The sequence below is a fragment of the Mycobacterium sp. Root265 genome (genome assembly GCF_001428895.1).
Lineage (GTDB): Bacteria > Actinomycetota > Actinomycetes > Mycobacteriales > Mycobacteriaceae > Mycobacterium.
The window spans coordinates 1-57,671 of sequence record NZ_LMJA01000006.1 but is presented as its reverse complement, the minus strand read 5'-3'; the positions used below and the strand labels follow the sequence as shown (position 1 = coordinate 57,671).

Sequence of the window (57,671 nt, the reverse complement as noted above, 5' to 3'; positions counted from 1 at the left end):
GCAGAACCAGGGTCGCAGCAGCCGGTATCAGTTCAAGGCCCATTCGGCCACCGGGATGATGATGACGATGCTGGCGAACCGCATCTCGCATGCGTTCGACTTCCGCGGTCCGAGCATGACGATCGACACGGCATGCTCGAGCTCGCTGGTCGCTGTGCACCTTGCCGCGCAGAGCATCTGGAACGGCGAATGCGCTGTGGCACTCGCCGGTGGTGTCAACCTGATGCTCGGTCCCAATACCGCCATCGCGGAATCGCGCAGCGGATTCCTCAGCCCCGAGGGGCGGAGCAAGGCCTTCGACGAGTCCGCGGACGGTTACGCGCGGGGCGAGGGCGGTGCCGTCGTCGTCATCAAACCGTTGGCGCAGGCGCTGGCCGACGGGGACGATGTCTACGCACAGATCCTCGGTACCGCCGTCTCGCAGGACGGGCACACCGACGGCATCACCGTGCCCCGCGAAGAAGCGCAGGAAGCGGCGATCAGAACGGCACTGGATCGCGCCGGCGTCGGGCCGGCCGAGATCGGGTACGTGGAAGCGCACGGTACCGGCACGCCGGTCGGTGATCCCATCGAGATGCGGGCCCTGGCCCAAGCGCTCACCTCCGACCGACCGGCGACGCAACCGCTGTTGATCGGGTCCGTCAAAACCAACATCGGTCATCTGGAAGCCGGGGCGGGAGTGGCCGGGCTGATCAAGGCGGCGCTCGTTGTCAAGCACGGGTACGTGCCGGCCAACCTGCATCTGAAGAACCCCACCAGGCACGTCTCGGTCACCGAACTCAAACTCGACATCCCGTCCGCGGGAAGGCCGTTCCCCGACACCGAGCGCCGGGTGGCAGGGGTCAACTCGTTCGGCTTCGGGGGTACCAACGCCCACGTGGTGCTTGCCGAACCTCCCTCTGCGCGGCAGGACCCCGTTGGGGGCAGCGCAACACTGCCGCTGACCGTGCTGCCGATATCGGGGCGCAGCGAACAGGCTCTGGTGGCGGCGGCCGCTCGGTTGGCCGACCACCTGGACCGCCATCCCGACATCGCGTTGTCCGACCTCGGCTATACCCTCGCCCAGCGGCGCGCGCACCTCAGCCACCGGCACACATTGATCGCCGAAGACACCGTCGATGCGCGCGAACAATTGCGGGCCGTCGGCAACGGCGGTGAGATCACAACCGGCCGAACCCCTTCCGCTCCGCCCAAGGTCGCCTTCGTCTGCACCGGCATGGGTCCGCAGTGGTGGAAGATGTGCCGGGGATTGCTCGATGTGTTCCCTGTCTTCACCGAGAGCATCATGCGCAGCTCCCGGGAATTGTCCAGGTACGCGGACTGGTCGCTGATCGAGGAGCTGCGACGCGACGAATCATGTTCCCGGATGGACGAAACAGAGTTCGCTCAGCCCGCCAACTTCGCGATTCAGGTGGCCCTCGCTGAGCAGCTCGCCCACTTCGGTATCACTCCGGACGCCGTGATCGGCCACAGCGCAGGCGAAGTCGCAGCACACCACCTGGCCGGTCTGCTGTCGTTCGAGCAGGCCGTCGAGGTGATCCATCATCGCAGCCGCCTGCAACAGCGCACCAGCGGGCAGGGTCGCATGCTGGCTGTCGGCCTGGACGCCGACACCCTCATACGCACGCTCGACGAGAAGATGATCGACGAATTCGGTCGCCGGGTGTCGATCGCCGCCATCAACAGTCCCTCCGCGGTCACCGTCGCGGGCGACGGCGACGTCCTGGAAGACATTGCCCGCCAACTGGACGAGGCGCAGGTCTTCAACCGTTACCTGGCCGTCAAGGTGCCCTACCACACCCACTACATGGACGCCATCAAGGATGAGCTCTACGGTGCGCTGTCGGGTCTGTCGTCGAAGTCCGCACAGTTGCCGCTCTATTCGACGGTCACCGGTGAACTGTTGACCGGTTATGACGCGGGGGCGGCCTACTGGTGGCAGAACACCCGTGCCACCGTTCTCTTCGAACCGGCACTGCGCCGGATGCTCGACGACGATTTCACCCACTTCATCGAGCTCGGGCCCCACCCCGTGCTGGCGGCTTCCATCCTGGAAATAGCCGGCACCCAGCGTGTTTCGGTGACCGCGGCGCAGCGTCGTGAGGACGACGACGTGCGCACGCTGCTGAACTGCCTGGGGGTCTTGCACAACACCGGCCACGACATCGCCTGGGATCGCCTGTACCCCCGCGGCGATGCGCGCCTGCTGAAGATTCCCGGCTATCCGTGGCAGACCAAACGTTACTGGCACGACAATCACGAAATCGACGAAGCCCTGTTCTACCGACCGGTGCATCCGTTGCTCGGTCAGCCGGTTCGCGGCGTGCATCCCACCTGGGAGGCCGAGATCAGCACCGCCACCCACCAATTCCTCGCCGATCACCGTATACAGGGCAGCGTGGTGGTGCCGGGCGCGGTGTACGTCGAGATGGCGATGGCCGCCGGACGGGAAACCTACGGATCCGACCACAGCGTCGACAATCTCGTGCTGCACCGTGCCGTCATCCTGGACGACACCTGTGATCCGATCATCAGGACCACTCTCAACAAGGACGACGGCACGCTGGAATTCTCCTCCTTCACGGCCACCTCGGACGGTGACCTGAAATGGGCGATCACGGCGACCGCCGAACTCGGCACCCTGGCGGCGGTGCCGCCCGATGCCGGCAACCCCGCGGAGGGGCCCCAGACCGAGATGGATGGCGACGAGTTCTACCGCCGGACGAGTGACCTCGGGTTCGACTACGGCCGGGCCTTCCGGTCGGTGTCCGGGGTGACGGCCGGTCACGACTGGGCGATCGCCGAGTTGACGATGCCCGCCGACATCGCGGACCAGGCCGGCGAATATCGGTTCCACCCGGCGCTCATCGACGGAGCCTTCCAGACGCTCTTCGGAGCACCGTTCTCCGGCCAGGAAGAGAACGAAGACCCGTATCTGCCCACCCGTATCCGGCACTGCGCGGTCTTTGGATCTCCCACCCCAAACATGCGGGTGCAGGTGCGCGTGGTGTCGGCGACCCGGGACGCCGTCGAGTGCGATATCTCGATCACCGACCAGGAGGGTGGTGTGCTCGCCGTCTTCGACGGGTTCACCGTGCAATCGTTGACGTCGTCCTCCCGGATGTCCGTCGAGCACATCGACAAGGGGCTGTACGAACTGCAGTGGTTCGAAATCGAGGACACCGCAGCGGATCCCGTCGCCGTGCCGGACTCCGCAGCGGCAGGCTGGCTGGTGTTGGCCGACGAGTCCGGCGTCGGGGAGGCACTCGCCGACGAGTTGCGGTCCCGCGGTCACCTCGTCGACACCGTGCGGCACGCGGCCGGGGGCGTCGACTGGCGTGCGCTGATCGACAGGCACACCACCGGTGACGGCGGCCTCGCCGGCATCATCGATTGCTGGCCGCTGGACATGTCGGCGGACGGCGCCGACTCCGACGAGATCGGTCCTTTCACCGTTCTTCGGCTGGTGAAGACGCTGGCCGAGCTGCACACCGTCACACCCAGACTCTTTCTGGTGACCGCCAATTCGCAGCCGACGCCCGGCACCCCCCTCACCGGTGTGGATCAGGCCTCGATGTGGGGCCTGGGCCGCGTCATCGGACACCAGGAGTTCTCCGGGTACTGGGGCGGGCTCGTCGATATCGACGACGCCGATGGCCACCCGGAGATCGCCACGCGGATCAGCGACCATGTGCTCGGTGGCGGGAGCGAGGATCAGATCGCGATCCGCGGTGCGAAGACGTTCGTTCCTCGCCTGCGGCTGTGCAAGGAACTGACATATCCTTTCCCGACGAAGCTCTCCGCCGATGCGACGTACGTGGTCACCGGCGGGGCGGGTGCGCTGGGCCGGGTCGTGGCCACCTATCTGGCGGAGCGCGGCGCCCGCCACATCACCCTGCTCGGGCGGACTCCCATCCCGGCAAGAGCCCAGTGGGCCGGGCTGACCAAGGGAGATCCGCACTTCGAGACCGTCACTGCACTACAGATGATCGAACGGCTCGGCGCCCATATCGACACGGCCAGTGTCGATGTCACGAGCGCCGACGACGTGACCGGCTGGCTGGCCGACCATCTGTCCCGCGGCGGCCGGCCCGTGCGCGGCATCGTCCATGCCGCAGGCTCGGTGCGTGATCAACTGTTGGTCAACATGAGCGAGGACGACTACGCAAAGGTGACCGCGCCGAAGATCATCGGCACCAGGGTGCTGCACCACGCCTTCGAGGGTCAGAACCTGGACTTCTTCGTCATGTTCGGTTCCGCCGGTTCGACGATCGCCGCGCCGGGGCAGGGAAATTACGCCGCGGCCAATGCGTTCCTGGACGCCTTTGCCCACCACCGTCGCGGGCAGGGACTGCCGGCCCTCACCATCGGCTGGGGGCCGTGGTCGGTGGGAATGGTCGAGGAGCTCAAGTTGGAGAAGGTCTACGCGCAGCGGGGAATCGAGCTCATCACCCCCGCCGTGGGGGCCCGGATCCTCGACAGGCTCATCAAGCAGACGGTGCCCACTGTCGTGGCGATCACCGTCGACTGGAACCGGGCCCGCCAGGCAGGAATGGGTGGACCGCTACCGGCGATGTTCGGCGAGCTCGAATCCGTCGATGCGGCCACGGCACCGGACGCCTCGGGATCCTCGATTCTCGACCTACTGGCCGCGACCCCGGAGGGCGGGCGGGCCGCCCTCATCTCCGAGCGTGTCCAACAGGTCGTGGCCGATGTGTTCGATTGCAGCGCCACCGATATCGAGCCCGCAGCGATGCTCGACGATATCGGTCTGGACTCGATGATGGCCATGGAGTTCCGGGTGCGCATCAACGCGACCTTCTCGATCGACGTGCCCGTGCTGGAGATCTTGCGCGGCGTCAGCGTGAACTCGCTGTCCGACCGGATACTCACCGAGTTGCACGCCATACACGGCGATGCGCCCGTCGTGGTCGAGGACGCGACCGACGACGAGACCGGTGTGGAGCATGACGATGTCGACGCCCTGCTGGACGATCTGTCCGAGGCCGAATTGCGGGCGCTGTTGGCGGAGATCGAGGCCGAGGACACCCAACCGGAGGCCGGCAGGGTGCAGCCGTGAGCGGTGCGGCCCAGTCCCGGGCGGTACAGGTGCGCGGCTTGTCCAAGTCCTACGGAACCCTCCGGGCGGTAGCGAACCTCGACCTCGATGTCGAATACGGGGAGATCTTCGCGATCCTCGGCCCCAATGGCGCGGGCAAGTCGACGACGGTCGAGATCCTGGAGGGAAACCGCAGGCGTGATGCCGGCCAGGTGAGCGTGCTCGGCGCGGACCCGGGAACCGCGGACAGACATTGGCGCGCACGGGTCGGCATCGTTCTTCAGGAGGTCAGCGACGCCGGGATGCTCACCGTCGGCGAAACCGTGCAGATGTTCGGCAGTTGCTACGGCGGCGCCAGAGACCCGGCAGAGGTGCTGGATCTCGTCGGCCTCGCATCTGTCGCCGCGGCGAGGGTCAGGACGCTGTCGGGCGGTCAGCGCCGCCGCCTCGATGTCGCCCTCGGCATCGTCGGCCGGCCCGAGCTGCTGTTCCTCGACGAGCCGACCACCGGATTCGATCCCGAAGCCCGGCAACAGTTCTGGGAACTCATCAGATTGCTGGCAGCGGACGGCACCACCATCGTGATGACGACGCACTACCTGGAGGAGGCGGCCGCGCTGGCGGACCGTGTCGCCGTCGTGGCAGCCGGGACGGTCGTCGCCGTGGACTCGCCCGCCAGGCTGATCGAGCACGTCGACACCGCGGCGACTGTCCGGTGGATGGAGGACGGCCGGGAACGGGTGGAACGGACGGCGACGCCCACCGAACTGATCCGGCAGCTCAGCAGTGGTCACGCCGAACTCGACCGCCTGACGGTGACCCGCCCGACCCTCGAAGATGCCTATCTCCAGCTGATCGGCCATTCGTGAGTACCGTAGGCCAGCACACCCGGGCACCGATCCCGTCGGTGGCGCGGATCGGATTCTCGCGGGTCATCCCGGAACTGAAGATGTTCTACCGCAGGCCCGAGCAGGTGGTACTGACCTTCTCGATGCCGGCGGTGATCTGTCTGCTTCTGGGCTCGATCTTCTCCGCGAAACTGCCCTACGGCAACGTCAGCACCGGAGCGGTGATCGCGGCCAGCATGCTCGCCTACGGAATCCTGTCGACGTCCTTCGTGAATCTGGGCATCAGTATCGCGGCCGATCGGGAGACCGGGGCCCTGCGCCGCCTGCACGGAACTCCCACGACGGCGACGTCCTACTTCATCGGCAAGATCATGCTGGTGCTCGTGGTCAGTCTGGCCGAGGCCGTGCTGCTGCTGGTGGTCGGTGTGCTCGCGTTCGGTCTCCGCCTGCCCACCGACGTTTTCGGCTGGTTCACCCTGACCTGGGTGTTCCTGCTGGGCGTCATCAGCTGTTCGTTGCTCGGGGTACTCATCAGCAACGTCGCCAGCAGTGCGGTGTCGGCCGCCGCCCTGACGAATGGTCCCGCGGTGGGACTGCAGTTCGTGTCCGGCACGTACGTCCCGATCATGGTGCTCCCCACGTGGATGCTGGTGATCGGCTCGCTGTTCCCGGTCAAGTGGATGGCCCAGGGATTCAGGTCGGTGCTGCTGCCGCCCGAAATGGCCGCCATCGAACCCGCAGGCAGTTGGGAACACTGGCGGATTTTCTTCGTGCTTGCGGCGTGGAGTATCGGGGGGTTGATCGGCTGCCTCACCGTCTTCCGTTGGTCGGAGACGCGCTGATCCTCAGAACTGTTCGCGGAGGAAGGCGAGCAGTCGCCGGCTCGCCGGTGTGACGGCGGTGGGTGACCAGGCCAGCGCGATCTCGCGATGGTAGGTGTTGGGGGTCAGCGCGACCTCGACGGTATTCGGTGCGCTGCGTTCGTCATGGGGGAGCAGCGCGATGCCCAGGCCGCGGCCGATCAACTCGTGCATGGTGGCGAACTCGGTGATCTCGACGGCGATCTGCGGGGTGAAACCCGCCGCTGCGCACCACGTCTCGGTCAACTGGCGCAGGTTGTAGCTCACCGGGTTCGCGATGAAGGGTTCGTCGCGCAGCTCATTGAGGCGCAACCTCTTGCGCCCCGCGAGACGGTGCTTCGCCGGCAGCACGGCGAGGATCGTCTGCACCCCGATGACGTGGTGGCGCACCTCGTCCGACGCCGGAATCATCACCGCGACATCCAACTCGCCGGATTTCAGGTCGGCCCTCAGCTGCGACCCGTGCGCCTGCTTGATCTGTAACCGGATATTCGGCGCACGACGATGGAACTCCGCGATCAGGGTCGGCAACCGCCCCGAGCCCATGGTCAGCGGGAATCCGAGTCGCACGATGCCGTGATGGGCGTCGGCCTCTCCGGCGACGGCCTCGACCGCGGCTTCCAGGGCGTGCAGCGGATCTCGGGCCCGGTCGGCGAGCCGGACGGCGGCCGGCGTCAGCCGCACGGTGCGGCCGTCCTGGACGAGCAGGGCAAGCCCCAGCGTTTTTTCCAGCGCGTGGATACGCCTGCTCATCGAGGACTGCGGGATACCGAGGCTGTCGGCGGCCCGCGTCATGTGCCCGCCGCGCGCCGCCAACTCCTCCAGAGCGCGCAGCTGCGGTGCGAGCTCACCCATCCATCGATCCATATCCGGATGATAATCGACCGAACATTCATTGGACGGATCAAAGCCGCAGGGTCATGGTGGATTCATGACCGACCGAGACACAGCCGATATCGTCCTCATCGGCGGCGGCATCATGTCCGCCACCCTGGGCGCCATGCTTGCGGTGCAGGAGCCCCAGCGGCGGATCGTCATCGTCGAACGCGCGGCCGCCGTGGCCACCGAGAGCAGCCAGGCCTGGAACAACGCGGGCACCGGCCACTCCGGCTTCTGCGAGCTCAACTACATGCCCGACCCCGCCGACGGGACGGCGGCGATCGGGATCGCCGAACAGTTCCAGCTGTCCCGGTGGTGGTGGGACCAGCTGGTCGAGAAGGGGCTACTGGACCCGGGGACCTTCCTGCACGCTGCGCCGCACATGGACGTGGTGTTCGGCGAGCGCGACATCGACTATCTTCGCCGGCGATTCGAGACGCTGCGCGCCCATCCGCTGTTCGCTCGCCTGGAGTACAGCGAGGACCGGGCCACCATCGCGCGGTGGGCGCCGCTGGTGATGGAGGGCCGCGCAGTGCAGGAACGGGTCGCCGCGACCCGGCATCCCGGCGGCACCGATATCGACTTCGGCGCGCTGACAACCGCTCTGGTGCGGATCGTCACCGACCGGGGCGGCCGGCTGCTGCTCGGCCACGACGTGCGCGCCGTGGTGCGCGAGGCCGACGGGTCCTGGCGGGTCGCCGGCCGCAACGCCGAGGGCAGTTTCGACCTGCGGGCACCGAGGGTCTTCGTCGGCGCCGGTGGCAATGCGCTGCGCCTGTTACAGCGCGCGAAAATCCCTGAGGTCCGCGGCTACGGGGTGCTGCCGGTGGGGGCGGCCTTCTTGCGGTGTTCGGACCCGCAGGTCGTCGCCCGGCATGACGCCAAGGTGTACGGGCAGGCGCCGATCGGGGCGCCACCGATGTCGGTGCCGCACCTGGACAAGCGGGTTGTCGGCGGCGCCGGGCACCTGATGTTCGGTCCGTACGCCACCTTCAGCACCAAGCTGCTCAAGCACGGACGCCTCACCGACTTCTTCACCACGCTGCGCTGGCACAACGTGGCCGTGCTCGCGACGGCGATGTGGGCGAATCTGGCGCTGGTGCGCTATCTGATCGGCCAGCTGGTCGCCGGCCGCCGGCAGAAACACGCCTACCTGGCCCGGTACTACCCGACTGCGGATCCGGCCCAGTGGGAGCTGATCACCGCGGGGCAGCGCGCCCAACTGGTCTCGCCGGACGCCCGGGGCCGGGGAGTGCTGCGCTCGGGCACCGAACTGGTGGTGTCGGCAGACGGCTCGATCGCCGGTCTGCTCGGCGCCTCGCCGGGAGCATCGACGGCGGTGCCGATCATGATCGATCTGCTGCAGCGCTGGGGTCACCGCGTGGACATCGACCTTCTGGCATCCTGAGGTCATGACCGATCCGCAGTCGTACGGGGGCGACCCGGGCAGCTACCCACCGCCGGGCTACCAGCCACCGCCCGGCGGTGCCGGTTTCCCGCCGTCCGGTCAACCGGGCTACCCGCCGCCGGCGCCTCCCGGCGCGTATTACGACCCGCTGGCCCCCTACGGCCGCCACCCCATGACCGGGGAGCCCTATTCGGAGAAATCCAAGGTCATCGCCGGTCTGCTCCAGCTGCTGGGTCTGTTCGGCATCCTGGGTATCGGCCGTTTCTACCTGGGCTATACCGGACTGGGTGTGGCACAGCTGCTGGTGGGTCTGCTGACCTGCGGCATCGGCGCGGTCATCTGGGGCATCATCGACGCCATCCTGCTGCTGACCGACAAGGTGCGCGACCCGCAGGGCCGTCCGCTGCGCGATGGCACCTGAGGGCGCGACCGCCCGAGCCGGCCTGATCGGTACCGGGGTGGCACTCGCCGGCGCCCTGGCCTATATCGGTCTGGCCGACCCGCACCGGCCCGGCTTCCTCTTCCCGGCCTGCCCCTTCAAGGCCCTCACCGGTCTGGACTGCCCGGCGTGCGGTGGGCTGCGGATGACCCACGATCTGCTGAACGGGGACCTGGCGGCCGCCGTGGTGGACAACGCCTTCCTGCTGGTGGCATTGCCGGCGCTGGCGGTGTGGCTGGTGGTGCGCTGGCGTCGCGGCCTGGCACTCATGCCGACGGCGGCCACCGTCACCGTCGTCGTGGCCGCCGTTGCGTGGACCGTGATGCGCAACTGGCCGGGGTTCCCGCTGGTCCCCACGGTTCTCACCGGCTGAATATCGCCGAGAAGTAGCACGTTCTCGCTGATACACTGCAACTTCGGGCCGATGCAGTCCCTCCCATCATGACGGAGACTGCGGAGGTAGATTCGCTTGCTGTTCTCGGCACTTCCCAAGGCCCAAGGTTTATACGACCCGGACAACGAGTCCGATTCCTGCGGCGTCGCGATGATCGCCGATATCGGGGGCCGACGGTCACACGGCATCGTCTCGGACGGACTCACCGCGCTGGAGCACCTCGAGCATCGCGGTGCCGCCGGGGCCGAGCCGAACAGCGGTGACGGCGCCGGGATCCTGATCCAGCTGCCGGTGGAGCTGTTCGCCGCGGCGGTCGATTTCGATCTGCCGCAGCCGAACGCCGAGGGCGCCAACACCTTCGCCGCCGGGATCTGCTTCCTGCCGCAGGATCCGGTCGCCCGGGCCGCCGCGTACGCCCGCGTCGAGGACATCGCCGCGGAGGAGGGTCTGCTGGTCCTCGGCTGGCGCGCGCTGCCGGTCGACCCCGACGGCGCCGAGGTCGGAGCGACGGCGGTGAGCTGTATGCCTTATATGGCACAGCTTTTCGTCGCCGCCCCCGACGGCTGCGGAGGTATCGAGTTGGACCGCCGGGTGTATCCGCTGCGCAAGCGGGCCGAACAGGAAGCGGTCTACTTCCCGTCACTGTCCAGCCGGACCATCGCCTACAAGGGCATGCTCACCACCATGCAGCTGCCGCAGTTCTTCCCGGATCTGCGGGATGACCGCTGCCTGAGCGCCATCGCCATCGTGCACAGCCGCTTCTCCACCAACACCTTCCCGTCCTGGCCGCTGGCCCACCCGTTCCGCTTCGTCGCCCACAACGGAGAGATCAACACCGTCCGCGGCAACCGCAACCGGATGCATGCCCGCGAGGCCAAGCTGGGCAGCACCTTGATTCCCGGTGACCTGAGCCGGCTCTCGCCGATCTGCCCGAAAGACGGTTCGGACTCCGCATCATTCGATCAGGTGCTGGAGCTGCTGCACCTGGGCGGGCGCAGCCTGCCGCACGCGGTGTTGATGATGATCCCGGAGGCCTGGGAGAACAACACCACCATGGATCCCGCGCGCCGCGCGTTCTGGCAGTTCCATGCCTCGCTGATGGAGCCGTGGGACGGCCCGGCCTGCGTCACCTTCACCGACGGCACCGTGGTCGGAGCTGTACTGGACCGCAACGGGTTACGGCCCGGGCGTTGGTGGCGCACCATCGACAACCGCATCATCCTGGCCAGTGAGAGCGGCGTACTCGACGTGCCCAGCGCCGAGGTGGTGGCCAAGGGCCGCCTGGAGCCCGGCAAGATGTTCCTGATCGACACGGCGGCGGGCCGCATCGTCTCCGATGACGAGATCAAGGACGAACTCGCCGGCGCGCACGCCTACGGCGAATGGCTGCATGCCGGACTGCTCGATCTCAAGACGCTGCCCGATCGCGTTCGGGTGCAACCCAATCACGAATCCGTGGTGCGCAGGCAGGTGTCCTTCGGCTACACCGAGGAAGAACTGCGGGTGTTGCTGACGCCGATGGCCGCCGCCGGGGCGGAGCCGCTGGGATCGATGGGCACCGACACCCCGATCGCGGTGATGTCGCAACGGTCCCGGCTGCTCTACGACTACTTCGTCGAACTGTTCGCCCAGGTCACCAACCCGCCGCTGGACGCCATCCGCGAGGCCGTGGTCACCTCGATGAGCCGGGTGATGGGTCCCGAGGAGAACCTGCTGGAGCCGACGGCCGCATCGTGCCGCCAGATCCGGCTGGGCTGGCCCGTGCTGGACAACGACGATCTCAACAAGATCGTGCACATCAATGATGACGGCGAGCAGCCCGGTCTGCGCACCGCGGTGCTGCGCGCCCTCTACGACGTGGAACGCGGCGGGGAAGGCCTGGCCGAAGCGCTGGAGGAGCTGCGCATCCGCGCGTGCGAGGCGATTGCGAAAGGCGCTCGTACCCTGGTGATCTCGGATCGCGATTCCGATCACACCAGGGCGCCGATCCCGTCGCTGCTGGCGGTCTCGGCGGTACACCACCACCTGGTGCACACCAAGGAACGCACCAGCGTCGCGCTGGTGGTGGAAAGCGGTGATGCCCGCGAGGTGCATCACATCGCGATGCTGATCGGTTTCGGTGCCGCAGCCGTCAACCCGTACCTGGCCTTCGAATCGATCGAGGACCTGATCCGCGAGGGGGAGCTCACCGGGATCGAACCGGCCACCGCGGTGCGCAACTATCTCACCGCGCTCGGCAAGGGCGTGATGAAGGTGATGAGCAAGATGGGCATCTCCACGGTGTCCTCCTACACCGGCGCCCAGGCCTTCGAGGCGATCGGGCTGGACCGCGCCGTCATCGACGAGTACTTCACCGGCACACCCATGCAACTCGGTGGTGTCGGATTGGACGTGCTGGCCAAAGAGGTCAGGTTCCGGCACCGCCGGGCCTATCCGGAAAACCCCACCGAGCGGGCGTACCGGCGGTTGTCGGTGGGCGGTGAGTACCAGTTCCGCCGGGATGGCGAGTTGCACCTCTTCACCCCGGAAGTGGTGTTCCTGCTACAACATGCGACGCGGACGGGACGCCAGGACATCTTCGCCCAGTACTCCGAGGAGGTGAACCGGCTCTCCCGCGAGGGCGGCGCATTGCGCGGTCTGTTCGGTTTCAAGACCGGCATGCGGCCACCGGTCCCGCTGGACGAAGTGGAATCGGTGGAAGCGATCGTGACACGGTTCAACACCGGCGCGATGAGCTACGGGTCCATCTCCGCCGAGGCGCACGAGACGATGGCCGTCGCCATGAACAACCTCGGCGGACGGTCCAACTCCGGTGAGGGCGGCGAGGACGCCGACCGGTTGTACGACCCCCAGCGGCGCAGCGCCGTCAAACAGGTGGCATCCGGACGGTTCGGGGTGACCAGCGACTACCTGGTGAACGCCACCGACATCCAGATCAAGATGGCCCAGGGCGCCAAACCCGGTGAGGGCGGACAGCTTCCGGGCTACAAGGTGTATCCCAACATCGCCAAGACCCGGCATTCCACGCCCGGCGTGGGTCTGATCTCGCCGCCGCCGCACCACGACATCTACTCGATCGAGGATCTGGCGCAGCTGATCCACGATCTGAAGAACGCCAACGACCAGGCGCGTATCCACGTCAAGCTGGTCAGCTCGGTCGGCGTCGGGACGGTCGCCGCGGGCGTCTCCAAGGCGCACGCCGACGTCGTCCTGATCTCCGGCTATGACGGTGGTACCGGCGCGGCGCCGCTGACCTCGCTCAAACATGCCGGCGCCCCCTGGGAGATCGGCCTGGCCGACACCCAGCAGACACTGGTGCTCAACGGACTACGGGACCGCATCACCGTGCAGTGCGACGGCGGTATGCGCACGGCCCGCGATGTCATGGTCGCCGCACTGCTGGGCGCCGAGGAATACGGGTTCGCCACCGCGCCGCTGGTGGTCGCGGGCTGCATCATGATGCGGGTGTGTCACCTCGACACCTGCCCGGTCGGGGTCGCCACCCAGAACCCGGAACTGCGCGCGCGGTTCAACGGCAAGCCCGAGTTCGTGGAGAACTTCTTCCAGTTCATCGCCGAGGACATTCGGCAGATGCTCGCCGAACTCGGTTTCCGCAGCCTCGACGAGGCGATCGGCCGGGTCGAGTTGCTGGACACCGCCGAAGGTGTCGCGCACTGGAAGAGCCACGGGCTGGATCTGTCTCCCATCTTCGCGGTCCCGACGGATGCCCACGGCGCCAAGCTCACTCAGCGCCGCCGGCTGCGCGATCAGGATCACGGGCTGGCTCAGGCACTCGACCAGACCCTGGTGGCGCTCTCGGAAGGCGCACTGGAGGACGCGCACCCGGTCCGGCTGGAACTGCCGGTGCGCAACGTCAACCGCACGGTGGGCACGCTGCTGGGCTCGGAGGTCACCCGCCGCTACGGGGCCGCCGGGCTTCCCGATGACACCATCCATGTCACGCTGACCGGATCGGCGGGGCAGTCGCTGGGCGCCTTCCTGCCGCCGGGTGTCACCATCGACCTGATCGGTGACGCCAACGATTATGTGGGCAAGGGCCTTTCGGGTGGACGGGTGATCGTCCGGCCACCCGATGACGTGCTGTTCCTACCCGAGGACAATGTGATCGCGGGCAACACCCTGTTGTTCGGGGCCACCTCCGGTGAGGTGTTCCTGCGCGGACGGGTCGGGGAACGCTTCTGCGCCCGCAACTCCGGTGCGCTCGCCGTCGTCGAGGGTTGCGGCGACCACGCGTGCGAGTACATGACCGGCGGGCGGGTGGTGGTGCTCGGCGAGACCGGACGCAACATGGCGGCCGGGATGTCGGGCGGTATCGCGTTCGTGCTGGGTCTCGATCCGGCCAAGGTGAACACCGAGATGGTGGACCTGCAGCGCCTCGATCCCGAGGACCTGAGCTGGCTGCACGATGTGGTGGCGCAGCACGCGCAGGCCACCGGTAGCACCGTTGCGACCTCCCTGCTGGCGGACTGGCCGCGCCGCAGCGCCCAGTTCACCAAGATCATGCCGACCGACTACGAGCGGGTGCTGCGTGCCACCCGGATGGCGAAAGCCGAAGGGCGAGACGTGGACACCGCGATCATGGAGGCCAGCCGTGGCTGATCCGAACGGATTCTTGAGGGTCCGCAAACTGGACGCGGCCAAGCGGCCGGTCGACGAGCGGGTGGGCGACTGGCACGAAGTCTACGAGAGCCAGGATCCGAACGAACGTGCCGGCGAGGTCTCCCAGCAGGCGCGGCGCTGCATGGACTGCGGAATCCCGTTCTGCCACTCGGGAACCGCGGGCTGCCCGCTGGGCAACCTGATCCCGGAGTGGAACGACCTGGTGCGCCGCGGGCGCTGGGATGCGGCCAGCGACCGGCTGCACGCGACCAACAACTTCCCGGAGTTCACCGGCAGGCTGTGCCCGGCTCCGTGCGAGGCGGCCTGTGTGCTGTCCATCGCCGAGGAGACCACCGGCGGCAGCGTCACCATCAAACGGATCGAGCAGTCCATCGTCGACCACGCCTGGATGACGGGCTCGGTGGAACCGCAGCCGCCGGCCATCGCCTCGGGACGCAGTGTGGCTGTGGTGGGTTCGGGTCCGGCCGGGCTGGCCGCCGCCCAGCAGCTCACCCGGGCCGGACATCACGTCACCGTCTACGAACGCGACAACCGCATCGGCGGGCTGATGCGCTACGGCATCCCGGAGTACAAGCTGGAGAAGGCGACGCTCAACCAACGGCTGTCCCAGATGCGGGCCGAGGGAACACGGTTCGTCACCGAATGCGAGGTCGGCGTCGACCTGTCGATCGAGGCGCTGCGAGCCCAGCACGATGCCATCGTGCTGGCCGTCGGTGCGCTGCGCGGCAGGGACAACCAGGTCGAGGGCCGCGAACTCAACGGCGTGCACCTGGCGATGGAACATCTGGTGCCGGCCAACAAGGAGTGCGAGGGTGACGGTCCGGCCGAGCTGACCGCCGCCGGCAAGCACGTCGTCATCATCGGCGGCGGCGACACCGGCGCGGACTGCCTGGGCACCGCGCACCGGCAGGGCGCCATCTCGGTGACCCAGCTGGACTACAACCCGGCGCCGCCGGAGGCCCGCGACGACGAACGCTCCCCGTGGCCCACCTGGCCGCTGCTGCTGCGCACCTCACCGGCGCACGCCGAGGGCGGCGCCCGGCGCTTCGAGGTGGCCGTGCAGCGGTTCGTCGGCGATGACCAGGGCAATGTGCGGGCGATGCAGATCGCCGAGGTGAAGGTCGAACGCGACGCCGACGGCCGTCGCGTCATCACCCCGGTGGGCGAGCCCATCGAGCTGCCGTGCGATCTGGCGCTGCTGGCCATCGGATTCGAGGGCGTCGAGGAGATGGCGCTGCTGGACGGTCTCGGGCTGCGACTGAACGGCCGCGGCACCCTGTCCTGCGGATCGGACTGGCAGACCGAGGAGCCCGGCGTCTTCGTGTGCGGCGACGCACACCGCGGCGCATCGCTGATCGTCTGGGCCATCGCCGAGGGGCGCAGCGCCGCCCACGCGGTGGATGCATACCTCATGGGTGACTCGGACCTGCCGGCCCCCGTGCGGCCCGGTGCCCTACCTCTGGCCGTCATCTGAATCGATTAACCGCTAAGCTTCGGAGTCGTGAATAGACGCGGAAAGATCGTCTGTACCCTCGGACCGGCAACCTCCACCGACGAGTCGGTGCGTGCCCTGGTCGAGGCCGGGATGGACGTAGCACGACTGAACTTCAGCCACGGCGACTACGCCGACCACGAGGAGTCCTACCGGCGGGTCCGTGCGGCCTCCGATTCCACTGGTCGTGCCGTCGGCATCCTCGCTGACCTGCAGGGACCCAAAATCCGGCTGGGGCGCTTCGCCGACGGCCCGACGGTGTGGAAGAACGGCGAGACCGTCCGGATCACCGTCGAGGACGTCGCGGGCACCCACGACCGGGTGAGCACCACCTACAAGCGGCTGGCCCAGGATGCCACGCCCGGGGACCGGGTCCTGGTCGACGACGGCAACGTCGGGCTCGTCGTCGAACACATCGACGGCGAGGATGTTGTGTGCACCGTCACCGAGGGCGGCAAGGTCAGCAACAACAAGGGCATGTCGCTGCCCGGGATGAACGTCTCGGCACCCGCGCTGTCGGAGAAGGACATCGAAGATCTCGAGTTCGCGCTGCGGCTCGGCGTGGACCTGGTGGCTCTCTCGTTCGTGCGCTCGCCTGCCGATGTCGAGCTGGTCCACGAGGTCATGGACCGGGTGGGACGCCGGGTCCCGGTGATCGCCAAGATGGAGAAGCCCGAGGCGATCGAGAATCTTGAGGCGATCGTGCTGGCCTTCGACGCCATCATGGTGGCCCGCGGTGACCTGGGCGTGGAGCTGCCGCTCGAAGAGGTGCCCCTGGTGCAGAAGCGCGCCATCCAGATGGCGCGCGAGAACGCCAAGCCGGTGATCGTCGCCACCCAGATGCTGGAATCGATGATCGAGAACTCGCGGCCCACCCGTGCCGAGGCTTCCGATGTGGCCAACGCGGTGCTCGACGGCGCCGACGCGGTGATGCTGTCCGGCGAGACGTCGGTGGGCAAGTTCGCGCTGGAGGCCGTGCGGACCATGGGTCGCATCCTGACCGCCGTCGAGGCGAACTCCACCGAGGCGCCGCCGCTGACCCACGTACCGCGCACCAAGCGCGGCGTCATCTCCTACGCCGCCCGCGATATCGGCGAGCGGTTGGAGGCCAAGGCGCTGGTCGCGTTCACCCAGTCCGGCGACACCGTGCGCCGGCTGGCCCGGCTGCACACCCCGCTGCCGCTGCTGGCGTTCACCGCGTTGCCCGAGGTGCGCAGCCAGCTGGCACTGACGTGGGGCACCGAGACCTTCATCGTGCCGCACATCGACACCACCGACGGCATGATCCGGCAGGTCGACAAGTCGTTGCTGGACCTGGGCCGCTACAAGCGCGGTGACCTGGTGGTCATCGTCGCGGGCGCGCCGCCTGGCACAGTAGGCTCGACAAACCTGATCCACGTGCACCGGATCGGCGAGGACGACCACTAGCCCGCAACGGGGCGGACCCCAGGAGAGAACCTTGTCAGCGGAGCATCTTCAGGAACTGCTGACGGTTCTCGATCTCACCCGGGTCGGCGAGGATGCGTTCACCGGAACGCATCCGAGCCGAAACCCGGTGCGTACCTTCGGCGGGCAGATGATGGCGCAGGCCTTCGTCGCCGCGAGCCGCACGGTGCCCGAGAACCTGCCGCCGAGCACCCTGTCGATGCATTTCATCGCCGGCGGCGATCCGGAGAAAGACCTGGAATTCCAGGTGGTCCGGCTGCGCGACGAACGTCGGTTCGCCAACCGCCGGGTGGACGTCACCCAGGACGGTGCGCTGCTGGGCACCGCCCTGGTCTCGCATCTGGCCGGCGGCCGTGGGCTCGAGCACAACATCACCGCCCCGCAGGTCCCCGCCCCGCACTCGCTGCCCACCATCGACGAATTGCTGGTGGGCTACGAGGAGACGGTGCCGCATTTCGTCAGTGCGCTGCGGCCCATCCAGTGGCGCTACACCAATGACCCGGCCTGGGTGATGCGGGACAAGGGCGGTCAACTCGATCACAACCGGGTGTGGCTGACCGCCGACGGTCCGATGCCCGACGATCCGGTGCTGCACGCGGGCGCCCTGGTCTATTCCTCGGACACCACGGTGCTCGATTCGATCATCACCACGCACGGCCTGTCCTGGGGTTTCGACCGGATTTTCGCGGTGACCATGAACCATTCGGTGTGGTTTCACCGGCCGATCCGCTTCGACGAGTGGGTGCTGTACTCGACGTCGTCGCCGGTGGCCGCCGCTTCCCGCGGCCTGGGCGGCGGACATTTCTTCAATGAGCGCGGTGAGGCGCTGGCGACGGTGATGCAGGAAGGGATCGTCAAGTACTTCCCGGCCCGTCAGCCGGGGGAGAAGCCGTAGTCCCGCTCGACCCGCTCGCGGAAAGTGTTCTCGCACTGCGTGTGCGCGGTGCGGTCGGTGCCCGCCTGCTCCATGCATCTGACGTAGTCGCCCATGCCGGCCTCGGTGAAGAATCCGATCCAGATCGGGACGAATGCGACGCCCACGATGACGGCCAGTGCGCCCAAACCGATCCCGGCGTTCGCGATCGGACCGTTATCTGCCTCACCGCGCGCAGCCCTGCCGCGCCCGGCGAATCCCAGCACCACGGCGATCAGCCCGCCGATGACACCACCGATGATGCTCCACGAGAACAGCAGCGCCAGCATGGCCAGCACCAGCGCCCAGGTACCCAGCTCGTTGCGGGGCCGCATCGGTGGCGGCGGATAGTGCGCGGGGTAGGGCGCGTGCGGCGCGGGATACGGCCCGGGGGAGCTCATAGCGTGAGGCTACCGGCCCAGCCGGATGGCCGGGCAATGCAGTTCGGCGGGCAGATGATGGGTGGCGACGACGACGGTCCGGTCGGCGGCGAGCAGACCGCCCGGGGTGAGCAACTCGGTGAGCAGGCGATCACTGTCGGCGGCGTCGAGATGCTCGGTCGGCTCGTCGAGCAGCAGGATGGGGAAGTCGGAGATGAGCGCTCTGGCCAGCAGCAGACGGCGACGTTGCCCGGCCGAGACGGCGGCCGCCCCGCCTGCCAGCATGGTCGACAGACCGTCGGGCAGCCCGGCCAGCCAGTCGCCCAGCCCGACGTCGTGCAGTGCCGCGGTCAGCTGATCGTCGGTGGCGTCTCCGCGGCCCACCAGCAGGTTGTCCCGCACGGTGGTGTCGAACAGGTGGGCGTCCTCGGCGAAGAACGCTGCGGTGAGCGGGGTCTCGGGGTAGCCGGCGGCGATGGACATCAGCATGGTGGTCTTCCCGCATCCGCTCGGGCCCAGGACGGCAAGCCTGTCGCCGGGGGACAGGCTGACCCGGCCGGTTTCGGGTCGCGACCGGGTGGACGCCGGTGTTGCCGTGAGGTCGGTGAGCCGGTGGGCGGCGATCCTGGAGCGCACCAGCTGGGCGGCAGCGGCGGGTAGCGCGGCGGTGGCCTCGAAAGCCGACAGCGGCACCAGCATCAGGATGGCCAGTGACATCGGGCTGGTGTGTCCGGCGATCATGATCCCGACGATGACGGCTCCGAGCACCGAAATGCCCACCGCGGCCGTGGATACCGCACCCGCGGCTGCGGCGGGTGCCGCTGCCCGGTCCTGGGCTCGGCCCAGATCGTGGTGCTCGCGCACAGATTCGGCGATCACCCGATCGAGACGGCCCGCCACCCGCAGTTCGGCCGCGTGTTCCAGCGCCAGCAGGGTCGCGGTATCGCGGGCGCTGTGATGCTCGGCCGCAAGTGCTTCGGTGGCGACGGCGGCGCGCCCCGACAGCCAGGGCGCGGCCACGCCGGCCACCAGCAGGCAGGCCGCGAGGACCGCCGCGGCCACCGGCGAGATCAGCGCGATGATGATGACCGCGGCGCCGGAGAGCACCGCGGCCACGCAGATCGGCAGGATGGCGCGCACCAGTACATCGGCGAGGTCATCGACCGAGGCGCCGACCCGGGCCACCAGATCACCGCTGTGCAACCGCAGCGCGGTCTCCGGCGGCACGTCGACCAGCCTGCGGTACAGGCCGACCCGGGTGTTGCCCGCGGCGCGTAAAGCGGTGTCGTGAATGGCAAGTCGTTCGCAGTAACTGAACACCCCGCGGGATATGCCGAGTGCCCGCACCGCCACGACGGCCACCGTCAGGTCGAGCACCGGCGGCATCTGCCAGGCGCGGGTGATCAGCCAGGCCGCGACGGTGGCCAGGGCCAGGGCGCTGCCGAGCGCCAGGGTGCCGAACAACACCGCGAGGAGCAGCCGGGGGAGCCGGGGTTCAAGGAGGCGCCACACATCACGGGTGGACATGGGCACCACCGAGTTGTACGACATCATCGCCGACGGACAGCACCGGTCCGCGGTGGCCGACCACCAACACGGTCGTTCCGGCTGCGGCCCGGGCCGAGATCGCGGACAGCACGCGCGATTCCGCCTCGCCGTCGAGGTGGGCGGTCGGCTCGTCGAGCAGCAGCACCGGCGCGGTCGATCCCAGCGCCCGCGCCAGCCCGAGGCGTTGACGCTGCCCCAGCGACAACCCGGTGCCGCCGCGCCCGATCACCTCGTCGAGGCCGGCGGGCAGGGTGGCCAGCACCTCGTCGAATCCCGCGGCGCGGCAGGCACCGTCGATATCGGGCAGGGGGCCGAACAGCTCCAGGTTGCTGCGTACCGTGCCGGGCAGCAGCGCGGGGCGCTGCGGCAGCCAGGAGATGCGGCTCCACCACTGCGCCAGGTCGATGTCGGCGATGTCCACACCGTCGATCAGGACCCGGCCCGCGGTGGGCGCGGTCAACCCGAGAATGGCTGTCAACGCCGTGGTCTTCCCGCTGCCGTTGGGCCCGGTGAGCACGGTGACGCGGCCCGGCCCGATGGCGGCGCTGAGGCCGTCGGGCGCCAGGCCATCCCGCCCGGCGACCGACAGCTCCTGGAGCTCGATCCCGATCCGTGAGTCGGCCGGCGCCCGGGTTCCGGCGGGCCGCCGAGGTTCGTCGTCGATCAGTGCCAGCGCGGCGTCGGCGGCGGCCTTGCCGTCCTGGGCGGCGTGGAACTGCACGCCGACCCTGCGCAACGGCCAGAACACCTCCGGTGCCAGCAGCAGCGCCGTCAGAGCCGCGACGAGCGGCATCTCCCCGAACACCAGTCGCAGGCCGACGTTCACCGCGACCAGCGCGACGCCCAGGGTGGCGATCAGCTCGAGCACGGCCGCCGACAGAAAGGCGATGCGCAGTGTCTCCATTGCCGAACGGCGATGTGCAGCACTCAATTCCGAGATGCGGTGGGCGGGACCCGATGCCCGTCCCAGCGCGCGCAGGGTCGGTATCCCGGCGACGAGATCGAGCAACCGCGACTGCAGGGTCGTCATGGCGGTGAGCGCCGCGGCGGACCGGTCGGCGGTCAGCCGTCCGATGAGCACCATGAACAACGGGATGAGCGGTAGCGCCACCGCCACCACGGCAGCGGCCTGCAGATCTGTCGCGGCGAGCACCACCACCGTTGCCGGGGTCAGGATTCCGGCCGAGATGACCGCGGGCAGGTAGCCGGTGAAGTAGGGCCGCAGCCCGTCCAGTCCCCGGGTGATCACCACGGTGGCCTCGTCGCGCACCGCCTGCAAGCGTTGCGGAGGCAGCGCGGTCACCGTCCGCAGGACGTTCGCGGACAGCTCGCCGATCACCGCGGTCGCCGCTCGCTGGCTCAGTCCGGCCTGAAGGCGTTGGGCGACCACCCGTGCCGCCCACACGCCGGCCAGCATCGTCAGCTCGGCGGTCCAGTGCCCGAGCGTGCGGGTTGCCGGGTCGGTGATGATCCCGGCGACCACCCGGGCCAGCACACAGGCCCCGGCCACGGTGGCGGCCGCGATCACCGCGCCGTACAGTACCGCCGCGGCGAGGTAGCGGCGCAGTCCCGGGGTGCTGCCGAGCGTCACGGTATCCGCGGGGACAGGCCCGCGGGGTCCGGTATCCGTTCGGCCGAGATGCGTTGCCGGAACACCCAGTAGGTCCAGCCCTGGTAGACGAGCACCAGCGGGGTGACCAGGACCGCCGCCCAGGTCATGATCTTCAGCGTGTACGCCGAGGATGACGCGTTGTAGATGGTCAGGCTCCAGGCCGGATCCAGCGACGACGGGATGAGGTTGGGATACAGGCTGCCGAAGATCAGCACCACCACGGCGATCACCACGGCGGCGGTGCAACTGAACGCCAGCCCGTCACCACCGTCGGTGAAAACCAGCATGATCACGCTCAGCTGGCACACCACCGCGAAACCGAGCACCAGCCAGGTCCAGTGGGTGCCGTAGGACAGTTGTGTCCACAGCCCGAAGACCAGCAGTACCGCGGTCACCGGCAGCGCCAGCCGGCGGGAGTAGCGACGGGCGTCGGTGTGCACTGCGCCTTCGGTTTTCAGCGTCACGAACACCGAGCCGTGCAGCAGGAACAGCCCGCACGTCGAGAGCCCGCCCAGGATCGTGTATGGGTTGAGCACGTCGCCGAAGCCCAGCGCGATCTGGTGGTCGGCGTCCACGGGCAGGCCGCGCAGCAGCGCGGCGAAGGTGACGCCCCACAGCACCGCGGGCACCCAGGACCCGACCGCGATGGCGATATCGGCCCGGCGGCGCCAGGTCGGATCGTCGACCTTGCCGCGCCATTCGATGGCGCAGACCCGGACGATCATCGCGACCAGAATGGCCAGCAGCGGTAGGTAGAGGCCGGAGAACATGGTGGCGTACATGCCGGGGAACGCCGCGAACATGGCACCGCCTGCGGTGATCAGCCAAACCTCGTTGCCATCCCAGACCGGTCCGATGGTGTTGAGTACGGCGCGGCGGTGCTTCTCCGGGTCCCTGGAATCCTTTGCGGCGCTGCGGCCGAAGACGGCCATCAGCATGCCGACACCGAAGTCGAAACCCTCCAGCACCAGGAAGCCGACGAACAGCACCGCCAGCGTGACGAACCAGAAAATCTGAAGATTCATGGTGCGCCTCCTAATACGCGAACGAGAGTGGTGCGACCTCGTCCTCGCCGGGCGGGGTCGGTGGGATGGGTTCGGTGTCGTGCTCCAGCGGGCCCTCGACGACATAGCGCCGGATCAGCCAGAACCAGATCACCGCCAGCACGGCATAGATCGCAGTGAAGATGATCAGTGAGGTCAGCACCATGCCCGCGGAATGGTGCGACACACCCTGGGAGACAGTGAGTCGCAGCACCGGATCGCCGGTCGGGTTGGGCGCGACCACCCATGGCTGGCGGCCCATCTCGGTGAACACCCAGCCGGCGCTGTTGGCCAGGAACGGTGTCGGCAGCGTCGCGAGTGCGAACCATGCGAACCACCGCTGCCGGGGTATCCGGCCGCCGCGGGTGAGCCACAGCGCGGTCATCGCGAAAAGCATTGGTACCGCCAGGAAGCCGATCATGGCGCGGAACGACCAATAGGTGACGAACAGGTTGGGCCGGTAGTCGCCGGGGCCGAACTTCTGCTCGTATTCGGCCTGCAGGTCCTGTACGCCCTGCAATTCGACGCCATTGAACTTGCCCTCGGCCAGGAACGGCAGCACGTAGGGCACCTCGATGAGGTGGGTCACGCTGTCGCAGTTGTTGTGCGTGCCGACGGTGAGGATGGAGAAGTCGGGGTCGACCTCGGTGTGGCACAACGATTCGGCCGAGGCCATCTTCATCGGCTGCTGCTGGAACATCAACTTGCCCTGGACGTCGCCGGTGTAGGCCAGCCCGGCCGCGGCGACGAAGGCGACGAGACAGCCCAGGATCGCGGCGGGCCGGTGCATGGTGCGGGCGTCGGGGTTGTCCGGGTCGCGCACCATCCACCACGCACAGACGCCGGCGACGAAGGTCCCGGCCACCAGGAATGCGCCGGCCACCGCATGCGGGAACGCCGCCAGCGCAGTGTTGTTGGTGAACAGTTCGACGATGCTGGTCAGTTCCGCGCGTCCGGTCTCAGGGTTGTACCGCGCACCGACCGGGTGCTGCATGAAGGAGTTCGCGGCGATGATGAAGAACGCCGAGGCGTTGACGGCGAACGCGACGATCCAGATACACCCCAGATGGACCAGCTTGGGGAGCCGGGTCCAGCCGAAGATCCACAGGCCCAGGAAGGTCGACTCGAAGAAGAAGGCGACCAGGCCCTCCATGGCCAGCGGTGCGCCGAAGACGTCACCGACGAATCGTGAGTACTCGCTCCAGTTCATCCCGAACTGGAATTCCTGAACGATGCCGGTGGCCACGCCGAGCGCGAAGTTGATCAGGAAGAGCTTGCCGAAGAACCGGGTCAGCCGGTACCAGGCGGTGTTGTCGGTGATGACCCACAACGTCTGGAACACCGCGATGAGCGGTGCCAGGCCGATCGTGAGCGGCACGAAGATGAAGTGGTAGACGGTGGTGATTCCGAACTGCCACCGTGCGACGTCGAGCGCTTCCATGTGCACCAACTTCTCGGCTGCGGATCGAGCTCCATTGCTCGACTACGACAGAGTGTAGTAGTCCCCCTGTCCACATGCCCAGTAATCGTGGCGCGGATTACTCAGCTGGTCGGTGCCGCCACCGCGGGTGCCGGCGGCTCGGCGGGCGGCTCCGCCGGTGTGGTGGGTGTGGTCGGGGAGAGTTTCTTGCCTGCGGACCGGATACCGAAGGCGGTGATGACCTCCATGACACCGATGACGATCAGCCAGATCCCGGTGACCAGCGCCAGTGTGCCGATGGACTCGAAGGGCGAGGCCAGCACCACGATGCCGGCGATCAGGCTGATCACGCCGACGAAGATGTTCCAGCCGCGGCCCGGCAGCGTCGGGTCGCTGATCGCCGACACCGCCGTCGCGACGCCGCGGAAGATGAAGCCGATGCCGATCCAGATGGCCAGCAGCAGTACCGCGTCGAACAGGTGCCGGAACGACAGCACCGCAAGGATCACCGATGCGGCACCGCTGATGAACAGCAACACCCGGCCGCCGGCCGACACGTGCAGGCTGAAGGCGAACACCACCTGTGCAATGCCGGTCACGAGCAGGTAGGCGCCGAAGAAGATGGCGGCCACCAGGATGGAGATACCCGGCCACGCGACGACGGCGACGCCGAGTCCCACTGCCAGCACACCCGAGATCAGGGTCGACTTCCACAGTTGCGGCAACAAGGTTGGGGGAGCAGCGGTTTGCATGCGGTGAGTGTCGCACAGGCTGGGGCCGGGCGGTCCGGATTCCCGCTCGCTGCGGGTAGCCGGGCAAACCCGCCCATGGCGCGAAACCGCCCGCGACAGTAGCCATGTCCAAGCCCGTGGTACTGATTCCGCAGGCCCGAAGGGTATGCCGGAGTCGCTGCAATTTGATGAGGACTGCCGCGTTCTCCTGCTTCGACGTTACGGCTCCACTACTGTTCCGTTACCGGCGCTGCGCGCTGGGCCATCGGTCGTTAACGTCCTTGGCTGGAGATGTCGACAGACGAGACTGTGACAACTCATACAAGAAAGTAGAGGGATACCGTGTTTGGTGGAATCCAGGACCGGAACAAGCTCTGGCGCATCGCGGCCGTCTTCGCCGCGACCGGCGCCCTGGCGCTGTCGGGCTGTTCGAGCTCGGAGCCGAGCGGTGGTGAAGAGTCGCCGACCGCGGCCGCGCCGGCCGACAAGGTGGAGGAGATCGCGAACACCGTCCCGGAAGCGATCAAGGCTTCGGGCAAACTGATCGTCGGGGTGAACATCCCGTACGCGCCCAACGAGTTCAAGGACGAGGCCGGCAAGATCGTCGGGTTCGACGTCGACCTGATGAACGCCGTCGCCGGCACACTCGGGCTGACCCCGGAATACCGTGAGTCCGATTTCGCGAAGATCATTCCGTCCATCCAGGGCGGAACCTTCAACGTCGGCATGTCGTCGTTCACCGACAGCAAGGAGCGCGAGCAGCAGGTCGACTTCGTCACCTACTTCTCCGCAGGCACCTTGTGGGCGCAGCCGGCGGGCGACGCCATCGACCCGGAGAACGCCTGCGGGAAGAAGGTCGCGGTGCAGGCGACCACGGTGCAGGAAACCGAAGAGCTTCCCGCGCGCAACACGAAGTGCACCGACGCCGGGCAGCCGCCCATCGAGATCATTCCGTTCGACAGCCAGGACGCGGCCACCAACGCCGTCGTGCTCGGGCAGGCCGACGCGATGTCGGCCGACTCCCCGGTGACGCTGTACGCGATCAAGCAGACCAACGGCAAGCTCGAGCAGGCCGGTGAGACCTTCGACTCCGCGCCCTACGGCTGGCCGGTGGAGAAGGAATCGCCGCTGGCGCAGTCGCTGCTGCAGGCGCTCGAGCACCTGATCGAGTCCGGCAAGTACAAGGAGATCGCCGCGAACTGGGGCCTGGAAGAGGGCATGATCGACAAGCCGGTGATCAACGGCGCGGTTTCCTAGGAGCACGCGACACCTATGAGTGATGCCGGTTCGCCGCCACCGTCCGACACAGCGCAAGCCATCGACGCGGTACCGCTGCGCCATCCCTGGAGGTGGGTGGCGGCGACCGTCATCATCGTCGTGGTCGGCCTCTTCCTCTACGGGGCCGCCACCAATCCGGCCTACGGCTGGTCCACCTTCGCCGAGTACCTGTTCAACGAGCGGATTCTGCTCGGCGTGTTCAACACCCTGCAGCTGACCATCTACGCGATGGTGATCGGCGTCGTGCTGGGCGTGATCCTCACGGTGATGCGGCTGTCGGCGAACCCGGTGCTCAGCGCGGTGGCCTGGGTGTTCCTGTGGATCTTCCGCGGCACCCCGGTGTACGTGCAGCTGGTGTTCTGGGGGCTGATGCCGACGATCTACCAGAAGATCCAGCTGGGCGTGCCGTTCGGCCCGTCGTTCTTCGAGTTCGACCTGCAGAGCCTGTCGTTCCCGTTCGCGCTGGCCGTCATCGGTCTGGCGCTCAACGAGGCGGCCTACATGGCCGAGATCGTGCGGGCCGGCATCATGTCGGTGCCGGAGGGACAGCTGGAAGCCTCGACCGCACTGGGCATGTCGTGGGGTCTGGCGATGCGCCGCACCGTGCTGCCGCAGGCGATGCGCGTCATCATCCCGCCCACCGGCAACGAGCTGATCAGCCTGCTCAAGACGACGTCGCTGGTCACCGCGGTACCCTACGCACTGGACGTCTACGGCATCGCCACCCGGGAGATCGCCGCCCGCATCTTCGAACCGGTACCGCTGCTCCTGGTGGCGGCAACCTGGTACCTGGTGATCACCAGCGTGCTGATGGTCGGCCAGTTCTACCTGGAGCGCTACTTCTCCCGGGGCGCGTCGCGCAAGCTGACCACCAAGCAACTCGAGGCGCTGGCCAAGGCGCAGATGGGTACCTTGCCGTGACGACACCGGAGCAGGCCGCTCACCCCATGGTGAAGGCCGAACTGGTCTGCAAAGACTTCGGCGCACTCAAGGTGCTCAAGGGCATCACCCTGGAAGTACAGAAGGGGCAGGTGCTGGTGCTCGTCGGGCCGTCGGGTTCCGGCAAGTCGACATTCCTGCGCTGCATCAACCACCTGGAGACCGTCAGTGCCGGCCGACTCTACGTCGACGGGGCACTGGTCGGGTATCACGAGCGCGGCGGCAAACTGCACGAGATGAAGCCGCGCGAGGTCGCCAAACAACGACGCGACGTCGGCATGGTGTTCCAGCACTTCAACCTGTTCCCGCACCGAACCGCACTGGGCAACGTCGTCGAAGCGCCGACCCAGGTCAAGCGACTCAACAAGAAGCAGATGATCGAACGAGGCATGGATCTGCTCGATCAGGTCGGACTGGCCGACAAGGCGACCGCCTACCCCGCCCAGCTGTCCGGCGGGCAGCAGCAGCGGGTGGCGATCGCACGGGCGCTGGCCATGAGCCCCAAGCTGATGCTGTTCGACGAGCCGACGTCCGCGCTGGATCCCGAACTGGTGGGCGAGGTGCTGGCGGTGATGAAGAAGCTTGCCTCCGAGGGCATGACCATGATCGTGGTGACCCACGAGATGGGCTTCGCGCGTGAGGTCGCAGACGAACTGGTGTTCATGGACGGTGGCGTGGTCGTCGAACGCGGTGAGCCCGTCGAGTTGATGCGCAACCCGCAACACGAGCGGACGAAGGCCTTTCTGTCCAAGGTCATGTAGGCCGTGCCCGCGCACCAGCAGGTCGACCCGGCCGCCCCGCTGTGGCGGGCCGCGCAGGTGTTCCGGCTGCTCAGTTGGACCTATGCGCTCTACTTCCAGGTGTCCAAGAACGCCGAGTTCGAGCGTTCCGCGCTCGGCTGGGTGCTCTTCGGCGTCCTGACCGCGTGGAGCGTGGCCTGCGGGATCGCCTACCTGCGCGGATTCGGCAGGCGCCGGTCCTGGGTGCTGGCCGAGGCCGTGGTGGTGGTCGGGCTGATGGCCAGCACGGTGCTCGTCGCCTCGGAGCACTGGACGCTGGCCAACCAGTCGTGGCCGACCACGCTGTGGGCGACGAATGCGGTGGTGTCTGCGGCGATCCTGGCAGGCCCGGTCGCCGGGATGGGTATGGGCCTGGCGGTGATGGCCACTGCCGCCGCGCTCAAGGGCGCCATCGCGGTGGATCTGGTGCGCAGCCCGACCATTCTCATCGAACTCAGCGTCGGACTGGCGATCGGGATGGCCGCGAACACCGCACGACGCGCCCACGCCGAGGTGGAGAAGGTAGCACGGCTCAGCGCAGCGCTGGCCGAGCGCGAACGGCTGTCCCGCCATGTCCACGACGGGGTGATGCAGGTGCTGGCGATGGTCGCCCGGCGTGGCCGCGAAATAGGCGGTGAGACAGCACAATTGGCCGAAGCAGCTGGCGAGCAGGAGCGTGCGCTGCGTCGTCTGCTCAGCGCTGTGGACATCGAACCCGAAGCGGCGGCGGCAGCCGACGGTGACCTCGGACTGCTGTTGCGCAGACACGCCAGCGATCGGGTATCGGTGAGCGTGCCCGCGGCCGCGGTCTACCTCGATCCGCAGGTGGCCGCCGAAGTGGAGGCCGCGACCATCAACGCGCTGACCAATGTCGCGCGCCATGCCGGCCCCGTGGCCCGTGCCTATGTGCTGCTGGAGGATCTCGGCGACGAGGTGGTGGTCAGCATCCGCGACGACGGGCCGGGGATACCGGCGGGCAGACTCGAGGCCGCAATCGGCGAGGGACGGGTGGGTGTGAGCAAATCTATTCAGGGGCGGCTGGCGGCGCTGGGCGGGCGCGCGGAACTGACCGCTCCGGCCGGTGGGGGAACCGAGTGGGAGTTCACGGTGCCGCGATGAGCGACGCGGTGACGACGGTGATGGTGGTCGACGACCATCCCATCTGGCGCGATGCGGTGGCCCGCGATCTCGCCGAGGCGGGCTTCGACGTGGTGGCAACGGCGGACGGTGTCGCCTCGGCGCGCCGGCGGGCCGAGGTGGTGCAACCGGGCGTGGTGGTCATGGACATGCAGTTGCCCGACGGCACCGGCGCGCAGGCCACCGTCGAGGTGCTGACGGTGTCACCGTCCTCGCGGATCCTGGTGCTGTCGGCCTCGGATGAGCGTGCCGACGTGCTGGAGGCGGTGAAGGCGGGGGCGACGGGGTATCTGGTCAAGAGTGCATCGAAAACCGAACTGGCCGAAGCGGTTCGGGCGACCGCGGCCGGCCGGGCGGTTTTCACCCCGGGGCTGGCCGGGCTGGTGCTGGGGGAGTACCGGCGCATCGCCCAGCAGCCCGACACGGTCCAGGCCGGCGTTCCGTTGCCGAGTCTGACCGAACGGGAGACCGAGATCCTGCGCCACGTGGCAAAGGGCCTGACGGCCAAGCAGATCGCCGAGCGACTGTCGCTGAGTCATCGCACCGTGGAAAACCACGTGCAGGCCACCTTTCGCAAGCTCCAGGTCGCCAACCGGGTGGAGGCCACCCGCTATGCGATCGAGCACGGCCTCGACCAGTAGCGCTCCGTGTATAGAGGACACAGCACAGCCGAGTAGTCCTACTCATCTGTTCCGCGCCTCTCATGGGCGACGATGTCAGGCATGACCGAACCCCAGCAGGTGCTCGCGCGGCTGTCCGCCGACTTCGTGACGATGTCGCAGCAGCTGACCCGCGCCTCGGCCGAACTGACTCAGCTGGCCGGGACGCTCGGTGCGTCCGCACCCGCAGCCGCCCAGCCCCCGGCGCAGCCGGTGCCGTGGACCTATGCGCAGTACCAGCAGTACTACGCCCAATATCCGCAGGCCCAATATCCGCAGTCCCAGTACCCGCAGAGCCCGTATGCGCACGCTCAATACCCGCAGTATCCCCAGTACCCGCAGCATGCCCCGGCGCCCCAGCCGTCGGCGGCCGGTACGCCGGTCCCCGGGGCTACCCCGGATGCCGAGGCCCCGAAGCAGCCCTCGCAGAACTGGATCGGTAAGGCGCTGGCCGCGGCCGGTGTGGCGGTGACACTGATCGGTGTCGTGCTGCTGGTGGTGCTCGCCGCTCAGGCCGGTCTGTTGGCCCCGCCCGTCCGGGTGGCCGCCGGGGCCGTGCTCGCCGGTGGCCTCGTCGCGGGCGCACTCTGGCTGTATGCCCGTCCCGGCGGGCGGGTCGGCGCAATCGCGTTGGCGGCCACCGGCATCGGAGGCGCCTATATCGACGTCATCGCCGTCACCACCATCTATCAATGGCTGCCCGCGGTGGCCGGACTGGTGATCTCGGCAATCATCGCCGGCGGCGGTCTGACTCTGGCCCGCCGATGGGATTCCGAACATCTCGGCCTTTTGGTGCTGATACCGCTGGCGGTGCTGGCACCGGTGGTCGTCGGCGACATCACGCTGCTGCTCATCGGTTTCATGCTGGCACTCTCGGCGGCGACGCTGCCGGTTCAGTTGGGCAAGGACTGGACCTGGATGTACGCCGCGCGCACCGCCGCGGGCAGTGGATGGGTGCTGCTCGCGCTCGTCGGCGCCAGCTTCGGCACCAGCCAGCAGCCGTGGTTGGCCGGCGCCGCCGCCATCGCGGCGCTGCTGGCCGTCGGTTCGGCGCTGATCCTGCTGCCGCACAGCACACATCGGACCGGTCTGGCGTTGCTCGCCGCGGCCGGCGCGGTACCCGTGCTCGGGGTCTCGGCGGCGGTCGACCGGGTGCCGGCCGCGCTCATCATCGTGGCCGTCGCGGCGGCACTGCTGGCGGTGGTGCTGCTCGGCGAGAACTGGCCCGGCATGACACCGGCTGTGCGCCAGGTGTGGGCGGCGCTGGCCGCAGTCGCCGTCCTGGTGGCCGTCGCCGTCGCCTTCGACGGTGAAGTGGCCGGACCGGTGCTGCTGGCACTGGCGGTGGTGGTGGCCGTCGCCGGTCGGCACAGTGTGGCGGCGCAGTGCGCAGCGCTGGGCTTCGGCGCCATCGGCAGCATCTACTTCCTGGCGCTGGCCGGGCCCGAGACCCTGACCGACGCTTCGGTGATGGCCACCACCGAAGCGGTCTCGGTGCTGGTGTCCAGTCTGCTGCTGACCGTGTACGCACTGGCGCAGACCTGGTCGCTGAGCCGCGGTCGCGATGCCGATACCGGGCGCGTGCTGATGGCTGTTGCCGCCGTGGTGATCGCCTACGCGGTGACCGTCTTCACGGTGACCGCGGGAGTGCTGATCGGTGGCACCGGCGGTGGGTTCCTGGCCGGGCACATGACCGCGACGATCTGCTGGATCGTGTTGGCGGCCGGGCTGTTCGGATACGCCGCCAGGATCGACCGGGCAGACCGATCCCTGCCCATCGGCGGCGGTATGGCGTTGGTGACCGCGGCGGTGGCCAAGCTCTTCCTCTTCGACCTCGGCACCCTGGACGGCATCTTCCGGGTCGCGGTGTTCATCGTCGTCGGGCTGGTGCTGCTGGGCATGGGTGCGGGATACGCCCGCCTGCTCACCCAGCAGGATCAGCAGCGAAAAGAGCCATAATTCTGGAATGATTCCAGAAAAGCTCTGGTTGGAATAGTCATGACTACCTCAATCACCACCGGAAAGCGTCGCACCGATACCGATATCCAGGGCTTTCACGCCTCGGCGGAACTGCGGGCGAGTCTGCAGCAGGTCCTCGTCGACATGATCGAACTACACCTGCAAGGCAAGCAGGCGCATTGGAACGTCGTCGGCACCAACTTCCGTGATCTGCACCTGCAGCTCGACGAACTGGTCGACTTCGCCCGCGAGGCCAGCGACACCATCGCCGAACGGATGCGTGCCCTGCACGCCACGGCCGACGGCCGCACCGACATCGTGGCGGCCGGCACCACGCTGCCCCAGTTCCCGCCGTACGAGCACAGCACCGCCGATGTGGTGGAGCTGATCTCCACCCGTGTCTACGCGGCCGTCGACACGCTGCGCGGGGTGCACGACGCGGTGGACGCCGAAGATCCCACCACCGCCGACATCCTGCACCAGCTGATCGACGGGCTGGAGAAGCTGGCCTGGCTGATCAGTTCGGAGAACTACAAGGTGTGATGCCCGCGGCGAGCTCGGCAGGCTTGCGGCCGACGAGGTACCAGGTGTGCATGGGTCCCTTGCCCTTCACCTCGACCTCGCCGCGCTCCTCGAACAGATAACTGCTGTTGATGCGGTCATAGACGTTCTGGGGCACCTGAATGCGCCCCTCCACGTCCGTGCTCTCCATCCGGGAGGCCACATTGACCGCATCACCCCAGACGTCGTAGAAGAACTTGCGTGAGCCGACCACGCCGGCCACGACGGGTCCGGCGGCGATGCCGATCCGCAGCGGCACCTCGCGGCCCTGTTGATCGCGCAGTCCGGCGACGGCGTGGGCCATGTCGAGTGCCAGGCAGGCCAAGGACTCCAGGTGGTCCACGCGGGGATGAGGTACCCCGCTGACCACCATGTAGGAGTCGCCGCTGGTCTTGATCTTCTCCAGGCCGTGCCGGTCGACCAGCCTGTCGAAGTCGGTGTAGAGCTGATTGAGGAAGAACACCAGGTCGGCGGGGTCGGTATCGCTGGCGCGCTTGGTGTAGCCGGCGATGTCGGCGAACAGGATCGAGGCGTCCGCGTACCCGTCGGCGATGATCGAGTCATCCCGATCCTTCAGCCGGGTGGCAATGCTGTCGGGGAGGATGTTGGCCAGCAGCGCCTCGGACTTGGCGAATTCCAGCTTCAGCGCACTTTCCGCGTGGTCGATCCGGCGCATCGCCGACCCCACCACGATGATCATCATCAGGCTTGCTGCGACCACCGTGATGCCGAAGCTGATCCGCATCGCCGACTCCGAATACACCCCGGTGTTGCGCGGGACGAGCCATTCCAGCGCCACCGCCAGGATCGCTCCGGATGCGGCCAATACCGATGCGATGACCATGTGGTCGCTGCCTATCACCAGGATGATCAGCGCCGCGCCCACGAAGAAGTAGAACTGCAGACCGCTGTCGGTGCCGAGCTGGCTGCAGACATAGACGGTGAAGGTGTACGCGGCGATGACGAATGCCGTCGCGGCAACCAGTGGGCCGAATCTGTAGAGCAGCGGAGTGGCCATGAAAACCGCTGCGCTGACGAGATTTATCACCCCGATATGCGGTACTTCCGGTATCAGGATCAGCTCGGCGATGCCGTAGATAGCCACGATTCCCGCCGCAATCCGGGTGCTGATGGTCAGCGTCGCCCGTCGCCTGCTGGCCGCATCCGAGTAGTCCCGACGGCCTTCCGGAAGGTCGGGAAGGCACCCGCGGGGCCCCGTGACAGCCACCAACGGAGCGTACTCCCGGACCCCCGCGACGAAGGGCCCGATTTGGCGGATCTGCGCGCGCGACGGGCAGTGCTTGTCCAAAAATTGACGGATGCGTCATGTCCACCGTTCGGTGGACAGGCCCGCATATTAGCTAACGTTTACGTCAATATTCGCTAACCGAAGTCTCGGCGTGTCGTGATCTTGAACCGACACAGCGAAATCCGTGCTCTCGCCAGCAAACTGCTGTGACTCATGTCACAAGGCGGTCTCGGCCCGATCTCGATCTTGTTCCGGGTTTTCTTTGCCAGTTCCGCATTGAACCGTCTCAATCCGAATGCAACAGTCCCTGACACGAGTTTGCTAGAAATGGCTAATGGTGCGTAACAAAATGGGTCCGAACTGTACTTTCGAGTAAGGTTCGCAATTTGCTGTCACATGGGTTAATTTCATGCGGAGTGCGAGGTCAATGTCCGAACGTCGCATGTCAGAAGGGGAGTCACCATGTGGGACCAGATGCGGAAACCCATCCGGCACGTTGCCGTCAGAGGAATGATCGCTTTGATAGCTGCGGCACTTTTCGCGGCCACGGCAACTCAGCATGTCTTGCCACTGACCAAACAACGGTCCTACAACGTGATGCAGGTCGCGCAGATCGACGAGTCCCCGTCCACCATTGGCATCGCCGACTCGGAGCTGTACCTGTCGACGTCTCTGGCGGAGATAAACGCCAGGTTGGACCTCATGCAGTCACTCGGCGTGACGAATGTCCGGATCATGGTGCCGTGGGCCGGCGTGCAGCCGCTGCACCCGGACACCCCGTTCGGCCTCGGCGCCCCCCGGTGGGACCAGCTCGACATGGTGGTCAACGCCGCCGCCGCCCGCGGGATGGGCATCCTCGGGGTGCTCAACTCGACCCCCATGTGGGCGACGGGCAGCACCCCCATCAATGGTCAACCCAATGATTTCGACCGGTTTGCGGCCTTCGCGAAGTCCGTGGCGCTCCGCTACGGCGACAAGATCTCGGCCTACGAGGTGTGGAACGAGCCCAACTCGATCCAGTTCTGGAACACCTTGGACCCGGTCGCCTACGCCAACATGCTGAAGAAGACCTACACCGCGCTGAAGCAAGCTGCCGCGCAACTCGGCACGGACATCACGGTGATCGGTGGTGTCGTTGGCGCAGGCAAGACGTGGCCGGGACTCACCATGAACCCCGTCGATTTCGTCCGTAAAATGTACGAAGCGGGCGCACACGGTTTCTTCGACGCGCTGTCCTTCCACCCCTACAACTTCGAATGGAAGTTCTCGGTCGGGGAAAACCTGCCCTGGAAAGAGGGCATGCCGCTCTTCCAGCTGAATCAGATCCGCGAACTCATGGACTCCTTCCTCGAAGAGGGGCAGGAGCAAATCAAGATCTGGATCACCGAGTATGGTCTGCCGACGAACAAAGTGTCCGATGCCACCCAGGCCGCCTTCGTCCGAGACCTGATCGAGTTCTGGCAGACCATGCAGGGGGCCGGGCCGATCTTCCTATACACCATCAAGGACTGGCTCAATCCACCCGCGGACAACGATGAAGCCAACCTCGGCATCTTCCGTCCGGACGGCACCATGAAGCCGGTCGGGGAGGTCATCAAGGAGCTGATCGCCTTCTTGACCAAGCCGCCCACCAATCCCGGTACGGGGCCCGGTCAGGGACCGGGGGCGGAAGCGCCCCCTGCGAACCCGTTGGCGGCCTTCCTGCAAGCGATCTCGCAGGCCATATCCGGAATGTTCAACGTCTTTCCCAATCTGTTCACTGCCATTGGAGCAATCTTCTCCAACCTGCTCGGTGGACTGTTCGGAATGAACCCTTCGTCGGCGAAGACCACCGCGCTGAGCGCGAGGACCGCCAGTGCCGGCGTGGACGGGCTGCAGGAGGACCCGGCCGCGGGTGCTGACGGGCTGGAAGCAGTCGAGGTCGACTCCGGTCAGGGTATCGAAACCGTTTCCGGTGCAGAGCATTCCGTGCAGGAAGCGAAGTCTGTGCAGCAGGTTGGGGAGTCTCCCGCCGAGGCAGTGGTCACCGAGGAACTGCCCGTCGCGGAGCTGCCGGTCACAGAAGAGGAGACCGTGGAGGCACCTGTCAACGAGGAGGTCACCGAGGAAGTCCCGGATGACGAGGCGACCGAGACCGAAGAGACCGCGACCGAGCCGGCCGAGGAGACCACCGAGTCCACCGAGACCGTGAACGACAAGGTCATCGACGAGTCCGAGGCAGCCGACACGGCGGCACCAGAGAAGAACGCCACCACGTCGCTCACCGGCAAGCACGACCTCGCGGCCACGGATTCTGACGAGAGTGGCGAGCACGAAGTGCGGCAGACGGTGGCGCCCAACCTGAAGGCACGCCACGAGCTGCGTGCCCCGCGGGGACCGCGAAATGCGGTGCGGGCGAACCGCGAAAGCGGGCAGGGTTCGGCGTCGCCTGCAGGTCAGAGCTCGGGGGCCACGTCGGCCTCGGGTGGCGACAACTGAGACTCGCGAGGGGGCGAGGAACTGCCGCTGTGGGAACTCGGACATTCCCACAGCGGCAGATCCGCGTCTGGGGCCGATCACCCGTGCAGGTCGCGGTAAGCGCCGACGGCACCGGGATGCAGTGGTATCGCGCCGGTCTGGATCATCGAGGGCGCGTCGAGGTACTGCAACCCGCGCACATACGGCGGCACCAGGTGCGGCGATTCGGTCGCGATGACGTTCACCATCGCGGCCACCAGGTCCTCGGCGATCTGCCTGCGGCACAGCAGCAGGTTGGGCACGCCGATGGAGCGAATGCCCGGTGGCACATAGCCTCCGGCGGGCACCCGCCGGACCGCATACGGGTAGGACGAGATCCGGCTCATCGGTGCGGCCAGCGCGCCGATGTCCAGAACCCGCAGCCGCAGTCGGGTATTGAGCTCCGCGACCGCCGGCGTGGGTACCCCGCCCGACCACACCAGGGCCTCGATGCCGTCGCCGGCCAGCTGCGACAGCGCCTCCCGCAACCGGAGCCAGGAGATCTGGACGTCGCCGGCCAGACCGGCCGCGTCGAACAGCACCGCGCTGGTCGCCGCGCCACCGGAACGGGCCGCACCGAACGAGACACGCCGTCCGCGCAGCTCTGACACGTGGTGCACACCGACCGAATCCCGCACGATGACCTGCAGGTAGTTCTCGTACACCCGGGCGACGGCGACGGGTTCCGAGTCGGTCGGGCCGGTGACCCGGTCCCGTTCGGCGACATCGGCCAGCGCCAGGCCGGCATCGACGTCTCCCGAGCGCAACAGCGCCAGGTTCTCCACGGTGCCCTCGGTGGGTACGACCTCGACCTCGACATCCGGGAACCGGGCTTGCACCCGGGTGGCGAGCAACTCGGCGAAGGCCAGATACATTCCGCCCGGATCGCCGGCGGCCAGGCGCAGGTGCCCGTGCGGTGCGCCCCGGAAACTGCACGCGGCAACGGTTGCCGTTGCGGCGAGAAGGAAGGCGCGACGACTCAGCACGACGGGGCTCCCGCCGAAGGCAGGCGGAACCGGATGAGCAGTCCGCCCTCCGGGGCCTGCTCCACCGAGATGGTGCCGCCGTGGCCCGCAGCGATTTCGGCGGCGATCGCCAGTCCCAGCCCGGTACCCGCGCTGTCGTCACGGCCGCGCCAGAAACGGGCGGAGGCCCGCGCGCGATCCTCCTCGGGCAGCCCGCAGCCGTCATCGCTGATGATCAGGTCGACGGCGTCCTCGGCGGAAGCGGTGGACACGGTGACGATGGCGCCGTCGCCGGCATAACGCAGCGCATTGTCCACAGCGACATCGAGAAGCTGCTCGACCTCGTGGCGGGAAACCTGCACCTGCGCAACGGAACTCACTGGTTCTGAACGCAACTGCTGCCCGTGTCGTGCCGCGACCGGCTCCCAGAACGCGCGGCGTTCGGCGATCACGTCGTCGAGATCGGTGCGTTCCTCGGCCGTGCTGGCCAGACCCACCTGTCGGCTCCCGCTGACCTGCTCGGCGCGGGCCAACCGCATCAGCTGCTGCAACAGATTCTCGAACCGGTCGAGTTGGGCGGTCAGCGAGTTGTAGGTGGTCAGCCCCTCCTCGGCCACATAGGTTTCCAGGGTGTCCGCGCGCAACCGGACGGCGGCCAGCGGATTGCGCAACTGGTGCGAGGCATCGGCGACCAGCCGCCGTTGCCGGTCCAGCGAGGCCCGCACGACCTGTGCCATCGCGTTGAAAGCCGCGGTGAAGTGCCGCAATTCCGGTGGTCCGGTCACATCGGCCGGCTTGGATCCGGTCGCTTCGCTCGCCCAGGACGGACCGGAAACATCCGCTGTCATCTCGGCCACCGCCCGCTCCAAACCGGTGATCGGACGTAACACCCAGCGGGTGAGCATCCGGGCGGCCACCACCGCCGCGGCAAGAATGGCCAGCCCGCCCGCGGCCAGCCATACCCAGCCCGCCGCGATATCGCGGACCGCCTCGGACGAGTCCACCCCGAGCACGACGGCGCCGACCACTTCGCCGTCGCGCCGGATTGCCGCGGTGGCCAGCAGCCGGTGTTCGTCCCAGGGCCGGAGGGCGTTCCAGCGCAATGCCGGGGCATCGACGAGGGCACGGCCGGCCGCCGTCGCGACGTCCGGATCGGCTGGGTCGAGGCCGTCGGCGGCCAGCGTCCGGCCATCGGAGTCGGTGACTAGCAAGCTCTCGCCGTAGACCTGTCGATACCGCTGGACCAGGGCCTGCAACGGGGCTTCCGGAGCGGCGGCGGCCTCCGCCAGCGCTGCCAACTGGCGATGGCGTTCGGTCGCCAGCCCATCGGTGCGGCGATCCGCCAGCGTCAGCGCCAACGGGATCGCGAGCGCCGCGATCACCATCAGCAACAGCACCACCAGCACGGCGCGAACCCGAGGCCCCATCAGGGATCCAGCCGAAAACCGAATCCGCGCACCGTCTGCAGGGGGAGACCGGTGAGCTTCGCTCTGATCTGCCCGACGAAGAAATCCAGCGAACGCGACCGTCCGACGACGGCCGTGCCCCACACCTCGAGCATGAGCTCCTCGCGGCTGACGGCCTCACCCTGCCGGTTGGCCAGGGTGCTCAGCAGTTGGAACTCGGTTCGGGTGAGGGTCTGCGGAATGCTGTTCAACGTGACCTCGCGGCGTTCCCTGTCGATGCTGACCGGTCCGGCCAGCACCGGGCCGGCCGGTGTCGCGGTTTCGCCCACGCCACGGCGCATCCGGCGCATGACCGCGTCGATCCGCGCCAACAGCACCGCCTTGCGCACCGGCTTGACCAGATAGTCGTCGGCGCCCGCACGCAATCCCAGCACCACGGCGCCGTCACTGTCCCTGGCCGTCATGATGATGACCGGGACCGAGGACGCGCGTCGCAGGGTGCGCAACACGTCCAGACCGTCCATATCGGGCAGACCGAGATCGAGCAGGACCAGATCGCAGTCCTTCACCCGGTGCAGTGCGTCGGAGCCCCGGCCGGCACACGTCACGTCGGCGCCGGTCTGGCCGAGAAGCTCGGTCAGTGCCGACGCAACGCCCTCGTCGTCTTCGACGAGCAGGACTTTCATGGAGCTGATGGTAGGACCCCTCCCGGTCGCTATCGCGGGGGATGGCGGTGCAGTCCGGCCGCAGCGGTCTTGATGTATTCGACCCTGTCGGCCGCGATACCCCAGGGCTCGGCGACGCCGACCTGGGTGTCCAGATCCCAGAGCACGCATCGCTCACCGGGGTCGGCGACCAATTCCCAGGCGATCACGGTGCGCCGCAGTTGTTCATCCATCGGCTCGGTCGCCGCCGTACTGCCCGCGGGCGCACCACCGGCCGGATGGTGATGCATGAACTGCCCGTAGGCCTCGTAGCAGAACACCTGATACCGGGCCGTGCACAGAATCAGGCCGTGCCAGGCCTCGTCGACCGCATGCGACGGCATCCCGATATGCTCGTTGTCGCGCAAAGCTGCTGCGCAGCAACGCAACCACTGACGCAGGCCGAGCTCGACGAGCTCCCGCGGCTGCCACGGGCAGGTCTTGTACACCGCGGGCGGAAGTTCGAGTTCGGCCACCGCGGCGCGCGACCGGGCGAAATCGGCGTCCCGTGAACGGCGACGCGGCAACCATCGTCGCGGATGTGGTGATCGCATGGCTCCAACCTGCCCGTCTGTGTTGGGTCAATCATGTGACCCACACCACGACAAGCGGAAGAGGCGGCTCCGCGTTTCAGTCTGTTTCTTGCACGATCCTCAGATTGAATCGCTCCCGGAATCCGGTGCGGAGCCGGCATCCGTCGCCGATGACGACGGCGAGTCACCCGGATCCGCCGTCGCGTCGGAATCCTCCGTCGGGGACCGATCATCCGCCGGTTCGTGCGGGTCGTCCTCGTCGGTGTCGACATCGGCCATGCCCACCGGCCGCTCGGGTCCGTCCTCTTCTTCGGGTGCGGGGGAGTCGGGTGCCGCCTCGTTGCCGCTGTCCCGATCGCTGTCGGTGGTGTCGTGACTATCGTCCCTATCCCGCTCTGCGGCAGTGCCTTCGGAATCATTGCCGGCGTTCACCGGTTCCGGTTCGGGCGGCGGATCGGTGTCGGCCGGGCCATCGTCGGTGTCGGTCTGCCCCGGCGAGCCCTTGGGCAGGAAGCCGCTGCGGTCGTAATCCTGATCGATGATGGCACGAAGCCGGGCGTCGAGCGCCTCGACCTGCTGCAGCAGGTCGGCCTGACCGGTGAGCAGCCGCCATGCTTCGGCCGTGTCGTAGAGGGATTGCAGCATCGGCAGCTGTTTCGTCGGAACCAGCACATAGGTGGTGTTACCCACCACCTTGACCAGGTTGTCCGGATCGTCCATGTCGACGTCTCCGTAGATCGGGTGAACGACGAGGAAGGCCACCAGGTTGTTCCACACGGCCAGGGCATTCGGGTCATTCACCGGACGATCGGCGAAGAAGTCGTATTCGCGAGTGACATTGACTGTCTCGTACTGACTTTCGGGTGTGGCTCCGGCGAAGGTGATGCGGAAGAACGGTTCGTAGCCACCCGGGTTCTGCGCCGAGGCGCCACCGCCCGCGGTGGCGGGATTGCCGATCATCACGATGATCAGGTCCTCGGCGGCGGGCGCGGTGGTGGCGTCGGCGATGAACTGCGCGAGCAGTTGGGTGACCGAGAGGCAGCCCTGACTTTCGCAGGCGATGATCTTTCTTCCGGAGATCGACTCGATCGCGCGGAGCAGGCCGGCGGCACCTTCGGCGACCGATTCCCCCATGGGCATACCGATGAAACCCAGCGACGCCGGGTACTGCACCACCACGGTGTCGGTCACCGGGTCGTCGGCGAAGGCGTGCGTGGCCGGCCATTGCCGCAGCGCGGTCACCGGAGCGTTGTCCCAGGATCCGGTCGCACCGATGGAGATCAACGTGCTGGCCTGAGCCGAGACGGGGGCCACCAGGGACAGCGACATCGCCGCGGCCGCCACCGGACCCAGCCAGTGCTGGGGCGCGTTCGGGCGCTCGGGCGCTGCGCGATGGCGCCCGGAGCCCTGCTGCGCGGAACGGATGCGGGCATGACTTCGACGGTGATGGGCGCCCATGGGCAGTGTGGTCTCCGATACTGGCCAGAGTTCGCCGTGACCCGAATGGCGAACTATTGACGCCCCCGTCAGGATTCCTATCACATGCTCGTGGTCTGCAAAACTGGAGCAGGAAAGGTCATCCGAACGAGCGACATTCACGCATATCTCCAGCGGAATGGGATTTTCACGAGCAAGCGAACCATCGGTCGGTGGTGCCTTGCGGATTCCGCGGCTGGGCCCGTGTGAAGCGAGAGCATTGCGTAGCAAACGTGTTTTAGATCGCCAACGTCGTGGTTACCCGGTGATCAGCTATCCACCGCAGCCGCCACAGCCACCGCATCCGCCGCACCCGGCGCCGGTCGTGACGCCGTCGCGGGACCTGATGTCCAGCTCCTCGTAGACGGATTCGATCGACGCGCGCAGACCCTTGATGGGCGGGATCGCCTCGTCGGTCAGCGCCCGCAGTCGCTCGACGTGCCGTGCCCGGTCCCCGGTCGGGAACGCGGTCGACATCTCACCGATCAGCCCGAGCGCCAGCAGTTGTGGATCCGATCGCCGGCCGTCGCTGGCAGTGGCCAGCGCGGCCTCGACGCGGGCGGCCAACTGGGAGACCAGATGCTCATCGGTCAGCCATAGCCGGGTGGCCGGGAACATCCCCAGCTTCCGGTACCGCTCAAGCCGCAACCACCCGTGGCCGGTGAGCTGATGGCACACCAGGGCCGGTGCGTTGTCCTGTTCGGCGGCGATCAGCCATGCCCAGGTCTTCGGCACGTTGACCTCGACCATTCTGAGTACCTCGTTCAGTACCGGATCGCCGTGACGCGCACTGCGGCAGAGCTGCGCCGTACCCTCGACATCGCGCAGGTGGCCGGTCAGGTACAGGTCGGTCAACATGGCCGCGCGCAGGGAAAAGCCCAGGAGCCATTGTTTTTCGTGGTCCAGCCGGCGGGCGCGGCGGTCGTGGGCGAGTAGGTAGGTCCGCCCGTGCAGCGCGAGCGGTAGCGTCACCGGGCCGCCGTGCAGTTCGATCACGCTCATCAGGCACCCCTGCGGTGTTCGGCGACCGTGGGGAAGGGTTCGAGGTACTGGCGTATCGCGATCAGATCCCGGGCCTGCCGATCGAGCAGACGGTCCGGTTCGGATTGCGGCTGCCACTGCCGGACGGGCCGGGTGCTGCCGTGCGCGTCGAGAGCGACGAGAACCACCAGTCCTTCTGCCAGAAGCCGGGTTCCGCTGTCATCGGCGCTCGTGCAACGGACAACGCAGTGCACGCTGCGCGGCCCGGTGTGGATGATCCGCGCGGTGACATCGACGGGCTCATCGACGCCGATCGGTGCGGTGCACCGGATACCTGCCAGGTAGCCGACTTTGACGTCCGAATCCGTCCACCCGGCACCGCACGCATAGGCGACCTCGTCGATCCATCGCAGCACCCGACCCCCGCGGACGGTGCCGTCCGGGTCGACGTCTGCGCGGCCCGTACGAAAGCGCATGGCGGTGCGTGGTGTGTCGCTGTCCGGGAAACGCGTAGCGGCGATCAGGGTCTCGATGCGTGTGCGCGTCCCGGCCCGAACCCTGGCCTGCCGGTGGCGCTGCAAATCCAGCATCGTCACCGGTGCCCACGCCGGGACGGTGGCCGGGTTGCCCTGGCCGTCGAGTGCCACGAAAACCATTGGGCACTGGACGCTTTGAATCGGGGTACCGGCACGGATGGTGACCAGGATGTGCATGCTGGTGCGACCGGTGTAGACCAGATCGGCGTGCAGCGCGACGATCGTTCCGACGACGACGGGGTGATCCAGATGGAAGGTGCCGACGGAGGCGAGGACGCTCACGCCGTCATGCCACCGGGCGGCTGCCCCACGGGCGGCCGACTCGACCCACTCCAGCAGAGTGCCCGCGCCGAGGTGGCCGTCGGCATCCACATGGGTGGGCTGCACACGCCATACGGTGTGAGGTGAATGCGTCATCTGGACCCCCTGGTCGTGGTGTCCAGTTCAGGATGCGAGCGGTGGTGCGGGAGGGGAACAGGCGCCGGCCTCGATGACGCGTTTCCTCGCACGATTCACAGACTTCACCCCGGCGCTACGCCGCGTTTCGGCCGTTCGGATCGACTCGGGGTCAACATGTTCGGCCACTGGTTGCACTTCTGGACCAATGCTGCGCGATCTGGACGCGCGTGGAGTAGCGTCAGCCCTCCCTGGAGTGTTCTGGCGGTCGGGAGTGAGTTCCTTGCCAACGAAAACTGTTGAGGGAGCCGGTGTCGAGCAGCCCCTCGACGCCATTTTCATAGGAGTCGGTCGTGCGTATTGTGGTGGATTTGAATCGGTGCCTCGGATACGCGCAATGCGTGCCCCTGGCACCTGAGGTACTTCAGCTCAGCGGCGAGGAAGCGTTGACCTACGACCCGAATCCCGATGAGTCTCAACGTCAACAGGTCGCGCGGGCGGTGGCTTCCTGCCCGGTGCAGGCGATCATCGCCGAGATGGATCCCCCCACGGATCGGGTGACGCTGTGAGGTCGCTGATCGACGACCTGGTCCGGACATTCAAAGCCGAGGGCCGGATCGTCATCGTCGGGGCATCGCTGACGGGCTTGCGCGCCGCAGAAGCCCTGCGAGACGAAGGATTCACCGGATCACTGACCATCATCGGTGACGAGGTGCACGAGCCCTACGACCGTCCGCCGCTGTCCAAGCAGGTGCTCAAGGGCTGGGTGCCGGCCGGCAACACCAAACTCCCTCGGCTGCGTGCCGTCGACGCCGACTGGCGGCTGGGCGTCGCGGCCACCGGACTGGACCGCGACAACCGGGTGGTGTTGCTGGCCAACGGCGACACGGTGCCCTATGACCGGCTGCTCATCGCCACCGGTGTCCGGTCGCGGGCCTGGTTCAACCCCGAGGAAGCGAAACTCAAAGGTCTGTTCACACTGCGTACCAGCGGCGACGCCGCCGAGTTGCAGCAGGCGCTACAGGCGGGGCCCAAACGGGTGCTGATCGTCGGCGCCGGCTTCATCGGCTCCGAGATCGCCTCGGTGTGCCGGGAACTCGGACTCGAGGTGACGGTCGCGGAACGGTCCAGCGCGCCGCTGGTCGGCCCACTCGGTGGGGTGATCGGAGACATCGCCGCCAAAATGCAACGCGATGCCGGAGTGGACCTACGGACCGGGGTGGCCGTCGAGGCGCTCAAAGGCGACGCGGATGGTCACGTGCGGCAGGCTCAGCTCTCGGATGGCACCCTGCTCGACGTCGACGTGGTGGTGGCGTCGCTGGGATCGATCCGCAATGTCGAATGGTTGGAGGGCGCCGAGCTCGCCAGCGGATTCTGGGGTGTGGCCTGCGATGCGGGGTGTCGGGCGTTCGACATCAACGGGGTGGTGACCGACAACATCTTCGTCGCCGGCGATATCGCACGGGCGCCACACGTGCTCTACGAGTACCAGTTCATGGCCATCGAACATGTGGACGCCGCGGTGCTCGGCGCGAGGACCGCGGCGCACAACATGGTCAACCTCGAGAGGGCCCGCCGCCCGCACCTGCCGTTGCCGCAGTTCTGGTCCGGCCAGTTCGGGGTGAACATCAAGGGCGTCGGCGTGTGCTCGTTCGGTGATGAGATCGTGTTCACCCAGGGTTCGGTCGAGGATCTGCGTTTCGCCGCGGCATTCGGTAAGAACGGCCGCATCGTCGGCGCCATCACCTTCAACCACGGCAAGTGGCTGGAGTACTACGCACGTCTGATCGAACAATCGGCGCCGTTTCCGCCCCCGCCGCCAGGATATGACGTGCCGGCGAATGCGGAGCCGATGTCGGCCCGATTCCCGGATCCACGCGAGCCGACCGGGATTCCCGATGTCGTGCTCACCGGCCACGACCCGACATCGCGGGGTGCCGAATTCCGCCCCAAAGCCCGCCGCTAGAAATGGGAGCCCAATGACCACCGCTGCTGCCAGCGCCTGGACCGAGGCGATGCGCTACGAGAACCGGCACGATCCCTACCGGTTCTTCGACGAGTTGCGCAAGACCCCGGTCGTCCAGGTGGCGGACAACGTCTACGTCGTCACCGGCTACCGCGAGCTGCTGCAACTCGCGCACGACCCGCATGTCAGTTCCGATATCTCGAAAAGCCCGATCTCGGCACGTCCCGACGTCGGCGCCGAACACATGCAGGCGTACGGACGCGAACCCAGCCTGATCGTGTCCGATCCGGCCAAGCATGACCGGCAACGCCGCCAGGTGATGCGGCACTTTGCACCGCCGCACTCGCCGCACGTGATCCCGAACATGGCCGCAGGCATTCAGGCACTCTGCGATGATTCGCTGAACCGGGTAGAAGCCAAGGGCAGCAGAACATTCGATGTGGTCGACGACTACGCCTATCCGGTGCCGGTCGCGGTGATCTGTCAGATTCTGGGTGTGCCCATCAAAGATGAGCCGACCTTTCACGGCTGGATTTTCGACTTCATGGCCGGCGCCGACATGGGGCCCGATGCTGCGACCGCAGAAGGGCGGGCCCGCAAGCAGAAAGGGCAGGAGAGCACCGCAGCGCTCACGGCCTACATGGCGGACCTGATTCAGGGTTTTCTGACCGAGCCGCAGGACTGCGTGCTGTCGAAGCTGGTGAACGACACGGACGGTCCGGATGGGCCGATGACACCGAAGGAAGCTGCCGCCAACGCGATGCTGTTGTTGATCGCCGGGCACGACTCCACGGTGAACACCATCGCGCACTGTGTGCTGCTGCTGTTGCGTAACCCCGAGTCGATCGAATTGCTGCGCGCGAAGCCGGAATTGATCCCCAAGGCGATCGAAGAGGTGCTGCGACTGCAGTCGGCGGTGCAGTTCTTTCCCAGCCGTAGCGTGACCGCTGATATCGAAGTGGGAGGCACCACGATCCCGGCGGGTTCGGCGGTCCACCTGCTCTACGGCGCGGCCAACCGCGATCCCGAGCGTTTCCCCGATCCGGAGAAGTTCGATATCCAGCGTCCGGACAATCAGCATGTGGGCTGGGGGCGTGGCGTGCACAGTTGCGTCGGTGGTCCGCTCGCACGCCTGGAGGTCAACATCGCCTTGGAGACCTTCCTGCGGCGTGTGGAGAATCCGCGTTTGGTGGTGGACCCACCGCCGTATCGACAGAACCAGATATTCCGCGGTCCACTGCACCTCGAAGTCGAGTTCGACCGAATCACGAACCCATAGCGGTGAAGGCCTTCCAGTTCGTCGAATGGCAACGGCCGGGCCAACTTCGGGAGGTTCCGGTGCCGGTGCCAGGGCCGGGGGAGGTGCTGGTGAAGGTCGGTGGCGCTGGCGCCTGCCATTCCGATCTGCACCTGCTGGAGGCGCCCGCTCAGGCGTTCGCGTTGCCGTTCACCCTCGGCCACGAGAATGCCGGCTGGGTCGAGACGATGGGGCCCGGCGCAACGGGTTTCGCACCCGGAGACGCGGTGATCGTCTACGGCCCCTGGGGCTGCGGCCTGTGTGTGAACTGTCGCCAGGGGCTGGAGAACTACTGCCAGGCTCCCGGAAAGCCCAGCCCCGGAGGGCTCGGCGGCGCCGACGGCGGCATGGCGGAGTACCTGCTGGTTCCCGCTACCCGCTACCTGATTCCGCTCGGCGATCTCGACCCGCGAGACGCGGCACCGCTGTCGGACGCGGGGCTGACGAGCTATCACGCCATCAAACGCTCCTTGCATCTGCTCGGGCCGGGATCCACCGCGGTGGTGATCGGAGCCGGGGGCCTGGGCCAGATGGCGATCCAGCTGCTCCGCGCGCTGGCCGGTGCGGCAACCGTCGTCGCGGTGGACACCTCCGAGGACAAGCTCAAGATCGCGCGGACACTCGGCGCCGACGAGGCGTTGGTCTCCGGCGACGGCGCCATCGCGACCATCAAGGACATCACCCGAGGCCTGGGCGCGGAGCTGGTGCTGGACTTCGTCGGTGTCGACGCGACGCTCGGCATGGCTGCGCGCGTCGCACGCGTGCTGGGCCACCTGACCATCGTCGGGGTCGGTTCGGCGGCGCTGCCGGTCAACTTCCACAGCCCGCCCCACGAATGCTCGGTCGCTGCACCGTTCTGGGGATCGATCCCCGAATTGATCGACGTCATCGCCCTGGCGCAGAGCGGAAAGATCAGCATGCTGGTCGAACATTTCGCACTGGATGAGGCGGCGCGCGCCTACGACCTGCTGCACCACGGGCAGATCAAAGGTCGCGCGGTCATCACGCCGAATGACTGAGCCTGCACCAATCACGCATGCCAATCCAGTAGCGCCCGCACGGGTCGGGGATCGGGCGTACGTTTGGCGGCACAGGCTGTACGACGCGATCCGGGTCTGACCGCACGCCCGGGCCGGAAGGGTGTGCCTAGGTGTCCCATTAACGTCTGGTCCGCGCTACGGCGCAGGTCCGGAGGTGAGCTGTCGCCGATGTGCCGGTGCGGACACAGCGCGATGTGTCACTGGGATGACACGGACGGCTGTCGCCTCGTCGATGGCATCACCGACGACGTGTGCGAGTGCAGCCGGTTTTCACCCACCGCGTCCTGATGGTGCCCTCGGTGAGATTCGAACTCACACTGCACGGGTTTTGAATCCGTTTCCTCTGCCAGTTGGGATACGAGGGCGCGAGCTACCACCTTAATGGATGCGCACAGTCATCCTTCCCGGCAGGCACTGTTAACCCCAAGCTCGCCCCGGGACCACAAAGGCGCGACAATGTGCGTCATGACCGACGCTCCCGCACCCCGCCGCGTGCTCATCGCCGAAGATGAGGCGCTCATCCGTATGGACCTGGCCGAGATGCTGGGTGAGGAAGGCTATGAGGTCGTCGGGCAGGCCGGAGACGGCCAGGAGGCGGTCGATCTCGCCGAGAGCCTGAAGCCGGATCTGGTGATCATGGACGTCAAGATGCCGCGCCGTGACGGCATCGACGCGGCATCCGAGATCGCGACCAAGCGCATCGCGCCGATCGTCATTCTCACCGCCTTCAGCCAGCGCGAACTGGTCGAGCGGGCCCGCGACGCGGGCGCAATGGCCTACCTGGTCAAGCCGTTCTCCATCACCGACCTGATCCCGGCCATCGAGGTCGCGGTCAGCCGGTTCGGTGAGATCGCCGCCCTGGAGGACGAGGTGGCGAACCTGTCGGATCGCCTGGAGACGCGCAAGCTGGTCGAGCGGGCGAAAGGTTTGCTACAGGCGAACCAGGGGATGACCGAGCCGGAGGCGTTCAAGTGGATCCAGCGGGCGGCGATGGACCGTCGTACCACGATGAAGCGGGTCGCCGAAGTGGTGCTCGAGACCCTCGACGCGCCGACCGAGGATGCCTCCGGCGCCGAGAAATGACCCTCCTGACCGACCCTGCCGGTTAAGACTGCGTTTCCGGTTCCTTCGTTTGACCGGCTAACCGGGCTGATCTGCGCAACGCGTCGTCCAACATCACGCGACGGGGCGACGGAATGGTTATGGTTTTCGGCGAAGCATCCCCGCCCCGGTCGTCCCGACCGGAACGAAGGTGCCGACCTGAACATGGAACCGGAGGTGAGACGTGCGCGGTCACGTGGCACGCAAGGCATTTGCTCTCGGAAGCGCGGGCCTGATGGCCCTGGCTATTGCCGGCTGCAATCAGAGCACGCCCGAAGAAGAGGCGTCCCAGACGAACCTCAAGATCGTGGAGAAGGTGCAGATCGACGAGAACGGCGCCGAGGTCAAGGCCGCCGAGGGCGCTGCACCCGCCAATCCCGCCGGTGACGGCAAGGCGACCTGCCCGCCGGTGTCCATCGCGATGGCCGGTGCCCTCAACGGACCCGACGCCGCGCTCGGCATCAACATCAAGAACGGTGTGCAGCTGGCCATCGACCAGCACAATGCCGCCAACCCGGGCTGCCAGGTGCAGCTCAAGCCGTTCGACACCGAGGGTGATCCGCAGAAGGCGTCCAACATCGCCCCGCGGATCGTCGAGGACCAGTACACGATCGGTCTGGTCGGTCCCGCCTTCTCCGGCGAGACCAAGGCCACCGGTGGCGTCTTCGATCAGGCCGGCCTGGTGTCCACCACCGCGTCGGCGACCAACGTGACGCTGTCGGAGAACGGCTGGAAGACCTTCTTCCGCGGGCTGGCCAACGATGGTGTGCAGGGTCCGTCGGTCGCCAACTACCTGAAGAACACGTTGGGGCACAAGAAGATCTGCGTCGTCGACGACAGCACCGACTACGGTCTGGGCCTGTCGACCGCGGTGCGCGACACGCTGGGCCCGGTCGCGGATCCGGCGTGCAACATCTCGGTGAAGAAGGGCGACAAGGACTTCTCCGCCGCGGTCACCCAGATCAACAGCGCCGCTCCGGAGTCGGTCTTCTTCGGCGGCTACTACGCCGAGGCCGCCCCGCTGGTGCAGCAGCTCAAGGACGGTGGCTTCGAAGGCACCTTCGTCAGCGCCGACGGCAGCAAGGACAACGAGTTCGTCAAGCAGGCCGGGGAATCGTCCGCGGGCGCACTGCTGGCCTGCCCGTGCGGCCCGGCGACGGGCACCTTCGCCGAGGAGTACACGGCGAAGTTCAACACCGAACCCGGCACCTACAGCACCGAGGGCTATGACCTGGGCACCATCCTGCTCAAGGGCATCGACTCCGGCGCGATCACCCGTCCGGCGCTGCTGGACTTCGTCCGCAACTACAAGGGCCAGGGTGTGGCTCGCGAATACCAGTGGACCCCCGAGGGTGAGCTCACCTCGACCCTCATCTGGATCTACGAGGTCAAGTAACCACTGAAGCGAAAGCGCGTCCGGGAGCGCATGCCTCGGACGCGCTTTCGTCTTCACACCCCCCGCACCGCGTACGTCCAGCACACGCTGAGGAGCTCACCACCGGATGAACTTGGCCGCCAACATCAACTTCAATGTCGGAGCGTTGTTCGACAGCTTCTGGCAGTTGACGATCGACGGCCTGTCGTGGGGCGCGATCTACGCCCTGGTCGCCGTCGGTTACACCCTTGTCTTCGGCGTGCTGCGGTTGATCAACTTCGCGCACTCCGAGATCTTCATGCTCGGCATGTTCGGCGCCTACTTCGCGCTCGACATCCTGCTGGGCTTCACCCCGAGCGGAAACGCCTACAACAAGGGCGTGGCGCTGACCATTCTGTATCTCGGTGTCGCCATGCTGTTCGCGATGCTCGTCTCCGGGGGCGCCGCGGTGGGCCTGGAGTTCATCGCCTACCGGCCGCTGCGTAAGCGCAACGCCAAGGCGCTGACCTTCCTGATCACCGCCATCGGCATGTCGTTCGTGCTGCAGCAGTTCGTGCTGTTCATCCTGCCCAAACTGATACCCGGCTACGGCGGTCCGAATGCGCAGCAGCCCGTCGTGCTGGTGCAGCCGAAGACCCAGTTCGAACTGTTCGGTGTCGCCATCTCCAACACCACGATCGTGATCATCGGGTCAGCGCTGGTGCTGGCCCTGCTCACCGACGTGGCGCTCAACCGCACCAAACTCGGCCGCGGCGTCCGCGCCGTCGCCCAGGACGCGAACACCGCCACGCTGATGGGGGTTTCGCGCGAACGCGTCATCATGACGACGTTCCTCATCGGCGGCCTGCTCGCCGGTGCGGCGGCACTGCTCTACACGCTGAAGGTGCCGCAGGGCATCATCTACTCCGGCGGATTCCTGTTGGGGATCAAGGCGTTCTCGGCTGCGGTGCTCGGCGGTATCGGCAACCTGCGTGGTGCGCTGCTCGGTGGCCTGTTGCTCGGCGTCATGGAGAACTACGGTCAGGCGGTCTTCGGTACCCAATGGCGTGACGTCGTCGCGTTCGTCCTGCTGGTCCTGGTGCTGTTGATCAGACCGACCGGCATTTTGGGCGAAAGCCTCGGGAAGGCGCGAGTATGAGTACTTCCACAACCGGCCCGAGCACCCGCTGGGCGAAGATCATGGACTGGTGGGACGGCCTCACCCGAGCCCAGAAATGGGTGTTCGGCATCGTGCTGTTCGCCGGGATCGCGCTCTCACCGCTGTTCACGCCGGCGTTCCTGGACACCCCGGGAATCAGCTTCGGCGGCACCATGGCCCAGTTCGCGATGGTGGCCATCATCGCGATCGGACTCAATGTCGTTGTCGGGCAAGCCGGTCTGCTCGACTTGGGCTATGTCGGCTTCTACGCCGTCGGCGCCTACACGGTGGCGTTGCTGACCAGCCCGGAAAGCCCATGGAATCAGATGGGCGCATCGGGGTTCTTCAGCACCCCGTGGGCATGGCTGTCCTGTGTGCCGATCGCGATGGCGGTGACCGCACTGAGCGGGCTGATCCTGGGTACCCCGACGCTGCGCCTGCGCGGGGACTATCTGGCCATCGTCACACTGGGCTTCGGCGAGATCATCCGGCTGCTGGCCGACAACCTGGCCGATGTCACCAACGGCCCGCGCGGGCTCAATGAGGTTGCCTTCCCGCACTTCCTGGAGAGCGAGCAGCACCCCGAGGGTGTGTTCTCGGTGTCCAACTCCGGCGGTGACGCCAACTACGGCACCTGGTGGTTCTGGCTGGGTCTCGTCCTGATCATCGGCATCCTGCTGCTGGTGGGAAACCTGGAGCGTAGCCGGGTGGGGCGCGCCTGGATCGCGGTCCGTGAGGACGAGGACGCCGCAGAAGTGATGGGCGTCAACGCGTTCAAGTTCAAGCTGTGGGCGTTCACCATCGGCGCTGCCATCGGGGGTCTGTCCGGCGCACTGTATGCCGGCCAGGTGCAGTACGTCGCGCCGCCGACGTTCAACATCATCAACTCGATGCTGTTCCTGTGCGCGGTGGTGCTCGGCGGTCAGGGCAACAAGCTCGGCGTGATCCTCGGCGCGTTCATCATCGTGTACCTGCCCAACCGGCTGCTCGGCGTGCACTTCGCCGGTATCGACATGGGCAATTTGAAGTACCTGTTCTTCGGGCTCGCCTTGGTGGTGCTGATGATCTTCCGGCCGCAGGGCCTGTTCCCGGCCCGTCAGCATCTGCTCACCTATGCCAAGGCCGCACGAGATCTGTTGCGCAGCAAGCCGGTGGACACGGAGCCGGTGAAATGACCGACGCCGAGAGCTTCGAGAACGTCGCGGAGATCGCCAGTGTGCACCGCGAGATCAAGGTCGATGAGGGCGAAGTCCTGCTGCAGACCAACGATCTGACCGTGCAGTTTGGCGGTCTGACGGCTCTGGATGCGGTGACGTTCAACATCAAGCGCGGGGAGATCCTCGGGCTGATCGGCCCCAACGGGGCGGGCAAGACCACCTGCTTCAACGCGATCACCGGCGTGTACCGGCCCAGTTCGGGCTCCGTCACGTTCGACGGATCAACGATCGGGCGCATCAAGCGACACCAGATCACCCGGCTGGGCATCGCGCGGACCTTCCAGAACATCCGGCTGTTCGGTGAGATGACAGCCCTGGAGAACGTCATGGTCGGCACCGACGCGCGGCACCACACCTCGGTGCCGGGCGCATTGTTCCGGTCGCCGCGGCACCGCCGTGAAGAGAGGTCGGCCATCGAGAGGTCGGCTGCGCTACTGCATTTTGTGGGTATCGCGCACCGGGGCGAGGAGAAGGCCAAGAACCTGCCCTACGGTGACCAGCGCCGCCTGGAGATCGCACGGGCGCTGGCCACCGAGCCCAAGCTGCTGTGCCTGGACGAACCCGCGGCCGGGTTCAACCCGAGTGAGAAGTCGGCGCTGATCGATCTGATCCGCAAGATCCGCGATGACGGCTACACCGTGCTGCTCATCGAACACGACATGCGGCTGGTGATGGGGGTGACCGACCGGATCGTGGTGCTGGAGTTCGGCCGCAAGATCGCCGACGGTCTGCCGGCCGAAATCCGCGAGGACCCCAAGGTCATCGCCGCTTACCTGGGGGTCCCCGATGACGAACTCGCCTGAGGCCGATACCCGTCCGGTGCTGCTGGAGGTGCGTGACATCGTGGTGCACTACGGCAGGATCCGTGCCCTGCACGGTGTGTCGCTGGTGGTGCACGAAGGTGAACTGGTCACACTGCTCGGGTCCAACGGCGCCGGCAAGACCACCATGATGCGGGCCATCTCCGGACTGCTCCCGCTCACATCGGGCTCGGTGTGGTTCGACGGCAAGGACATCGGCAAGGTCAAGGCTCACCGGCGGGTAACCGACGGGCTGATCCAGGCTCCCGAGGGACGCGGCGTCTTTCCCGGTATGACCATCATCGAGAATCTCGAAATGGGTTGCTACGGGCGGAAGTTCCCGACCAAGGCCGAGCACGACGAGAAACTCGACTGGGTGCTGACGACCTTCCCGCGGCTGGCCGAGCGACGCAACCAGGTCGGTGGCACCTTGTCCGGCGGCGAACAGCAGATGCTGGCGATCGGCCGGGCGCTGATGGCGCGGCCGAAGGTGCTGCTGCTCGACGAACCTTCGATGGGCTTGGCGCCCATGGTGATCTCGCAGATCTTCCGCATCATCTCGGAGATCAACAGCCAGGGCACCACGGTGCTGCTGGTGGAACAGAATGCGCAGCAGGCCCTCAGCCGATCGGACCGGGCATACATCCTGGAGACCGGCGAGGTGACCCGCACCGGGGTGGCCGGTGAACTGTTGAAGGACGACAGCATCCGGGCCGCCTACCTCGGCGTGGCTTAGCCGCCTGCCACCACATTCGACGGCATCTCACCGGCGGCGTAGCTGTCGATCTGACGGGCCGCGACCGCCCAGGCGCGTTCCTCGGACCCCGTCGTGCTGCCCGCGACATGCGGGGTGAGCAACAGCCCGGGCGCCGACCACAGCGGGTGACCGGCGGGCAGCGGTTCGGGATCGGTGACATCGAGGGCCGCCCGCAGCCGGCCGCTCTCCAGTTCCTGCACCAGGGCATCGGTGTCCACCGCGCCGCCGCGGCCGGCGTTGACTACCACCGCGCCGTCGGGTAGTTGGGCCAGGAAATCGGCGTCGATGATGCGATACGTGGACTGCGTGGCGGGCAGCACCGACACCACCGCATCGGCGATGGGAAGCAGCCCGGGCAGATCCGCGATCGTCTGCACACCCGGTCGTGCCAGTCGCCCGATCAGCGTCACCTCGGTCTCGAACGGCGCCAGCCGGGCCGCCAGGTTCTCGCCCAGGTCACCGGCGCCCAGCACCACGATGCGCTTCCCGATCAACGTGTCGGTGAACTCCGGCCGCCACACTCCGGCGCGCTGGTCCGCGCCGTAGCGCGCGAAATCCCGGTAGATCGCCAGCAGCGCGCCGACCACCCACTCGGCCGTCGAACCACCGTGCGCCCCACGCCCGTTGGACAGCACCACGCCGTCGGGCAGCAGCGGCAGCCACTGCTCGTACCCGGCGTTGAGCGTCTGCACCAACCGGAGCCGGGGCAGTTCGGTGAACCGGGCGCCCACCGCGGCGGCGCCCTCATGGCCGACGACCACCACGGTGGCATCGGTATGGCCGGACGGCCACGGATCGCCGGGCACGTAGCGAATGGCCTCGACGCCGGGTGACGCGCTCAGCGCCTTGACCCCGAGGTCGTCGGGAACGAGTACTTTGAGCGGCTGCGCGCTCATGCGGCCTTCCTTTCCAGCCGCCGGACCCGGGGGATGACGTGTTCGGCGAACCGGCGCATCTCCCGCTCGAACGGCTGGAACTGCAGCATGAACAGATCGATACCGAGGCGGCTGAACGCCACGATACGTTCCGCGACCGTGTCGTAGCTGCCGACCAGTCCTGCCGCGGTGCCGCCGTTGGTCCCGACGTGCGGATTCCTGGCGAACGTCTTGAACATCTGCGCGTGCGGGTCGGCGTTGGACAGCACCGAGTGGGTTTCGGCGGTGTCGTGGCCGGCGAGATCGAACGCGTAGGCCAGCTCATCGCGCGCCGCACCGTCGCTGTCGCGGGCGATGACGAAGGCCGCCAGGCCGTACCGGGCCGGCGACCCGGTCCTGGGCCGACGCGCCACATCGGCGATCAGCCCTCGGACATCGTCGCGGGGTTGCCCGTTGATGAACCACACGTCGGCGAAGTCGGCGGCCAGCGCCCGTGCCGGTTCGGACTCACCGCCGACGTAGATCGCGGGGCGGGTGCGGTGCCTGCCGGCGGGCCGCAGCTGATAGTCGTCCACGTCGAAATACCTGCCGTGAAACGTGGTTCGCTCACCGCGGATCAGTGAGTCCACGACGGTCAGCCATTCACGGCCGTAGGCGTAGCGCTCGTCGTGCTCCAGGAACGGCAGTCCGGCACGGGCGATCTCCGGCTGGAACCAGGCGTTGACCACGTTCACACCGAAGCGCCCGCCGCTGATCTCCTCGATCTGCAGGGCCTGCTTGGCCAGGACCACCGGGTGGTACAGCGCCGGCTTGATGGCCGTGATGATCTCGATGTTCTCGGTCACCGCGGCCAGTGCCGCACTGGCGGTCCAGGCCTCGAGTTGATCGTAGTGATCACCGGACGGGTTGACCTCGTGCTGGGCGATCAGCGTGGCGTCGAAACCCAGCCGGTCGGCTTCGACGATCTGCGCGCGGTTGCGCGCCCACGACGCATCGACCGGCTCCTGTGGATGCTGTTTGGCGCCCCAGGTGCCGTACACCAGGGCCCAGACGCCGAATCGGGCTGCGGGAGTGGTCACCCGCACGACCCTAAACGGAACCGGTATCGGTGAAAGCGGTTGCGGTCAGGCTGATTCTGGTGAACCGCCGGTCAGCGAGGGTTCTTCTCACCGGCGGTCACCGCGATCGGCAGCCGGTTCTCGGCCGGGGCCACCGGGCAGGTGGCGTAGTCGGTGAACGCGCACGGCAGGTTCGCGGACCGGTTGAAGTCGAGGTGCACCGCGCCGTCGGGTCCCGGGGCGGGTACCGCCACGGAACGGACGCCCGGGTAGGTCGTCACGCCGCTGGTGGCGTCGGTGAACAGCGCTGTCAGCGCGCCGCCGGGCTTGCCGAAGACGACCAGCTGTTGTGTCACACCGTCGATCTCGAAGGCGACGACACCGACAGCGGTGTGGTGGTGCTGCAGACCGTCCACGACGGCGCCGGTGGTGACGGCCTTGTGCTGCGGGTAGGCCGTGAACGTTCCGGGCACCACCCACTGCTCACTCGGTGGATACGTCGGGATGCCCCGGTAGCTCGCCAGGTGCGGCGACTTCGGATCGTGCACCCGCAACGCCACCGACCCGGTCCGCCGGATCACCTCGATGCGCCGCGGCCCGTCCTCGACGAGCAGTCCCGGCGCACCCTCCACCGGTTCCAGCCGTTCCGTGCCCGGCACCCCTTCGATGTAGACGGCCTCGGGGTCCGCGCGCCAGCGGCCGGGCAGATCGGCAACGGCCTCGAATTCATCTGTCAGCCAGTGCAAACCGGTCAGGCTGACCCAGCCGAGCGGGTCGGCGAAGTAGCTTTCCCGCTCCTGGTGCCACTGCTGCCAAGCGGCCTCGAACGTCACGGTGTCAATAGCGGGCATGGTCGAACTCCCTCGGTTCCGGTCGGTGTCGTGCGCAACGACACCGTGCCTCCGTTCATTCCCGGGTCCGTCCAGTTGACCACCGGGTGTGGGCAGGGTGCGCACCACCTGCGGCGGTTACGCAGGCAGAAAGTGGGAAGCTGCAGCGGGTTTGGCGTTTATCTCGACGTGAATTTATCCGCCGCGGCGATCTGACGGGGGATTCGTCTCGGCCCGCCCACCGGCGCTCCCGATCCCCGCGTGGAGCGCCGTAACCTCGGGCAGATGACGAAATGGGCTACCTGGCACCAGGAGTACGACGACCCCGAATCCGATATCTCCCGCAGGTTGCGTCATGTTCAGCGCCGCCTCGCCGACGGTCTGGACAATGCGCCGGCCGGTCCGATTCGGCTGATCAGCCTCTGCGCGGGCGAGGGACGCGACGTGATCGGGGTGCTCCCGACGCATCCCCGCCGCGACGACGTGACCGCGCGACTGGTCGAACTCGACCCGGGTATCGCGGCCACGGCGCGGGCCGCCGCCGAGCACGCCGGGCTGACCGGGGTAGAGGTGGTCACCGGCGACGCCGCAGCGGTCTCCGCCTACGCCGGGCTGACGCCGGCCGACATCGTGCTGGCCTGCGGCATTTTCGGCAACGTCGTCGACGAGTACATCCAGCGCACGATCATCGGGCTGCGGCAGCTCGCCAAGCCGGGCGCGACCGTGCTGTGGACCCGCTCGCGCCGGGAACCCGACCTGACACCGACCATCCGCACCTGGTTCACCGAGGCCGGGTTCAGCGAAATCGGTTTCGACTACGAAGACGGCACGGACTTCAGCGTCGGGTCCCAGCGGTTCGACGGCGAGACAGCACCTTTCGAGCCGGACACCCGGCTGTTCGAGTTCCGAAAGCGCATCGACGCCTGACGCGGCTATCTGGCGACGATGACTGAGGATCCGTGGCCGAAGAGGCCTTGGTTGGCGGTGACGCCGACGGTGGCGTTTTCGACTTGGCGGCCGGTGGCTTGGCCTTTGAGCTGCCAACTGAGT

At 67.3% G+C, this 57,671-nt stretch carries 48 protein-coding genes and 1 tRNA gene (1 of these 49 running past the window's edge); 29 read left to right on the top strand and 20 right to left on the bottom strand.

From position 1 onward, the window contains the following. The 3 genes in view from ASE48_RS08400 to ASE48_RS08390 are tightly spaced (each overlapping or abutting the next) and all read left to right on the top strand, a layout consistent with a single transcriptional unit that may run on beyond the window. On the top strand, positions 1-5,080 hold the 3' portion of the coding sequence (locus ASE48_RS08400) for a type I polyketide synthase (protein WP_057166694.1). The gene continues 422 nt to the left of window position 1, outside the view; the window shows 5,080 of its 5,502 coding nt (coding positions 423-5,502); the start codon falls outside the window, past its left edge; it ends in the stop codon at positions 5,078-5,080. Beyond that, positions 5,077-5,928, top strand: a complete 852-nt coding sequence (locus tag ASE48_RS08395; protein ID WP_057166611.1) for an ABC transporter ATP-binding protein — start codon at positions 5,077-5,079, stop codon at positions 5,926-5,928. Before ASE48_RS08400 ends, ASE48_RS08395 begins: the two co-directional genes overlap by 4 nt. Then, the gene (locus tag ASE48_RS08390; protein WP_057166610.1) at positions 5,925-6,749 is read left to right on the top strand and encodes an ABC transporter permease; all 825 of its coding nucleotides are present in this window, start codon (positions 5,925-5,927) and stop codon (positions 6,747-6,749) included. Before ASE48_RS08395 ends, ASE48_RS08390 begins: the two co-directional genes overlap by 4 nt. A 3-nt stretch (positions 6,750-6,752) precedes the next feature. On the opposite strand, the gene ASE48_RS08385 is transcribed toward ASE48_RS08390, so the two are convergent. Continuing rightward, positions 6,753-7,634 carry a LysR family transcriptional regulator gene (locus tag ASE48_RS08385; protein ID WP_057166609.1) on the bottom strand — a complete coding sequence of 294 codons (882 nt, stop codon included), beginning with the start codon at positions 7,632-7,634 and terminating at the stop codon, positions 6,753-6,755. Positions 7,635-7,698: 64 nt separating this feature from the next. Here ASE48_RS08385 and ASE48_RS08380 point away from each other — a divergent pair, with 64 nt between their 5' ends. From ASE48_RS08380 to ASE48_RS08350, 7 genes are all read left to right on the top strand, one after another. Then, the gene (locus ASE48_RS08380; RefSeq protein WP_057166608.1) at positions 7,699-9,054 is read left to right on the top strand and encodes a malate:quinone oxidoreductase; all 1,356 of its coding nucleotides are present in this window, start codon (positions 7,699-7,701) and stop codon (positions 9,052-9,054) included. Between the two features lie 4 nt (positions 9,055-9,058). Beyond that, positions 9,059-9,475, top strand: coding sequence for a TM2 domain-containing protein (locus ASE48_RS08375; RefSeq protein ID WP_057166607.1), 417 nt, complete (start codon positions 9,059-9,061; stop codon positions 9,473-9,475). Further along, a complete protein-coding gene (locus ASE48_RS08370) occupies positions 9,465-9,866 on the top strand; it encodes a DUF2752 domain-containing protein (protein WP_057166606.1) in 402 nt (133 codons plus the stop codon). Before ASE48_RS08375 ends, ASE48_RS08370 begins: the two co-directional genes overlap by 11 nt. Positions 9,867-9,962: 96 nt before the next feature. Further along, the gene (gltB, locus tag ASE48_RS08365) at positions 9,963-14,507 is read left to right on the top strand and encodes a glutamate synthase large subunit (protein ID WP_057166605.1); all 4,545 of its coding nucleotides are present in this window, start codon (positions 9,963-9,965) and stop codon (positions 14,505-14,507) included. After that, on the top strand, positions 14,500-16,002 hold the full coding sequence (locus ASE48_RS08360) for a glutamate synthase subunit beta (protein WP_057166604.1): 1,503 nt from the start codon (positions 14,500-14,502) through the stop codon (positions 16,000-16,002). Before gltB ends, ASE48_RS08360 begins: the two co-directional genes overlap by 8 nt. A 27-nt stretch (positions 16,003-16,029) precedes the next feature. Continuing rightward, positions 16,030-17,448: a pyruvate kinase gene (gene pyk, locus ASE48_RS08355; RefSeq protein ID WP_057166603.1), complete on the top strand. Its 1,419-nt coding sequence runs from the start codon at positions 16,030-16,032 to the stop codon at positions 17,446-17,448. A 31-nt stretch (positions 17,449-17,479) separates the two neighbouring features. Further along, positions 17,480-18,361: an acyl-CoA thioesterase II gene (locus ASE48_RS08350; RefSeq protein ID WP_057166602.1), complete on the top strand. Its 882-nt coding sequence runs from the start codon at positions 17,480-17,482 to the stop codon at positions 18,359-18,361. Here the strand turns inward: ASE48_RS08350 and ASE48_RS08345 are convergent. From ASE48_RS08345 to ASE48_RS08320, 6 genes are all read right to left on the bottom strand, one after another. Then, positions 18,340-18,780 carry a DUF4190 domain-containing protein gene (locus ASE48_RS08345; RefSeq protein WP_057166601.1) on the bottom strand — a complete coding sequence of 147 codons (441 nt, stop codon included), beginning with the start codon at positions 18,778-18,780 and terminating at the stop codon, positions 18,340-18,342. The two genes, ASE48_RS08350 and ASE48_RS08345, sit on opposite strands and share 22 nt — an antisense overlap. Before the next feature lie 9 nt (positions 18,781-18,789). Then, positions 18,790-20,286 (bottom strand): ATP-binding cassette domain-containing protein, encoded by a 1,497-nt coding sequence (locus ASE48_RS08340; protein ID WP_057166693.1) that lies wholly within the window; start codon positions 20,284-20,286, stop codon positions 18,790-18,792. Next, positions 20,273-21,874 (bottom strand): thiol reductant ABC exporter subunit CydD, encoded by a 1,602-nt coding sequence (gene cydD / locus ASE48_RS08335; protein ID WP_057166692.1) that lies wholly within the window; start codon positions 21,872-21,874, stop codon positions 20,273-20,275. Before cydD ends, ASE48_RS08340 begins: the two co-directional genes overlap by 14 nt. Before the next feature lie 20 nt (positions 21,875-21,894). Next, positions 21,895-22,944: a cytochrome d ubiquinol oxidase subunit II gene (gene cydB / locus ASE48_RS08330; RefSeq protein ID WP_057166600.1), complete on the bottom strand. Its 1,050-nt coding sequence runs from the start codon at positions 22,942-22,944 to the stop codon at positions 21,895-21,897. Positions 22,945-22,954: 10 nt separating this feature from the next. After that, positions 22,955-24,403: a cytochrome ubiquinol oxidase subunit I gene (locus ASE48_RS08325; RefSeq protein ID WP_057166599.1), complete on the bottom strand. Its 1,449-nt coding sequence runs from the start codon at positions 24,401-24,403 to the stop codon at positions 22,955-22,957. A 101-nt stretch (positions 24,404-24,504) separates the two neighbouring features. Next, complete coding sequence (locus ASE48_RS08320; protein WP_162264203.1) at positions 24,505-25,134, bottom strand: HdeD family acid-resistance protein; 630 nt, start codon at positions 25,132-25,134, stop codon at positions 24,505-24,507. Positions 25,135-25,455: 321 nt separating this feature from the next. Here ASE48_RS08320 and ASE48_RS08315 point away from each other — a divergent pair, with 321 nt between their 5' ends. The 7 genes from ASE48_RS08315 (at position 25,456) to ASE48_RS08285 (ending at position 32,407) form a co-directional block, all read left to right on the top strand. After that, entirely contained in the window at positions 25,456-26,370 is a 915-nt protein-coding gene (locus tag ASE48_RS08315) for an ABC transporter substrate-binding protein (RefSeq protein ID WP_057166597.1), read from the top strand. A gap of 15 nt (positions 26,371-26,385) precedes the next feature. Continuing rightward, positions 26,386-27,312, top strand: coding sequence for an amino acid ABC transporter permease (locus ASE48_RS08310; RefSeq protein ID WP_057166596.1), 927 nt, complete (start codon positions 26,386-26,388; stop codon positions 27,310-27,312). Between the two features lie 26 nt (positions 27,313-27,338). Beyond that, positions 27,339-28,091 (top strand): amino acid ABC transporter ATP-binding protein, encoded by a 753-nt coding sequence (locus tag ASE48_RS08305; protein WP_057166595.1) that lies wholly within the window; start codon positions 27,339-27,341, stop codon positions 28,089-28,091. Positions 28,092-28,094: 3 nt separating this feature from the next. Beyond that, complete coding sequence (gene macS / locus ASE48_RS08300) at positions 28,095-29,228, top strand: MacS family sensor histidine kinase (RefSeq protein WP_235570942.1); 1,134 nt, start codon at positions 28,095-28,097, stop codon at positions 29,226-29,228. After that, complete coding sequence (locus ASE48_RS08295; protein ID WP_057166594.1) at positions 29,225-29,887, top strand: response regulator; 663 nt, start codon at positions 29,225-29,227, stop codon at positions 29,885-29,887. Before macS ends, ASE48_RS08295 begins: the two co-directional genes overlap by 4 nt. A gap of 81 nt (positions 29,888-29,968) precedes the next feature. Continuing rightward, entirely contained in the window at positions 29,969-31,864 is a 1,896-nt protein-coding gene (locus tag ASE48_RS08290; protein WP_057166593.1) for a DUF2339 domain-containing protein, read from the top strand. Between the two features lie 39 nt (positions 31,865-31,903). After that, positions 31,904-32,407 (top strand): Dps family protein, encoded by a 504-nt coding sequence (locus tag ASE48_RS08285; protein ID WP_057166592.1) that lies wholly within the window; start codon positions 31,904-31,906, stop codon positions 32,405-32,407. Here ASE48_RS08285 and ASE48_RS08280 read toward each other — a convergent pair. Continuing rightward, a complete protein-coding gene (locus ASE48_RS08280) occupies positions 32,382-33,653 on the bottom strand; it encodes an adenylate/guanylate cyclase domain-containing protein (RefSeq protein WP_057166690.1) in 1,272 nt (423 codons plus the stop codon). The two genes, ASE48_RS08285 and ASE48_RS08280, sit on opposite strands and share 26 nt — an antisense overlap. A 531-nt stretch (positions 33,654-34,184) precedes the next feature. Between ASE48_RS08280 and ASE48_RS08275 the strand changes: the two genes are divergently transcribed. Continuing rightward, positions 34,185-36,152 carry a cellulase family glycosylhydrolase gene (locus tag ASE48_RS08275; protein ID WP_162264202.1) on the top strand — a complete coding sequence of 656 codons (1,968 nt, stop codon included), beginning with the start codon at positions 34,185-34,187 and terminating at the stop codon, positions 36,150-36,152. 77 nt (positions 36,153-36,229) lie between these two features. Here the strand turns inward: ASE48_RS08275 and ASE48_RS08270 are convergent, their stop codons facing one another. The 7 genes from ASE48_RS08270 to ASE48_RS08240 all read right to left on the bottom strand — a co-directional run bounded on the left by ASE48_RS08270 (position 36,230) and on the right by ASE48_RS08240 (position 43,158). Beyond that, entirely contained in the window at positions 36,230-37,156 is a 927-nt protein-coding gene (locus ASE48_RS08270; RefSeq protein WP_057166590.1) for a TAXI family TRAP transporter solute-binding subunit, read from the bottom strand. After that, entirely contained in the window at positions 37,150-38,562 is a 1,413-nt protein-coding gene (locus ASE48_RS08265; RefSeq protein ID WP_057166589.1) for a sensor histidine kinase, read from the bottom strand. The genes ASE48_RS08270 and ASE48_RS08265 overlap by 7 nt, the downstream gene beginning before the upstream one ends. Beyond that, positions 38,562-39,227: a response regulator transcription factor gene (locus ASE48_RS08260; RefSeq protein WP_057166588.1), complete on the bottom strand. Its 666-nt coding sequence runs from the start codon at positions 39,225-39,227 to the stop codon at positions 38,562-38,564. Before ASE48_RS08260 ends, ASE48_RS08265 begins: the two co-directional genes overlap by 1 nt. Positions 39,228-39,256: 29 nt before the next feature. Continuing rightward, positions 39,257-39,799, bottom strand: coding sequence for a hypothetical protein (locus ASE48_RS08255; protein ID WP_235570940.1), 543 nt, complete (start codon positions 39,797-39,799; stop codon positions 39,257-39,259). 99 nt (positions 39,800-39,898) lie between these two features. After that, the gene (locus ASE48_RS08250; protein WP_082614065.1) at positions 39,899-41,236 is read right to left on the bottom strand and encodes a PE-PPE domain-containing protein; all 1,338 of its coding nucleotides are present in this window, start codon (positions 41,234-41,236) and stop codon (positions 39,899-39,901) included. 291 nt (positions 41,237-41,527) lie between these two features. Next, on the bottom strand, positions 41,528-42,256 hold the full coding sequence (locus ASE48_RS08245) for a GOLPH3/VPS74 family protein (protein WP_057166586.1): 729 nt from the start codon (positions 42,254-42,256) through the stop codon (positions 41,528-41,530). Next, positions 42,256-43,158, bottom strand: coding sequence for an acyl-CoA thioesterase (locus tag ASE48_RS08240; RefSeq protein WP_162264201.1), 903 nt, complete (start codon positions 43,156-43,158; stop codon positions 42,256-42,258). The genes ASE48_RS08245 and ASE48_RS08240 overlap by 1 nt, the downstream gene beginning before the upstream one ends. Positions 43,159-43,520: 362 nt before the next feature. Here ASE48_RS08240 and ASE48_RS08235 point away from each other — a divergent pair, with 362 nt between their 5' ends. The 4 genes from ASE48_RS08235 to ASE48_RS08220 are packed head-to-tail and all read left to right on the top strand — an operon-like array spanning position 43,521 to position 47,449. Then, positions 43,521-43,736, top strand: a complete 216-nt coding sequence (locus ASE48_RS08235; protein WP_057166584.1) for a ferredoxin — start codon at positions 43,521-43,523, stop codon at positions 43,734-43,736. Further along, positions 43,733-45,133, top strand: a complete 1,401-nt coding sequence (locus ASE48_RS08230; protein WP_057166583.1) for an NAD(P)/FAD-dependent oxidoreductase — start codon at positions 43,733-43,735, stop codon at positions 45,131-45,133. Before ASE48_RS08235 ends, ASE48_RS08230 begins: the two co-directional genes overlap by 4 nt. Before the next feature lie 13 nt (positions 45,134-45,146). Beyond that, positions 45,147-46,412, top strand: a complete 1,266-nt coding sequence (locus ASE48_RS08225) for a cytochrome P450 (RefSeq protein WP_057166582.1) — start codon at positions 45,147-45,149, stop codon at positions 46,410-46,412. 2 nt (positions 46,413-46,414) lie between these two features. Further along, positions 46,415-47,449, top strand: a complete 1,035-nt coding sequence (locus ASE48_RS08220; RefSeq protein WP_057166581.1) for an NAD(P)-dependent alcohol dehydrogenase — start codon at positions 46,415-46,417, stop codon at positions 47,447-47,449. A 309-nt stretch (positions 47,450-47,758) separates the two neighbouring features. Here ASE48_RS08220 and ASE48_RS08215 read toward each other — a convergent pair. Continuing rightward, positions 47,759-47,835 (bottom strand) — tRNA-Leu (locus ASE48_RS08215). 91 nt (positions 47,836-47,926) lie between these two features. Here ASE48_RS08215 and ASE48_RS08210 point away from each other — a divergent pair. From ASE48_RS08210 to ASE48_RS08185, 6 genes are all read left to right on the top strand, one after another. Further along, a complete protein-coding gene (locus ASE48_RS08210; RefSeq protein WP_057166580.1) occupies positions 47,927-48,553 on the top strand; it encodes an ANTAR domain-containing response regulator in 627 nt (208 codons plus the stop codon). A gap of 202 nt (positions 48,554-48,755) precedes the next feature. Then, positions 48,756-49,967 (top strand): branched-chain amino acid ABC transporter substrate-binding protein, encoded by a 1,212-nt coding sequence (locus ASE48_RS08205; RefSeq protein ID WP_057166579.1) that lies wholly within the window; start codon positions 48,756-48,758, stop codon positions 49,965-49,967. Between the two features lie 106 nt (positions 49,968-50,073). Then, on the top strand, positions 50,074-51,084 hold the full coding sequence (locus ASE48_RS08200; RefSeq protein ID WP_057166578.1) for a branched-chain amino acid ABC transporter permease: 1,011 nt from the start codon (positions 50,074-50,076) through the stop codon (positions 51,082-51,084). Continuing rightward, positions 51,081-52,259 carry a branched-chain amino acid ABC transporter permease gene (locus ASE48_RS08195; protein WP_057166577.1) on the top strand — a complete coding sequence of 393 codons (1,179 nt, stop codon included), beginning with the start codon at positions 51,081-51,083 and terminating at the stop codon, positions 52,257-52,259. Before ASE48_RS08200 ends, ASE48_RS08195 begins: the two co-directional genes overlap by 4 nt. Continuing rightward, entirely contained in the window at positions 52,256-53,104 is an 849-nt protein-coding gene (locus ASE48_RS08190; RefSeq protein WP_057166576.1) for an ABC transporter ATP-binding protein, read from the top strand. Before ASE48_RS08195 ends, ASE48_RS08190 begins: the two co-directional genes overlap by 4 nt. Beyond that, positions 53,088-53,837, top strand: coding sequence for an ABC transporter ATP-binding protein (locus tag ASE48_RS08185; RefSeq protein WP_057166575.1), 750 nt, complete (start codon positions 53,088-53,090; stop codon positions 53,835-53,837). Before ASE48_RS08190 ends, ASE48_RS08185 begins: the two co-directional genes overlap by 17 nt. On the opposite strand, the gene ASE48_RS08180 is transcribed toward ASE48_RS08185, so the two are convergent. From ASE48_RS08180 to ASE48_RS08170, 3 genes are all read right to left on the bottom strand, one after another. Continuing rightward, complete coding sequence (locus ASE48_RS08180; RefSeq protein WP_057166574.1) at positions 53,834-54,754, bottom strand: 2-hydroxyacid dehydrogenase; 921 nt, start codon at positions 54,752-54,754, stop codon at positions 53,834-53,836. The genes ASE48_RS08185 and ASE48_RS08180 overlap by 4 nt on opposite strands. Further along, positions 54,751-55,812 (bottom strand): LLM class flavin-dependent oxidoreductase, encoded by a 1,062-nt coding sequence (locus tag ASE48_RS08175; RefSeq protein ID WP_057166688.1) that lies wholly within the window; start codon positions 55,810-55,812, stop codon positions 54,751-54,753. The genes ASE48_RS08180 and ASE48_RS08175 overlap by 4 nt, the downstream gene beginning before the upstream one ends. Before the next feature lie 71 nt (positions 55,813-55,883). Beyond that, positions 55,884-56,642 (bottom strand): DUF1684 domain-containing protein, encoded by a 759-nt coding sequence (locus ASE48_RS08170; protein WP_057166573.1) that lies wholly within the window; start codon positions 56,640-56,642, stop codon positions 55,884-55,886. Positions 56,643-56,906: 264 nt separating this feature from the next. Between ASE48_RS08170 and ASE48_RS08165 the strand changes: the two genes are divergently transcribed. After that, positions 56,907-57,548: a class I SAM-dependent methyltransferase gene (locus tag ASE48_RS08165; RefSeq protein ID WP_057166687.1), complete on the top strand. Its 642-nt coding sequence runs from the start codon at positions 56,907-56,909 to the stop codon at positions 57,546-57,548. A 5-nt stretch (positions 57,549-57,553) separates the two neighbouring features. Here the strand turns inward: ASE48_RS08165 and ASE48_RS33380 are convergent. Next, positions 57,554-57,671 (bottom strand): hypothetical protein (locus ASE48_RS33380; protein ID WP_235570949.1); only part of this gene is annotated, 118 nt, incomplete at its 5' end.

What these genes read in the sequence shown, in the direction of transcription:
- ASE48_RS08385 (WP_057166609.1), bottom strand. Translation starts at nt 7,634, where the DNA reads ATGGATCGATGGATGGGTGAGCTCGCACCGCAGCTGCGCGCTCTGGAG.
- ASE48_RS08380 (WP_057166608.1), top strand. Translation starts at nt 7,699, where the DNA reads ATGACCGACCGAGACACAGCCGATATCGTCCTCATCGGCGGCGGCATC.
- ASE48_RS08375 (WP_057166607.1), top strand. Translation starts at nt 9,059, where the DNA reads ATGACCGATCCGCAGTCGTACGGGGGCGACCCGGGCAGCTACCCACCG.
- ASE48_RS08370 (WP_057166606.1), top strand. Translation starts at nt 9,465, where the DNA reads ATGGCACCTGAGGGCGCGACCGCCCGAGCCGGCCTGATCGGTACCGGG.
- ASE48_RS08345 (WP_057166601.1), bottom strand. Translation starts at nt 18,780, where the DNA reads ATGAGCTCCCCCGGGCCGTATCCCGCGCCGCACGCGCCCTACCCCGCG.
- ASE48_RS08340 (WP_057166693.1), bottom strand. Translation starts at nt 20,286, where the DNA reads ATGTCCACCCGTGATGTGTGGCGCCTCCTTGAACCCCGGCTCCCCCGG.
- cydB (WP_057166600.1), bottom strand. Translation starts at nt 22,944, where the DNA reads ATGAATCTTCAGATTTTCTGGTTCGTCACGCTGGCGGTGCTGTTCGTC.
- ASE48_RS08325 (WP_057166599.1), bottom strand. Translation starts at nt 24,403, where the DNA reads ATGGAAGCGCTCGACGTCGCACGGTGGCAGTTCGGAATCACCACCGTC.
- ASE48_RS08320 (WP_162264203.1), bottom strand. Translation starts at nt 25,134, where the DNA reads ATGCAAACCGCTGCTCCCCCAACCTTGTTGCCGCAACTGTGGAAGTCG.
- ASE48_RS08310 (WP_057166596.1), top strand. Translation starts at nt 26,386, where the DNA reads ATGAGTGATGCCGGTTCGCCGCCACCGTCCGACACAGCGCAAGCCATC.
- ASE48_RS08305 (WP_057166595.1), top strand. Translation starts at nt 27,339, where the DNA reads ATGGTGAAGGCCGAACTGGTCTGCAAAGACTTCGGCGCACTCAAGGTG.
- ASE48_RS08295 (WP_057166594.1), top strand. Translation starts at nt 29,225, where the DNA reads ATGAGCGACGCGGTGACGACGGTGATGGTGGTCGACGACCATCCCATC.
- ASE48_RS08290 (WP_057166593.1), top strand. Translation starts at nt 29,969, where the DNA reads ATGACCGAACCCCAGCAGGTGCTCGCGCGGCTGTCCGCCGACTTCGTG.
- ASE48_RS08285 (WP_057166592.1), top strand. Translation starts at nt 31,904, where the DNA reads ATGACTACCTCAATCACCACCGGAAAGCGTCGCACCGATACCGATATC.
- ASE48_RS08275 (WP_162264202.1), top strand. Translation starts at nt 34,185, where the DNA reads ATGATCGCTTTGATAGCTGCGGCACTTTTCGCGGCCACGGCAACTCAG.
- ASE48_RS08265 (WP_057166589.1), bottom strand. Translation starts at nt 38,562, where the DNA reads ATGGGGCCTCGGGTTCGCGCCGTGCTGGTGGTGCTGTTGCTGATGGTG.
- ASE48_RS08260 (WP_057166588.1), bottom strand. Translation starts at nt 39,227, where the DNA reads ATGAAAGTCCTGCTCGTCGAAGACGACGAGGGCGTTGCGTCGGCACTG.
- ASE48_RS08255 (WP_235570940.1), bottom strand. Translation starts at nt 39,799, where the DNA reads ATGCGATCACCACATCCGCGACGATGGTTGCCGCGTCGCCGTTCACGG.
- ASE48_RS08250 (WP_082614065.1), bottom strand. Translation starts at nt 41,236, where the DNA reads ATGGGCGCCCATCACCGTCGAAGTCATGCCCGCATCCGTTCCGCGCAG.
- ASE48_RS08245 (WP_057166586.1), bottom strand. Translation starts at nt 42,256, where the DNA reads ATGAGCGTGATCGAACTGCACGGCGGCCCGGTGACGCTACCGCTCGCG.
- ASE48_RS08225 (WP_057166582.1), top strand. Translation starts at nt 45,147, where the DNA reads ATGACCACCGCTGCTGCCAGCGCCTGGACCGAGGCGATGCGCTACGAG.
- ASE48_RS08210 (WP_057166580.1), top strand. Translation starts at nt 47,927, where the DNA reads ATGTGCGTCATGACCGACGCTCCCGCACCCCGCCGCGTGCTCATCGCC.
- ASE48_RS08200 (WP_057166578.1), top strand. Translation starts at nt 50,074, where the DNA reads ATGAACTTGGCCGCCAACATCAACTTCAATGTCGGAGCGTTGTTCGAC.
- ASE48_RS08195 (WP_057166577.1), top strand. Translation starts at nt 51,081, where the DNA reads ATGAGTACTTCCACAACCGGCCCGAGCACCCGCTGGGCGAAGATCATG.
- ASE48_RS08190 (WP_057166576.1), top strand. Translation starts at nt 52,256, where the DNA reads ATGACCGACGCCGAGAGCTTCGAGAACGTCGCGGAGATCGCCAGTGTG.
- ASE48_RS08185 (WP_057166575.1), top strand. Translation starts at nt 53,088, where the DNA reads ATGACGAACTCGCCTGAGGCCGATACCCGTCCGGTGCTGCTGGAGGTG.
- ASE48_RS08180 (WP_057166574.1), bottom strand. Translation starts at nt 54,754, where the DNA reads ATGAGCGCGCAGCCGCTCAAAGTACTCGTTCCCGACGACCTCGGGGTC.
- ASE48_RS08170 (WP_057166573.1), bottom strand. Translation starts at nt 56,642, where the DNA reads ATGCCCGCTATTGACACCGTGACGTTCGAGGCCGCTTGGCAGCAGTGG.
- ASE48_RS08165 (WP_057166687.1), top strand. Translation starts at nt 56,907, where the DNA reads ATGACGAAATGGGCTACCTGGCACCAGGAGTACGACGACCCCGAATCC.